The following is a 57,190-nucleotide window of genomic DNA, read 5'->3' on the forward strand; positions in this document are numbered from 1 at the left end:
CCTTTCCTGACTTACGGTCTGCCCGTGACTGGCATCGAATTGGTCAAGGCACTGCGGCTACATGCGGACAAGATTGTGGTTGGTGCTTTGCTGGGCCCCAAGGTGCTGGGGATCTACTTCCTGGCCTTCAATGCAGGGCTGAGCCTGGCCACGTCTTTCTGCGCCGCGCTGGGCATCGTGTTGTTCCCGCATCTCTGCCAAGAGACTGATCAACAGGCCGCGCTGCGGCGCACCGTGAAACTATCCTTGGCCTGTATTTTGCCCTTTGTGCTGCTGCAGTCCCTGTTTGCTCCGATTTACGTACCCCTGCTATTGGGGGCAAAGTGGGCCCATATTGCCCCCACCGTTGCGGTGCTGTGTTTTGCCGCCCTGCCCCTGACCATTTGGACCGCCGTTGCGGCCAGCCTGCGGGTCAATGGTCGCCCCAAGGTCGAGTTCATCGTGACCCTGATCCTGACCATTGCGCTGGTTATCTCGGCCGTCATCGCCGCCCCCTACGGATTGGGTACCATGGCGACCGCCTATGTGTTCACCACCACCATCATACTGATCGCTGCGGCCCTGCCGCACCTGATGAAACCCTCCCCCCAGGAACTGAGAAAGGTCTAAGCCATGCCAAAATTTACAATCATCATGCCGTGTTTCAACGCCGCAAAAACATTGAGTGAATCCATCGGAGCGCTTTTGTCTCAGACGATTAGAGATTGGGAGTTGATCTGCATCGATGACGGGTCAACAGATGATACCCCCAAACTGCTAAAGGGTTGGGAGGACGCTGACCCGCGTATCAAGATGTTGCGCAACATCGGCAAGGGGCCCAGCGCCGCACGGAATATGGGGGCACATCACGCCACCGGGGAAATACTCTGCTTTTGTGATGCCGATGATTTGTGGGTGCCATCCAAATTGGAAACCCTGCACCGGGCCTTTTTGGATGACAGTACAGATGGTCTGTTCGGCCGCGTTGCCTTTTTTCGCCGACGCGGCAAGGCCGACGCACATTCAACCGTTCCCAAGGCGCCGCTGTCTGTACCTCTGCTGATGGGTGAAAATCCAGTCTGTACTACCTCCAATATCTCGCTGCGGCGCAAGGTCTTTCTGCAAAGTGGCGGTTTCGACAGCAATATGGTTCATAACGAAGACTTGGAATGGCTGATCCGGCTGGTTGGCAGCGGCGCATCCATCAATGGGCTTGATCAATTACATGTTTGGTATCGCACCAATCCACAGGGGTTGTCGTCTGATCTGGTCGCCATGTCCCGATCACGACAGCGGGTTTTAGCAACCGCACGCAGCTTTGGCTTCCAACCAGACCGGCGCGCCGAAGCAATCTATATGCGCTACCTGGCACGCCGCGCCCTTCGGTTGGGTCACTATGGGTCTTCGGCCATCTACCTAACGTTCTCAGGCCTTATGCAAAGTCCGCGCGCATTTCTGTTTCCACTGCGCCGGGGATTACTGACAGCGATCGGTTCGTTGTGTGCACCGCTGTTGCCCAAATCCCTGCGCCGTTCTCTGTTCAATCGCTAATTCCCAAAGGAGTATCTGATGCCCAGAGCAAGTATTGTCGTCCCCGCTTTTAATGCCTCTGCAACTATCGCGGAGACACTGAGTTCTCTCCAGAGCCAAACTTTTCGCGATTTTGAAGTAATCGTGGTGAACGATGGGTCCACGGATCACACAGTGGACATCATCCAACCATTCTTGAAAGATAGCCGATTTCACATTGTGAACCAACCAAACCGGGGCTTGGCAGGGGCGCGAAACACCGGAATTGCCGAAGCAACAGGCTACTACATCGGTTTTTGTGACTCGGATGATCTCTGGGTAGCAGACAAGTTGGCGCGTCACATCCTGCATCTGGATTTATCACCGGACGTCGGATTGAGCTATGCAGGCTCGATACTGATTGATGGTGAAGGCCAACCTCTGGGCCTGAAACAGTCCCCACGACTGCACGCGATAACCGCTGCTGAAGTGTTCAAAAGAAACCCAGTGGGCAACGGCTCGGTGGCTATCTTTCGCCGCGCCGCGCTAATGGACATAGCTTATACCCCGCAGAAAGATCGGCCACGGCAGTGGTTCTTTGACGAAACATTTCGCCAGTCCGAAGATATCGAATGCTGGTTGCGTCTGGCACTGACCACTGATTGGGAAATCGAAGGCATTCGTGGTCATCTGACCAAGTACCGGATTGCAGGCGGCGGTTTGTCGGCCAACACCAACAAGCAGTTGGCATCTTGGAACCGCATGGTCGAAAAACTGCGCCCGTTGTCCCCAATTTTCTTTGCCAAACACGAACCCGCGGCCCGTGCATATCAGTTACGCTATCTCGCCCGCCGCGCTGTTAGCGCAGGCGATGAACACAAAGCTAAAAAATATGCGCGTGAATTCCTCAAGGCCTCTTTTTCTCCGTTTTTTGAGGAACCACTGAAAACACTAACCACACTCGCCGCTACCGTGTGTCTCTCCTGGACCGGATATGACCCAATGCGATTTGCAGCGATATTACGGCGCGGAACCTTAAATCCGCGTCCACAGAAACAGACATAGGAGACCACAATGAGCCATGCTTCCATTCTGCACTTAACCGACGATACAACGCCAGGTGGCGTCATGAGAGTTATCGACACAATTCTTTCGTCAAAATATCTTGCCAAGACCGGCAAGCACCGCATGGCAGTTGTTGAGAACAGCAAGCTGACACTGCCCAAAGGTGGCGTTGATGTTATTGTTTCACATTTAGCGTTGAACTGGCGCAATTTTGCAGCCCGTGCTCGGCTCAGGGCAATGTACCCAGATACACCAATGATCCATGTCGAACACAGTTACACTCAGGGCTTCGTGGCGCAGAAAGTCCTGAACAAAACTCGTTTTTTTTCCATGCTGCGCAGCGCATTTTGTCTGTTCGACCGCGTGGTCGCAGTCAGCAATGCACAAAAAGACTGGCTGATCCGACGCGACCTGATCGACGAAGACAGGTTGTCAGTCATCCATTCTTCGGTCGACCTGACCGGATTTGAAACCTTACCCAAACCTGCCACCAGCCCTCGGATCTTTGGACTGGTAGGGCGTCTACACGAACAGAAAGGATTTGATATTGCGATCCGCGCCTTTCGCGAATGCAGCGGGCTAGATCTGCGACTTATGGTGTTTGGCGATGGTCCATTGCGGTCAGAACTGGAAGCGCTTGCCTTTTGTGATCCCAGGATCACCTTCCATGGCCATTGCGACGATCCGCTGGAACCCATGCGCTCCATTGATGCCTTATTGATGCCGTCTCGCTGGGAAGCTTATGGGCTGGTTGCACACGAAGCCCGTTCAGCCGGTCGCAAGGTCATTGTTGCGACGACAGACGGCCTGAAAGACCACATTCAGGCGGGCGCAACCAATGTTCATGATCATAGTATTGCTGCGTGGAAACAGGCGATAATTCAAGCAACCCAGACCCTGGACAAAAACAGTCGCAACAACCGATCAAACAGCAATATGGAAGCAACCCGGTTCGAAAGTGACTGGAAAAAATGCTTGAGCAGCCTCCAGTAAAACTTACTGAGTTCTTTGCTTAAAGCCTCGGTACAAAAAACCTCGGCCTTGCTGGTGGTGTTGCCAGACCTATTTGAACTCGCCTGAACTAAATCAACACCACTGCCCTTTGTCCCACATCGACATTACACAACTCCACTCGAACAGCGGTTCTAGATAGCTCTAAATACTCACGTTTCAAAAGACTGCACTTTGACTTAAGCGGTTGAAATCGGACATTTATATGGACGAAAATTTCAACCGGATCCGCATTCAATGCAAGCGATGCTTTACCCCTTATCGCTGTCGAAACGGCCGATGCGAATTATTACATCACTTGTTTAACCAGTCACTGGTTTCGTGATTTTCCGCATTGCCAATGATCTTCATTGCAGCGCAGCAGGATCTAAATTTGTCCGTTCTGATCACATTGCGAAACGGTATGTCATTCATACAGAAATGTACATTTCTCGCAGGAAAAGTGTTTCGATTTCCGACCCTACTTATGCCCGCTATGCGGGAGATTTCATCAGTCGATAGCCGTATAATCACCTACGATAAGTCACTCACATAACAGCTCCAAACCTAGTAACAGAATCGGGTGGTTTTTTCAACAAAAAGTTAGCTAGTTCAATTGGTTCAGGCTATACACAAGTGTAGTAATTCACCTAAAAATTAAAGGCTGAGAAAAGATGTATGGATTGCAAAACAAGGTGTGTTTGATTACTGGTGGCGCCGGATCTATTGGCTTAGCAACTGCTCAATCTTTGATTGAATATGGTGCACGGATCGCACTGGTAGACCGTGATACCGAAGCGCTGGAAAAAGCCGCAGAAAAATTGAACTGCTTGCCGGACAACCTGTTGCTTTTGACCGCCGATGTTTCGGTTGAGGCAGAAGCGGAGAAATATGTAAATGCAACAGTCGAGGCCTTTGGTAGAATTGATGTGTTGTTCAGCAATGCAGGCAACTTTGGCACCATCGCTCCAATTCAGGACTATCCGATCGAAGCCTTTGACAGTGTTTATGCAGTCCATGTTCGTGGAGCATTTTTGGCAGCCAAATATGCGGTGCCACATATGACCCGTGGCAGTAGCATTATCATCACCTCCAGTGTTGCGGGGCTGCGAGGGGATCCTGGTGTTTATGCCTACATCACAGCCAAACATGCGCAGACCGGTCTGATGCGGGTGATGGCAAAGGAACTGGCTCCTCAGGGAATTCGCGTAAATACTATCAACCCTGGCCCCGTCGACAACGGCTTTCAAAAGCGGGTCGAGGACGGATTATCCGAAGAAATCGGTCGTGATGGCACCGAATTCTTTGACGAGATCATTCCCATGGGGCGACACGGTCAGCCCGAAGAAATTGCACAATCAGTTTTATATTTGGCGTCAGATCAAAGCAGTTATACCACTGGAACTGTGTTGTTGGTAGACGGCGGTATGAATATCTAATGCGAGAATAGGCACCGTTTCTGATCCACGTGTTCGGTAACGGTGCCTATTCTCGACTGGCCTTAGGTACCATCCGTCGAGGCGCCCTTTCCCATTGTTGTCGGATTGGGATCAGTCTGCACATGATCTGCTCCGAAATAGGCGGTCTCTAATAGAACAGGATCAGCCTGCAACGCAGCGGCCGAACCGCTATAGCTTGTTTGCCCGCCACGCAGCACCATTGCCTGCTCGGCGACTCCAAGGGCAAGATCGGTAAACTGCTCGATCAGCAACACACCAACACCCCGCGCTTTTAGGCTGTTCACAACCCCCATCAAGCGTTTCACCACCAAAGGCGCCAAACCAAGCGACATTTCATCAATCAACATATACCGCGGGCGGCACATCAACGCATGCCCCAGGGCCACCATCTGCTGCTGCCCACCAGACAATGTTCCGGCGATTTGATTTTTGCGTTCTGCCAGTTCAGGGAACAATTGATAGACATCCATCAGGGTTTCCCGCGCCCCCTCGGGCAAAATCGCACCAGCAGCCCGCAGGTTTTCATCAACCGACAACTTGGTCAAAACACGGTGACCTTCAGGGACCGCTGCAACGCCAGCAGCTCTGATCACATCGGGGCCTTGCCCGGTCATCGCAACACCATCAACAATCATTGTGCCGAACGCGATTGGCAACATTCCGGCCATGGCCAGTACCAATTCGGATTTACCCGCCCCATTTGATCCCAGCACTGCGGTGACCTGACCAGGTTCCAGGGTCAGACTGACCTGCGAAACCAATGTACGAAATCCATCTTTGACGACAATATCTTTCAGTTCCAACGCCATGATCAAATATCCTCGGTACCAAGATAGGCTGCTTTGACCTTGGGATCTGACAGCACTTCAGCTGTTGGACCAAAGGCGATTTTTCTACCAAAATCCAAAACCAATGTTTCGGAACAGATGCGCGCAATCAGATCCACATCGTGATCAATTACCAGGGTCTGCGCCCCGGTTCTTGCATGGATTTCCAGGATCAAATCACCCAGACGGGCCGTCTCTTCCACCGACAGCCCCCCCGCCGGTTCGTCAAACATGATCAATTTGGGATCGCCCACTAGACATTTGGCGACATCGGTCAAACGCCGCTCAAATGAATTAAGTCTTGCTCCGGGCCTATCGGCCTGTTCAGCCATGCCCACGATTTCTAACACGCGGGCGACATCTTTGCTTTTGTGCGCAGAGGTCAGTGTCGAGTGATCCACCTGGACAAGCACATTTTCTGCAACCGTCAGGTCATCCGCAATTTCTTCTTTTTGAAAAGACCGCCGCAGACCCCAATGTGCACGTTTGTATGGGGCTAACCCCATCAAGTTTTGATTGTCTTTGACTATCTGACCGTTTTGGGCTGCTACAAACCCCGAAACCACATTCATCAGCGTGGTCTTACCCGCTCCGTTTGGGCCAATAATGCCGCTCACGGGGTTGGCGAACTGAGTCTCAACCCCGTCAAGAGCCACCACACCGCCAAAGCGCACAGTTACATTCTGAACCTCAATCATCTGCACTGCCCTCAATAACGGTAGACGGGACTAAGCCCAGTTTGTTGCTCAGCTTGTGACTTAACCCAGCGAAAAACTCCGTGATTTGACCGGCAATACCGTTTGGCGCTGTGATAACAGCATGCAGCAACCCTGCGCCAAAAATGACAAACGACAGGTCAGCGTCCACCCCCCAGTTGTTCAACAACGCTGGCAAAACCCGGAACAACGCGGCAGCAATGACAGCCCCTAACCAGAACCGGGCACCGCCGACCACAGCAAGAGCAAAAAGCATGACACTTTCGCTGGCCCTAAATGTACCACCGTCCAACAATCCCAGACTACCCGCCAACAGCGCACCAGCCCCGCCAGCCAGCAGCCCCGAAATCCCAAAAGCCCAAGCCTTGTAGAAGGTGACGTTAACGCCAGCCGCCATTGCCGCCGCCTCGGACCGCCGGATAAGTGCCCAGGCCCGCCCCGGGGCCAGTCGCCGGTGCAACTCGATGAATAAGAAAGCTAAGGTCACCATGGCTACGACATATCGTAGATAGGCCTCGGGGCTTTGTGCCAATGCGGGTCGTCGGAACCCTGCCCCCGACCCTGTCTGAACACCCCAAAACCCGGAACCACCATTGGGAAACTGAAAGGTCGAGAGAATAATCTCCAACCCACCGGCTGCCATCAAGGTGACTAGCGCAAGATACAACCCTCGTAGCCGCAGGGCTGGCAGCGCCAACACCCACCCCAGTACCATTGTTGCAAGCCCAGCGATCACCAAGTTGACCTCAAACGGCAGCGCAAACCCATGATTTAATCGCAGCATGACCCAACCGCCTACGCCCATAAGCCCAACTTGAGTCAAGCTAACCATACCCAGGCGGGCATACATGAAGGCCACCCCAGCAATTGCCAGCGTAAAGCACCCCATAGATGTAAAGACACTCAGCCAAAGGCTGCCAGCAAGAGTAGGCACAACAAAAAAAGCAAAGGCCGCAAACAGAATTCCGGCAGCGCCCGATGGCGTGATATGAAAAAGTTTTGGCAGCATTAAATCAATCCCTTCCGCCAAAGGTGAGTTGCGTACCACGCTGGGACCACAACAAGACCAAAGAGGCGATAACAAATGGGGCAATGGGGCGCGCGCCTTTCAAGACGGGTGACAGGGTCAGCAGGCTTTCGATCACTCCCATCGACAGGCCACCAACAAGCACAACCACCAGGTTGTCCAAACGGCCACAGATGGCAGCAGCAATCGAAGGTATCACCATAAAGGTGATAACCGTCGGTTCCAGCCGGATCAGATCGCCGAACATCAGCCCGGTAAAGCCAGCAATCAGCCCTGACAGACCCCAGGCAATGGTTTCGACCTTAAGAATTGGAATGCCAATCAGGGCAGAAAGATCTCGGTCATTGGCCAATGCCCGCATGTTCAAGCCAATTTTGGTCTGGCCCAAAAACAGATAAATAGCGATGACCAGCCCAATCGTAGACAAAAACACGATCATCCGGGTGGCTGTCACACGCAACCCTAAGAGCTTGATCCCAATTTTGTCAGTTGGCAGCGAAATAGAGCGAGGATCATCAATCCAGAGAAAGCTGACCAAGCCAAGGATGATCAGCGCAAAACCCAGCGTGGCCACTGCCTTAACCACCGGTTCACGCCAAGCCAGCAATGGCGCTATCATTCGGCCGTAAAACAAGGAAATGAGCAAAGCAACAAGAATGCAGGCCGCCCAAGTGAGAGGCGCCCAAACCCCCCATTGGCCGAATTGCCAGGCCGTCATCACGCCGGCGGCACCCGCCGCGCCATTGGCAAAGTTTAACACGCCCGTGGCACGGAAAAGCACCACCAACCCAATTCCACCCAGGGCATATAGTGATCCAACCGCCAGCCCAGAGACGAAAAACATCCCGATGATCTTGTTTGGCTTGCCCCAGCCCAGCCAAGTCACAACCACCACCATGAGCACGGCATAGATCAGCCAGTTGATGTATTTAGTCTTCATCACAACGGTTCTTTCCGGTCAAAAAAACACCCGCCGAACCTATCGGCGGGTGTGATACACAAATGCTTGGTGTCAGCGCAGGCCCAGCTTTTTTTCCAAAGCGATATGCGGTTCGAAATAGGCGCTGTCGAATTCATAGCAGTCGCGCACAACCTTGAAGCCGCCGCCAACCATCTGAAGCATATAGCCCGCATGGTTTGGCATGTGGAAATCGGAGTCACCGACGTAATAGGGACCACACATAAGGTCCGACGTCAGGCCTTTGATGGACTTGATCGCATCAGTCACCTTAGCACGGTCACCAACCTCTGCGGGGTCCATCGCCAGCATGGTGTCTGTGAAGAAGCGCGCCGAGAGGTAGCCCGACTGGGCAAAGGTATCGCGCGGATCATTGGGGTTGGCATAGCTATCCATCACAGCAAGCCAATTTTGCGCATCCGCGCCATTCAGATGGAAGGGGGCAAGTTCCGCATTCACCCAAACTTTGCCATCCCAATACTCACCCAAGGCTTCGGGGACCGACAGGTCATACAATGGTGTCGGCGCGATCCAGTTATACGAGTCCCGCAGGTCCTGTTCTTCAGCGGCCTTCAGCACCGCAATGGCCAGCCCCGCTGGCAGGTTCATCAGGATTGTATCCGCACCGTTGGCGATCGATTCCAACAGGGCCGAGTTCACATCCGGAGCGCCCGGGTTGAGCAGCGCCATCGAACCATCACCACCACGGGCCTTCATCAAGTCGATCGAAGGCTGACAAGACCAAGGGCCGTTGTTGGGAATATTCAAACCGATGCAGGCCACATTGGTCGCACCCAGCTCTTCTTGTGCATATTGTGTTGCGCCAAGATTCGAGGGCAGTGGACCTTGGTTGGTCGACACAATGTTAGACGATTCAAAACATTCAGAAATGGCGCAGGCCGATGCCATAACCATGACATTGGCTTTGGCATAGGTGCCTGCGTTTACAGCCATTTCCATAAACGACCCATTGCCGACCAAGGCCACAGCGCCAGCATCATCAACCAGCTTGGCAGCCGCTTGTGATGCCAATTCCGGGTTCCATTGGTCATTCTCCACCCGGTAATCGATGGGGCGACCGTTGATCCCCCCATTGGCATTAACGCATGAGAAATAGGCCGCAGCGGCATCGGTGGACGCCGAAAAATCTCCGGGAGCTGCATTGCCGTGGATACCACCGACAATGATGGGTTCACCGGTTGCTGCCTCGCCAGTATTGCTGCCGCAAGACGGTGCCGCAGCAGCCTGACCAGCCATGGCAACGCCAATGAATCCTACCGTTGCTGACAACATGATGTTCAGTTTCTTCATGATTTTCTCCCTAGATATTTTGATTGCCGGTTGTTTCGCGCTTAACACCGCCACTGCGTCCAAGCTGGCTGACGTCCCTCCACAGACATCCCCAACAGCGAATGGTTTGTTACCGATTGCTTTCCTTTCATCCCTGCTACCTAATACTGGATCAGCAATTCAGCGCCTCTTTGCCTGTGATGAACCGTGCTCCCCGCTCAGCGATCATCATCGTTGGAGCATTGGTATTACCAGAGACCAACCGGGGCATAATCGACGCATCCGCAACCCGCAGGCCTTGAACCCCGCGCACCCGTAGCTCGGTATCGACAACTGCCATTGGATCACTGTCGGGCCCCATCTTGGCGGTACCAACCGGATGAAAAACGGTCTTGGCTGTCTGGCGAATGAAATCCTTTAGCGCATCATCACTGTTTTCGATGCCCGGCTCTGGCAGGGCCCGCCGTTTGATCAATCGGGCCAACGACGGGGCCTCAAGGATCTCGATTGATTTCTTTACCCCCCGCACAAGGATTTCGAGATCGTCACTATGTGAGAAGCTACCGGCGTCAAAAAGAGCTGCGTCCTTGAAATCAGCTGATCTCAGCTTGACCGAGCCGCGAGACTTCGGGCGTAAAAAGCAAGGGCCAATGGCAATGCCGTGCTCTTCGATGGGCTCGCGATCCGCCCAACCCACCATAAAGGGTAAGACATGCAACTGCAGATCCGGCAACCCAGCGTCCGAAACATCGATAAAGCCCCCACTTTCCACCACATTTGACACCAGCATGCCGGTCCGCGTCGCCAGGTACTGCGCCATATGCAATGCACCCCGGAGCCCTTTGTCCTGACGATAGAACGAGATTGGATCTTTGGTGACGCCCTGTACTGTCGTCTCCAAGTGGTCTTGATAGTTTTCTCCGACCCCCGGCAGATCCGCGACCACCTCTATACCGTGATCCGACAGGTGCTTGGCGTCTCCGATGCCGGACAATTGCATCAACCGGGGTGTTTCAATTGCCCCAGCGCATAAAACTACTTCACCAGCCGCCCCATAGCGTGACCCATCTTCAAGCATGACCCCCACCGCTCGGGTGCCCTCAAACAGGATCCGTGCAACCCGCACCTCAGTTATGATTTTCAGGTTTTTACGCTTTTCTGCCTTGCGCAAAAACGCCTCGGCTGCTGACCAGCGCCGCCCATTATGGGTTGTGGTTTGATAGAACCCCACACCGGTCTGGTCACTGCCGTTAAAGTCTGGATTGTAAGGGATCCCGGTTTCCTGAGCCGCCCGAATAAACGCCCTACTCAGCGGATGATGAAACCCGGTCTCGGATACATGCAATTCCCCCTCGGTGCCGTGAAACTCACCGGAATGCTCCATGTTGGTTTCAAGGTCCCGGAATACAGGCAAAACATCCGAATACCCCCAACCACGATTGCCATCCTGCGCCCAGCCATCGTAATCTTCGGCCTGCCCGCGCACATATAGCATCGCATTCACCGAAGATCCGCCGCCGATCACGTTTCCCTGCAACACAACTGATGGCCGTCCGTTCACTTCCTCAGCGGGTTCACCAACATAGGCCACGATATCCCTGCCCTTTTCGATAACTTTGAAAAAGGTGGCCGGGATCTTGATGAACGCGGCATCGTCACGGCGTCCGCTTTCAATCAGCAGCACCCGTGCTCCGGGATCTTCGGATAGTCGGCTTGCCATCACACAGCCGGACGAACCACCACCGACAACGATGTAATCAAACTTTTCCATGGGCTTACCTCAACTAAAGACAACCTGAATGTTGGTGTATTCCGCCAGACCTTCTTCGCCGAATTCGACACCAAGACCGGAGGACTTCACGCCGCCAAAGGGTGCATTTGGCTGGATCGCACCATGTTTGTTGATCCAGACCGATCCGCATTGAAGCTGGCGCGCAACGGTGCGGGCTTTTTCAACGTCATTAGACCAGACCGACCCGCCCAAACCGTTTTCGCTTTTGTTTGCAGCGACAATGACTTCATCAATGTCGGTATATTTGATGATCGGAAGCGCCGGGCCAAACTGCTCTTCATCGACCAGAGCATCCCCATTGGAAAGATCAGCAATGATTGTAGGAGGGAAAAACAGCCCTTCACCGGGGGCTCCCCCCAACAGGATACGGCCCTTGGTTTTGGCATCAGCGACAAGTCGTACCACCTTGTCAAATTGCATTTGGTTGCCGATCGGACCCAAGACCGCATTTTCATCCTGGCCATCACCAACCTGGATATTGCGAGCGTAGTTGACCAATGCACTACAGACGGCCTCATAAACATCTTCATGAACATACAGCCGCTTCATTGCCGCACAGGTTTGCCCATTGTTGATGAAACTACCCCAGAACAACCCCTCGGCAATCGCCTCTGGATCTACGTCCGGCAGCACAATGCCTGCATCGTTGCCACCCATCTCTAGGGTCAGGCGCTTCATTGTCTCCGCCGAGGAGGTCATCACCTTTTTTCCTGTTGCACAGGACCCGGTAAAAACCATCTTGCCGATGTCAGGATGCGCCGCCATGGCCGCGCCAATATTCTCCGAGACATCATCCGAGGTCACAACGTTTACGACCCCTGCAGGCAAAACTTCGTTCATCAGTTCTATCAGGCGAAGCGTCGACATAGGCGTATAAGGGGATGGCTTGATCAACACTGTGTTGCCCGTGCGCAGCGCTGGCAGAATATGCCAGACTGCAATCATAACCGGGAAATTCCAGGGGGTGATCGACCCGACAACCCCAATAGGATTGCGGTGCAGTTCAACGCGGCCTTCTTCGTTATCCTGCAGTACCTTTACCGGCAGTGACAGACCGCCAGTATACCCGGCCCAAGCCTGCGCTCCGCCCAGTTCAAACCTTGAGCCAAGCCCGTTCAATGGCTTGCCCTGCTCCAATGTAACCAGCTGCGCCAATTCCTCTGTATGCTCTTCGATTTTTGCCGCGACAGCCGCACATGCCGCCTGTAGCTCGTCATCCGAACGCTTTGACCAAGTCTCAAATGCGGTTTTGGCTGCTGTTACCGCACGGTTCAAATCCCCAAGACTGGCGTTGGGAACACGCCCCACCACGTCACCCGTGGATGGGTTTTCCACGTTGAAATTTGCAGCTGTAAATACTGATTGGCCGTTAATCATCATACCAAAGTCCGGCATGCTTCCCTCCCAAGAAACTTGTCTCCTTTACAAGTTAAGGATCGAATTGTGGTGAGGTCTTGGGGGCTGGCGACAAAAACCTTGGACTCTGGCGACGACCAAAGCAGCGTTCAAAAATAGTTGGCGCGAATCCAATTTATCTGCATCTTAGGCCACTATGCTTGCAAACATCGCTCACTCCAAACTGCCGGTCGAACAGTTCAACACTGAATTGCGCGACATCTGTGGGGCCTTCCAAACTCAGGCCACGGAACAACAAACTGAACACCGGGGAGCGCTTCAGGTCGAAGAACGCTTTGGTTTGGAATTTGCACATGTCGCGACAGACATACACGCGATCCGCCGTTCAAATCGGGATGTCCGGCAGGACGACGGCGAAAATTTCTTCCTGATTTTCCAGGAAGAGGGCCGCGCGTTGATGTCGCAGAATGACACAACCTGTATGCTTCAACCTGGCGACATGATCCTGATCGACAGCGCGAAACCCTCTGAGTTCACCTTCTTTGGCAAATTTCAACGCCAGCTCTCACTTCACCTCCCGCGGCAAGAGATGTCAAAGCGATTTGGTGAACTTATTCACGGCGGCAAGTTTCTCACTCAGAACGACCAAACTGCGCAAGCCCTAAGCGCGGTTGTCTCAAAGGCATTTGCGCATAATTCCAATGAAACGCAATCAAACTACCTGCGTGAGGCGCTGTTTGGTCTGATTGGGGCAATGCTGTTTGAACAGGCCAGCGATCCCAATGCCGCTGGGATTGATGCGGATGTTTCCGGTGCGCAAACCCTGAAGGGGGGATTGAATTTTATTGATCAGTGTTTCTCGAACAATGAACTCACAATTCCTCAGGTTGCCGATCACTTGGGCACTTCGATGCGCCAACTGCAGCGCAGCTTTGCGCTTATTGGCACCACGCCAACGGATTACCTGATCCAAAAACGGTTAGAACACGCCTGCCAGCTGTTGCTCGCGCGCCATTCAAAGCCCGGAACTCAGCTTGTATCCACAATTGCCTACGCCAGTGGTTTCAACGACGTTTCCTATTTCAATCGTCAGTTCAGGCGGGCCTTTGGATGTGCGCCAGGGCAATTCTAATCGGGGACATCTGACGCGGATGTCAGATCAGTGTGAAGGCGTTGTGTAACTTGTCGCTCGGTCTAGACCTGTCCCGACGGATGCGATCTGCAACGTGCCAACCAAGTTATTGGCCCCACAACCGGATTGTTTCCCGAATGACAGTTACATCCCGCCCGGGCATTTTCGTTTAGCCTGTTGCTCCCCATCGCTGCGCAACAGGCGCAGCAACGTTCAGCATATCAATCGCACGGGCTGCAATTTGGTCCACGATGGCGGCAACATTTTGAGGTTTTAAATAGAAGGCCGGCACGGGTGGCAGAATAACGGCACCCAATTCTGTTGCGGCCGTCATGTTTCGTAAATGTGCCAGTGTTAACGGGGCCTCGCGGGTCAACAAGATCAGACGTCGACGCTCCTTGAGTTGTACGCTCGCCGCGCGGGTCAACAGGTTATCGTCCAAGCCATGTCCAATGGCCGCCAGCGATCGCATCGAACAGGGGGCCACGATCATGCCTGCAACGGGAACCGAACCTGAGGCAATGCTGGCCCCGATGTCGTCGATGGCATGGCAGCGTGTGACTAAGCCTTGCAAAGTGGCAAGCGCCTGCGCGCCACATTCTGCGTCGAGGGTACGCTCTGCGGCGGCACTGGTGACCAGATCAGTTTCAACCTGCATATCTGACAGTTGCCTCGCAATCGACAGCCCCAATGCTGCGCCCGAGGCCCCCGCCACGCCAAGTACAACACGCGCCTCGCTCATCCCCCTGCCCCCGGCATCAGGCGCGCAACCAGATCAGCGGCAAAACCTGCGTCTTCCTCTGACATTCTCATAACCGTGCCCCATTCTCTGGATGTTTCACTGTCAATTTTTGTGGTGGCATCAATGCCCATCTTCCCAGCCAGACCCGGTTGCGGAGAGGCAAAATCAAGATAGTCCATCGGCGTATTATCTAGCAGCATCACATCACGCGCCGGGTCCATCCGGGTGGCCAGAGCCCAGGCAACGTCATCCCAGTTTCTGGGGTCGATATCTTCGTCAACAACCACAATCATCTTGGTATAGCTGAATTGTGGCAGCATCCCCCACAGTGCCAACATCACACGGCGCGCCTGGCCCGGATAGCGTTTGCTGATACTGACAACGGCCATGCGATAGGAGCACGCCGCTGGTGGCAACCACAGATCATGAATTTCCGGGATCTGCGCGCGGATGGTTGGCAGGGCCAGTGTATTGAACACTTCTCCGATAATCGCCGGTTCATCTGGTGGGCGCCCGGTATAGGTGGACAGGTAAACGGCGTCTTTGCGATGGGTGATCGCACTCACCTCCAGAACCGGAAAAGGCTCTGCCGGGTTGTAATATCCGGTGTGGTCGCCAAACGGTCCTTCCGGAGCAAGTTCACTAGGTGAGACCCATCCTTCCAGCACGGTTTCGGCATCAGCGGGCACCATCAGGGGAACTGTTTTTGCTGGCACCAAACGGGGGCGACTGCCATTCAACGCACCTGCAAATGTCAGCTCGGACACGGATTCGGGCAAGGGAAGTGCTGCCGAGAGCAACGTCGCAGGATCGGCACCCAAGACCACAGCAACGGGCGTCTTTTCCCCTTGCCGCGCCCAGCTTTGGTGATGCGCCGCACCGCCACGATGAGGCAACCAGCGCATGATCAACCTATTGTGGTCCAGAACCTGCGCCCGATAGACACCTGCGTTATAGGTCCCGACCTCTGCGGCCTCGGTTCCATGGGGGCGCGTCACAACCACTGGCCAGGTTATCAGTGGCCCTGCATCTTGTGGCCAGTGCGTCTGGATCGGCAGAGCCATCAGGTCTACGTCATCACCTTTTGAGACAACACTCTGCACCTGCGCAGACTTGACGATCTTAGGGCGCGTTGCCAATGCCGCCTTAAGCATCGGCCAGCGCGACAATGCATCCCGCAATCCATCTGGTGGCGTAGGTGCCCTAAGTGCCGCCAGAAAAGCCCCAAGATCGTCCAATCCGTCCAATGTCACGCCCAACCCGGCGGCAACCCGCTCGGGTGTGCCAAACAGGTTCAGCACCACGGGAACTGTCGACTTAGCCCCCCCTATCAGCAGCGGATGGTCAAACTGCAGTACCGGCCCCCGACGTTCAAGCACTGCACGATGCACGGCGGTCATTTGGTGGGTCACCGAAACCGGGTCTGGCACATGCTGAAACTGGTCAGACGTGGCGCACCAATCAAGGAAGCTACGAAGGCTGGGATATGAAGGTAAAGTTCGAATGGGACGGTTCCAGACTTAAGACTTGTAGCCCTTAGCAACAAAACCGTTTGGAAAATTGACACCCATCAATTTCCATCACCCAAAAAGCTCTTACGAAGGCTTCAGAGAAGTAAAAATCGAGACAACAGGAAACTCATGTGTCCCAATCCCAGGCCTTAATCCCGCTGTTTCCACCGGGCCTTGCGCGTGTGCTCAGGGTGATCCCCCTTGCGCCGCTGTCATTATCGCTGACGGCCTATAGCCAAAAAATCGCAAAATCCCATCCCAGCCTGTTTCGACGTCTTGGTGAGTTTGACCATGTTAAGTTTGTACTGGACCCGGTCGATCTGCCCTTTGTAATCTGTTTAGCGCCATCTGGCGGCGTGCCGCGCGTGACAGTGACGCGGGGAAAAGGAGACGGAGTCGCGCGGATTTCCGGACCTCTTGCCGCCTTGATTGGCTTGGTCCATGGGGCATATGACGGCGATGCGCTCTTTTTCTCCCGCGATCTGGTGGTTGAAGGCGATACCGGGGCAGCCCTTGCCCTACGCAACGCAATTGATGATGCCGAACTTGACCTGGCACAGGAAATTGCAGCAATCTCAGGCCCCTTTTCAGGCCCTCTGCTACACCTGACTGCATTTATCCAGCGGCACACCCAAGTTTATCTGACCCGACCAGAAGAGGCCGAAGCATGGTGATGGAAATCGTTTGCCCGGCTGGGACACCGGCGGCTTTGCGTGCAGCGGTCAAAGCCGGAGCCCACACCGTCTATTGTGGATTTAATGACGAAACCAATGCCCGAAATTTCCCAGGTCTGAACTTTGACCGGCAAGAAATGCGCGAGGGGATCGCCTTTGCCCACGCGCATGGTTCTAAGGTCCTGATTGCGATCAACACCTTCCCAAGGGCTGGCAATGAGGCCATTTGGCACCGCGCTGTAGCGGACGCTGAGTCTTGTCACGTTGATGCGGTGATCCTGGCGGATCTGGGCCTGCTGGACTATGCGGCCCGCAACCATCCTGGCCTGCGCCGCCACCTCTCGGTTCAGGCGGCGGCAGCAAACGCCGATGTCATAAACTTCTACGCCCAGACCTTTGACGTGAAACGTGTTGTCCTGCCACGGGTACTGTCAGTGCAGGAAATTGCTGCGATCAACGCAGAAACCGAGGTGGAAACCGAAGTCTTTGTTTTTGGCGGCCTGTGCGTGATGGCCGAGGGGCGCTGCTCGCTATCGTCTTATGCCACTGGGCTGTCGCCCAACATGAATGGTGTCTGCTCACCTGCAAACCACGTCGAATACCGTGAGGATAAAGGCGTACTTGATGCCCGTTTGGGCGGTTATACCATTCACCGCGTCGGCCAAAACGAGCCCGCCCCCTACCCTACCCTGTGCAAAGGGTGCTTTGGTGCCAGCAACAAAAGTGGTCATCTGTTTGAAGATCCAGTCAGCCTGAACGCTGAACAATTGATCCCGCAATTGCAAAAAGCTGGTGTCACCGCGCTCAAGATCGAAGGCCGCCAAAGATCGCGGTCTTATGTGGCACAGGTTGTGCGCAACTTCCGAGGCGCCGTCGACGCACTGGAGGCAGGACGGCCGATGCCCGAAGGCATGCTGACACGTCTTTCCGAAGGTCAGGCCATGACAACCGGCGCCTATAAAAAGACCTGGAGATAATCGGATGGAACTGAACGTTGGACCAAATCAGTTTTTCTGGTCAGCGGATCGCTGGACAAAGTTCTATAACGACCTAACCAGTACGCCGGTGAACCGGGTGGTCTTGGGCGAGCTCGTGTGTTCCAAGCGGCTGCCCTTCTATCAGGATCGGATTCCCGAAGCAGTTTCCACCCTAATTGAAGCGGGCAAAGAAGTGGCCCTGACCAGTCTTGCCCTGATCACCCTAAAACGCGAGCGCAAGCAAACGGCGGAACTGGCAGAGATGGGTGTCGAGGTTGAGATCAATGACCTGACAACCCTGCCCCATCTCCCCAAGGGGGCAAAGCTCTCAGTTGGGCCACTGGTCAATGTCTATAACGAAGGCACTCTGGCCTGGCTTGCCTCCCAAGGGGTGAAACGTATTTGCCTGCCACCGGAACTGCCCCTAGCTTCCGTTAGAACCTTAGCCTTTGCGGGGGCTGACCTAGGCGTTGCAATCGAAACTTGGGGGCATGGGCGCCTGCCCCTGGCGATTTCCGGTCGCTGCTATCATGCCCGTCTACACAAGCGAACCAAAGACAACTGCCAGTTCGCCTGCGAAGTTGACCCTGATGGTTTGGACGTGACCACCCTGGAGGGCCAACCATTTTTGGCCATGAATGGAGTGCAAACCTTGTCCGACACTTATGCCACCGCAGTTCATCAAATTGATACACTCAGAGAGGCCGGGGTGTCGGCGCTTCGCCTGTCGCCACAATCCAATGGGTTCATTGAGCTTTGTAAGCTGTACCGGCAAGTGTTGGATAAGGATATCAGCGGCGCGGCTGCCATCAAAACCCTCACCCGTCTGGATGATAATGTCCGGCTTTCCGATGGGTTCCTGACTGGCAACCGCGGAGTGGATTGGTCAGGAGACCAAGCGCAGCCTACGCTACGGGTATGATGCCCACAGCGAGCACGGACTGCGACCTTAGCCATTTCTGGGAGGCCCCGCACCGGCCGTTGTTCCTAGCCGCATTCTTTTGCGCGTTGGCTACTATAGCTTGGTGGCCTTTGGGAGTGAGCCATGGATTGCCTGCCCCGCAGTTTGAACCTGTGGTATTGTGGCACGTCCACGAATTGGTTTTCGGTTTTGTGGCCGCAGCTATGGCCGGCTATTTGCTCACCGCCCTGCCCAATTGGACAGGCCTGCCTCTGCTGCGTGGGGCACCCTTAAAGTTGTTGTTGCTGTTTTGGCTGGGGTCTAGATTGACAATCGCACTGGCCGACCATCTGCCTCTTTGGTTACTTCATATATTCAACACCGGCTATTTCCTTTGGCTTGCGGGAGTGCTCTGTCAACAGTTCCTATTGGCGAGACGTTTTCATAAGAGCTGGATATTGGTGGTTGTCTTAGCCATCGGATGTGCCGAGGCCCTGTTTTTGCATACCGCACTGGAAGGGTCTCATTCAGCCAGCCTCAATCTGGCCCATTCCGCGGTGATCGGGATCACCCTGTTGATGACAATTATCGGCTCACAGGCCATTCCCGCCTTCACCAACAACTGGTTTATGCGCTGCGGGCGCACTGAACTTTTAATCCCAGCGATGCCCGCCGCGCGCAATCTGACAATGGGGTTGATGGTGCTAGCCATTTTCGGACTGACGCTCACGCAGTTCGACCTGGCTTATGGGGCACTGATCTGCGCCGCGTTGACCCTTTTGTGGATCATGAGCGGATGGCGAACGACAACGATCTTGCGCAACCCACTTTTGGCGGCACAGCATTTGGCGTTTCTCTGGCTGCCTGTCGGCCAGATAGCCATCTCTATCTTGTGGTTCTTCCCCGAGATCTATCCACTGACGACTGCCCTTCATACCCTTACCATAGGCGCGATGTCTGGTCTGATCATGGCAATTGCAGGACGCGCGGCCGCTCATCAGTGCAATGGCGACATGCAAGCCGGCAAAGGCTTTATGCTTGGCGCCTTGATGATGTGGGTCACCACCTGTGTCCGACTGGCAGCTCCTCTTGCTCCACACAACTCACATACAATCTTGACCATCGCCGCAGTGCTCTGGTGCCTAAGTTGGGGCGTCTTTATCGCCGGGTTTCTTCCTGCAATTTGTGGACCTGTCGTTCGACCGGTGCTGAGTGGGAAAAAACATCCGGCGGCCACTCACCTACCATCACCTAGGCCGCGACAGTGATTTGAACTGGCTCAATGGCAAGCGCGATCCCCGTGGGTTGATCGCAAATGTTTGATCACCCGGCACCCTTCGGTTTCGGTAACGTGCCGTTTTTGTATGCGCTCCAATCTTCGATCTCGGGATAGAACTTTTTGCGCCAAGCCCGGACGCGCGGGTTGAACACTCGCCGCCACAGAAGCGGGATCATTGCCAGTGCTGTCATCGGCGGATAGCCAGTTGGCAACATCGGAACTTCGCTTTCGTCATAGACCTGCAACAGCGGAAAACGCCGCATTGGATGAACATGGTGGTCAGCATGACGTTGCAGATTGATCAACAGCAACCCTGAAACACGGTGTGCTGAATCCCAGGAATGATGCGGCCGTACAGGCTCATATTTTCCATCACCCAGATGTTTGCGCGTCAGCCCATAGTGTTCGACATAGTTGGTCAGCTCCAACTGCCAGATCGCAACAAAAGCCTGAAAAACAAACAGACCCACACCGGCCCAACCGCCAATACCAAATGCGATGGCTAGAAACGTTGACTGTAGCCCGAGATATTTCCAAATAGGATTGGACAGATGCCATGGTGAACGTTTGCGCCGGGCCAACATCGCCTTTTCCGCACGCCATGCCGATCCGAAGCCTGTCAGTAAGATACGCGCGTAGGCCCGGTGAAACCCCTCGTTATAGCGGGCTGTCACAGTGTCACGCGGTGTGCCAACATAAGGATGATGGACCAACAGGTGTTCGGTTCGGAAATGCCCATACAGCACCAGCGCCATCAACAGGTCCCCCAACCCGCGCTCGACCCGGTTGGATTTGTGGAACAGCTCATGTGCATAGACTATGCCAACGGTGCCAGTGGTGACGCCAATACCAAACATGATGCCCAGCGTTTCCAATGTTGAATACTGGCCGACGCGCGTAAGGTAATAGAGCGTTCCAAATACCAAGGCGAATTGTACTGGAAACCAAATGCAGGTGAGCAAACGAAACCAAAACAATTCGGCGTCCGGGGTCTCTGGGTCCGGGTTGCGCAGGTCCTTACCCACCACGGCGTCCAGCAAAGGCATCAGCACCCAGCCGTAGATTGGGATCAGAAGGATGGTCCACCCCCCAAACAGAACCGCCAGAACCACCAGTGGAACAAAGGTGAGTGTCATCCAATAGGGCCAGGCGTTTAGCCGTCCCTTGCTATCAGTAGTGGACAGTGTCATGTGCCGCTCTCCTTGTTGATCTTTTCCGCCCGTCGGGTCAGGCGCAACCGAATACCATTGGCCGAACGCACGGTAAGCTGAGCGGCAGGTATTGGCGTATCCCCCTCGACCAGCTCAAACCGATAGGCCCGCACCAGCATCGACAGAAGCAACACACCTTCCGCCATCGCAAAGGCCGAACCGGGGCAAACCCTAGGGCCTGCTGAAAACGGGATGTAGGCCGACCGCATGCATTCCTTGCCGTTAGGGGTATCAAACCTGCCCGGATCAAATTCATCAGGTCGATCCCACAACCGTTCATGACGATGCAAATGCCATGGGCTAAGAATAACCTGAGAGCCGCGCTTGACTTCACGGCCGCGAAACTGTTCCGGACAGGCCGCCTCGCGGACATACATCGGCACTGGGGGGTACAGACGCATTGCTTCGCGAAAGACAGAACGAGAATGGCGGAGTTTGGACAGCGTTGAGAAATAAATTTTCTCGGGCTCCATCGTCTCAAGTGCCTCCGCCGCCAGTTTATTCTGCCACTCAGGATAGCGCGCTATCAGATACAGCGCCCAGGCCAGTGCAGCAGCCGAGGTTTCGTGCCCGGCAAGAAAGAAAATCGCGACTTGGTCAATCATCTCTTCGGTTTCAAACACCTTGCCGGTTACGGGATCTGGGGTGATCATGATCTTGGTTGCCAAGTCATCTGGGGCGGTGCCATCGGCAATAGCGCAGGCGCGCTGCTGGGTCAGTTGTCCAATCAGCGCACGGATTCTACGGGCCGTTTCCTTGGTTTGGCGTGAATGGAAACGAGGAAACCACTGCGGCAGCGGTAGTATGGCTGCAACATTAGCAACCGGTTGTGCCGCCTGATGCTGGCGAAAGGCCTCAAACGCTGCGTTTGCAATTTCATGTTCAATGGGCACCGAAAACAAGGTGCGAAAGATCACATCCATTGCGAGGTGACTGGTCTGAGCCTCAATTTCCACCGGGGAACCATCCGCCATGGGCTTCAGCCGTTGAACGGCCGCAACGCCGCTGTCCCACATAGACGGGAACACCTTGCGAATTCGACCTCCTTCAAATGCCGGATCTATGATCCGACGCTGACGTGCCCAAGTCTCACCATTCGAGATGAAAACCGACTCCCCCAACAGCGGCTTCAGACCAACCCGGATGCGTTCGGATTTTGGAAAATCTTGCGCTCGTTGCTTCAGAACAAGATCGACCAATGCCGGATCATTGCACAAGTATGATCGAAGGAACGGCGTTCGCATTTCAGCCATCCAGGCGCGATACAAATGCGCAGGCTGGGCCGACAGAATGTCCTTTTTGAATTGCCGGAAATAGGTCCAGAGAGAGACCCGCCCCTGTCGTGACGCAGGCTTAGGCGGTGCATCTGGCAGTCTGATCAGGTCATGGTCCAGCAATTCGGTTTCCCCGATTGTGAAAATGGTCAAAGTTGGACGATTTTCTCTTGGCCTCTGGGTTTTGTAATTGACGATCATCAAAATCTTGGCTCGATGGCTGGTTTTCTTATCTAAATCAGGCCGAACCGCAGGTGTTATTGACCAGCATCAAACACAGGTCAGGCAGTTATGCCTATTCAGCTGTATGATATCTGATCCGAGGAGCGGAATGCCGGACCAATCGAATAGTTCACACCCTTGCGGAAACTGCGCATTTTACAGGGACAGCATATGGCAGCCTGTGTCATCCAGTTGCGTATCCGTTCTGTCGCGAGGATTTTCGCGCAGGGATCTTATAGCGGGACAATCCCTGTATTATCAGGATGACGACAACCGTGGTGTGTTCTGCGTCTCCAAAGGTCTAATTGCGCTACGCACCCAACACCATGACGGAACATCAACGTTGATGCGGCTGGCGTATCCGGGGGAAATCATTGGGTTTCGGTCTTTTCTCGAATCTCGCCCACACCGTACCGAAGCACGCGCGCTTGTCGGCTCTCGCGTTTGCACCGTAGCCCAACGTGATGCACGACATGTCGTGCAGGGCAATCCATCAGTACTGACCCGTTTAGCGTCACGCTGTATAAAGGAAATTGACCGCAATCACGAACGGATTATCGCCGCAGCAACAACGTCAAACAAGCAACGGTTATCAGATATACTGCTTAGGTTGATGGAGACGCATGGTGAGCGAACCGGGCAGTTTCTGCATATGCAACTACCACTGTCGCGCTCAGACCTTGCCGACCTGATTGGAGTGCAAACCGAAACCGTGTCACGCCTGTTCACGCGCATTCAGGCCGACGGGATTTTTCGCGTGTCTGGTCGTGAAGTTCAAATGCTTTCTGTCCCGTCGAACAAGAAATCTGCCAACATGTAAGCCGTTGACCTCGGGCGTTTGGTTGCTCACTGGAGGAGTTTATGGTCGGCATCGGAAATTCACACCCTCAATCCCAACAATCAATCTTCATTGAAGTCGTTCTGTTTACCTAACTGCACTTCGGTATTTCGAAGGGACGCGAGCCAAATCTATTTCCGCTAGCCTGATTAGTGTCGAACCTCTCTGTAAGTATTTGAAAGAAAAATGTTTCGTCATATTGAAGCGCAACAATTCTCCCCTTTCTCCTCAAGAATATTCCCCCTGACACCTCTGCAATTCCAGCTCAACAGGTAGACCAAATCGACGCGGCATACAAAAAGTCATCGCAAAATGAGTTGACTCAAACGTGTGATTTCTATTAGTTCGGTAGGTAGACGAACTAATAGGGGCCCACTGTGCTTGATCAATCCAACCTATCGCGACGCATGACACTCAGCTCGGTTGTTCAGGCCATCACATCCTATGGCCCCATATCGCGCGCAAGCGTCGCCAAGATGACGGGCCTATCCAAACAAACAGTTTCGGAGATTGTGTCCTCGCTTGAAAAAGATGGTTGGGTACAAACCGTTGGGCGTACCGAAGGAAATGTCGGTCGCCGCGCAGTGGTGTATGAAATTGTGCCCGAGGCCGCGCTGGTTGCCAGTGTCGATCTGGGTGGAACCAAAGTACGCACCGCCCTATGTGACCTAACTGGAAAAGTTGTTGCTGAAATGGTTGAGCCCACCACTCAAAGCGGTGGTGAAGCTGTCGTTGATCAAATCGGGCGTCTTATTCTTGAAACCGCCACATCTCATAATATCGAACAAGAAAAAATTCGGGTTGCAGTTGTTGGAGTACCCGGTGTCCCCGAGGCTGAAACAGGCCATGTAAAAATGGCCCCCAATATCAAGGGCGTCGATGCGGTCAATTTCCCCGAACTGTTGAATGAGCGGCTTGGCATTGAGGTCCTTGTCGAGAACGATGTGAATCTGGCGGCTCTGGGTGAACACTGGATGACCCATCAGGGCGACAAAGATGATCTGGTCTATCTATCAATTGGCACAGGAATTGGTGCTGGTGTTGTCATCGGCGGCAAATTGGTACGCGGCGCTTCTGGCGCAGCAGGCGAGGTCGGATTTTTGCCTTTTGGAGCTGATCCGTTTGAGGAAGACAGCAAAACAACAGGTGCTCTGGAACGGGTTTCAGCAACGCAGGCGATCACCAGCCATTATTTCCAACTAACCGGCACCAACAAAAACGTCCCTGCTGTATTTGACGCGGCCCTCGCCGGTGATGCCCACGCTAAACAGGTTCTGGAAACCGTTGCCAGCTATATCGCACGCGCTGTGGTTGCAATCGCATCGGTAATTGATCCAGCCTGTGTTATCATCGGCGGCTCCATCGGCGCACGCGAAGAGCTGGTCAGCCTGATCAAGCCAGAAATTGACCGCTGCTTCCCCCGCTCTATTCCGGTTGAACCTTCTATTCTGGGCAATCACGCCGCCCTTGCAGGCGGCACCTCCATTGCCCTGTCGCGCCTCCACATTGCCCTGTTTTCAGGCGGTCTTCCGGGGGCACAAATTGTCGTTCCACCACCCCATGTCAAAACCTACCTTGAGGACGTGACATGATCAACGAGACTATAAATTCCAAGTTACGAGCAGCCCAAGACAATCTTGCAGATGTTGAATTGCTGCAGGCAGCAATAGGCAAGCAAAGCATAACAGGCTCCGAAGCTAACTTTGTTAAGCATCTGCAAGAAGTCTTGGCGGTTACTGGGCTAGAACCTATCACTGGTGAATTCCTGCCGGGCCGCCCAAACATTTGGGGTCAGCGTAAAGGGTCCGAACCCGGACCCAACCTGATGTTTGTCGGCCATACAGATACGGTAAACGTACAGGGCTGGTCCGAAGCCTGGGCAGGTCAAACTCGCGAGAACCCGTTTGGCGCTGTCGAAATTGATGGTGAAATCTGGGGGCGCGGAGCCTGTGATCTCAAAGCTGGAATCTGCGCCTCACTGGCGGCGTTGCGTTTGTTGGATGCTGCCAACATCAAACTACGAGGGCAAGTTTCATTTGCCTTTATCGGTGACGAAGAAAGTGGTGAACCCGGACTGGGTGTCAGCGCCGGTGCCAAGGATCTTGTGCAACGGGTCAAACAGGGTGAAATCTCGACACCCGATTTTGCGATCTATGTCGAACCAACCAAGCTCAACGTCTACACCGCACAAATTGGCTTTTTCATCGCCGATATCAAAGTGACCGGAAAGTCAGCTTATTTTGGCACCCCAGAGGATGGGGTTGATGCCTTGAAAGCGAGCCACAAAATCCTGTCCGCTCTTTGGCAGCACGAAGAAGAGCTCACGTCTGGTCCAGCACATGATTTTGTCGGCCCCTCAGGAATTTTGGTGACTGACATCAAAGGCGGCGGATACATTGCCGTCCCCGGTCAGTGTTCGTTGTCGGTCATTCGTAAACTACGCCCTGGTGAAGAGCTGGACAAAGCCGTTGCCCAGTTTGAAGAGGTTGTAAATTCAGCAGACTTAAGCGACGGGATTTCAGTAGAAATGGAATACCCCGCCGGCCGGGATCATCCGTTTGGTGGCTCACCTGTTGAAATCGACCCAAACCATGACGCCGCGCGTTTGCTGGCCGAATGCGTCCAACAAGAGCACCCTAGTGGAGGCCAGATTGGTGGTGCCCCCTATTGGTCAGAGGCGCCGTTTCTGGTGAACGAAATTGGCTGCCCAACGGTCTACTGCGCACCGGGCGACATCAGTGTCGCCCACACATTCAATGAACGCGTCAATGTCGATGAATATCTGGCAGCAGTCCGTTCATTTGCCCTGTTTATGGTTGCCTACTGTGGCACCGAGACAGGCAACGAAGAATAACAAGGAGGAACTCAATGAAACATCTAACAAAAACCTGCCTGTCTGCTGCGGCCTTTGCGCTGGCCACCCTGCCAGCTTTGGCCCAAACCATGGGACCACAGGGCGAAACTGCCACCCCATCCAATGTCGTTGCCGTTGCAGACGCCGATGTCGAAGCCGTGCGAGCGGGCAATCACACTGCCGCCCTGTTGTGGCACGATCAGTCCGATTTTGTGAACGCCGTGACCGCCGGTGCCACTGCCGAATTTGAACGCCTGAACATCAAAGTGGTTGCGACCACAAGCGCCGGATTTGATGCCGCCAAACAGCGTAGTGATATTGAAACTGTTTTGGCCAAAAATCCCAGCATCATCCTGTCACTTCCTCTTGACCCTGTAACTTCGGCTGCGGCTTTCGAAGAAGCCAAATCCGAAGGCATCAAACTGGTGTTTCTGTCTAACTTGCCCTCTGGATATGAGCACCCTGCCGACTATGCGGCTATTGTGACCGATGATCTGTTCCAGATGGGCAAACAGGCGGCGGATGCACTGGCCAAATCAATGGGTGGGACCGGCACGGTAGGCTGGATCTATCACGATGCCAGCTATTATGTCACCAATCAGCGCGACAACGCGTTTAAAACAACCATTGAAAACGACTATCCAAACATCTCGATCGTTGCTGAACAGGGGATCACCGACCCTGCCCGCGCGGAAGAAATTGCCAATGCTATGTTGCTACGCAACCCAGACCTTGGCGGCATTTACGTCACCTGGGCTGGCCCAGCCGAAGGTGTACTGGCGGCCCTGCGTGCAAATGGTAACAAAACCACCAAGATCGTAACGCTGGATTTGTCCGAACCCGTTGCGCTAGACATGGTCCGTGGCGGCAACGTTGCGGCGATCATCGCAGACGAGGCTTATGAACTGGGTCGTGCAATGGCTGCTGCTGCTGTTCTGGACCTGTTGGACCAAGACGTGCCCCCATTTGTAGTGGCTCCTGCTGTCACGGTTACAGCTGACAACGTCGCCGAAGGCTGGATGCAGTCCCTGCATATCAACGCTCCGGCAAGCCTGACAACCAGCAACTAAATCAAGAAATTGCCCAGCAGAAAAAGTCACGTTCTGCTGGGCGGTTGCCCCGTTCCCTGTGGTAGATGCACTGACCATTGGACCAAACAACGTGGCGGATCTCTGGGTGAAATCCCTGCACTCCGAAGCACCCAAAAGCCTGCGCTGATTACACTCTTCTTGCCTTCTTGCGAGGGGCATGAGCGCCCCTCATTCCTGCAAACACCGACTCTGAAAGACTGACATGACCCGCGTCACCTCACGCCTGAACGGATTGGACTTCCAGCAAGCGGTTGTCTATTTCGGCTTCCTTGCCATTTTCCTGTTCTTCGCCGTCACCCTCTATGACGATGGGTTTCTGACCCAGCGAAATCTGACAAACATCGTGCTGCAAACAGCACCTGCCACGATCATGGCTATTGGACTGGTCTTTGCCCTGTCCGCAGGCGAAATCGACCTCAGTTTCGGGTCCATCGTTGCAGTTTCTGCATTGTCCTGTGCAGTCATATTACAGGATTACCCACTACCCTTCGGCGTTGCTGTAGGTCTGGGCGTTGGCATGGGTATCGGAGCCTTCAACGGTGTCCTGATTGCATATTTGAAACTGCCTTCGTTCCTGGTCACTTTAGCCACCATGGGTCTGTTTGCAGGCATCGCTCGCTCGATGACCGACCTGCGGTCCATTCCAGTAATGAACGATACATTTACGGGCATCTTTGGCTCCGGCAAATTGTTCTCAGTCCCGTCTCTGGTGATATGGACAGTGATCGGCGTTGCCGTTGGCCATCTGATCTACCGCCATACCCGATTTGGTGCCCATGTTCTGGCCACCGGAGACAATCCCCGCGCCGCACAGGTGTCAGGCATCAAAGTACCGCGCGTGCGTCTGTACGTCATGATGATCTGCGGCGGCTGTGCCGGTTTGGCCGGGTTGCTCTATGCCGGACGCCTTCAGGCCGCGAAATACACCCTGGGTGAAAGTGACCTGATGACCGTGATCGCCGCTGTAATCGTAGGTGGCACTGCCCTAAACGGAGGAAAAGGCTCAGTTATCGGCGCCCTGCTCGGCTCACTCCTGATGGGGATGCTGAACAATGGACTGATCTTGATGAACCTCAAGGTCTCCGATCAGATGATCGTCCGAGGCCTCATCATTCTCGTCGCCGTCGCTCTGTCGCTGCGCGACAGCAACCGCTAAGAAAGGAGCAGGAAATGTTTCTCGACACTCTCATACGCCGCAACCCAGCTTTTATCGAAGCTGCCATGGAGCTGCATCAACAAGGTAAGATCCCGGCCAACTCATATGTGCTTGACCTCGACACCGTTGAACGCAACGCTAAAACTTTTTCTGAGACCGCAACCAAACTGGGACTTAAAACCTTTGCCATGACCAAACAGGTCGCCCGGCATTCTGGATTTTGCCAGGCCTTGATCCGTGGCGGCATTGCGCGGTCGGTTGCCGTGGATATGGATTGTGCTGTCGCCTGCCATCGCGCGGGGTTAAAAACCGGCCACCTTGGCCACTTGGTACAAGTACCGCGCGGCGGCGTAGACTTTGCCGCCAGCCAGCTCAAACCGGACTACTGGACCGTGTTTAGCCACGACAAGGCAAAGGAAGCAGCGGCAGCTGCGGCCAAAGCCGGTCGCGTTCAGAACATTTTGGCCCGCATCCAAACGCAAGGCGATACCTTCTATCGCGGTCACGAGGGCGGATTTGCAGCCGAAGATATCTGTGAAGTCGCAGATCAGATTGATGCGCTGGAGGGCGCGCGTTTTGCTGGCATCACCACCTTTCCAGCCCTGTTGTTTGATCTGGAAAGCCGCAGCGTCAAACCAACACCCAATCTGGACACCCTGAAACGAGCGGCAGCAGCGCTGGCTGCGGCAGGTCGCACCGACATTGAAATCAACGCTCCTGGCACCAATTCGGCAGCCGTCCTGCCTGCCCTTGCTGCGGCAGGCGCCACCCAATGTGAACCCGGCAATGCGCTGCATGGCACCACACCGCTGCACGCAATGGAAGATCTACCTGAAGAGCCGGCGGTGTTGTACCTGTCCGAGGTTTCTCATCAACACGGCGGCAATGCATTTTGCTTTGGCGGAGGTCTGTATGTTGATCCGGTGTTTCCGAAATATGATGTAAAGGCGCTTGTATCCTCGCAACCAACCAGCGCCCGCAAGGATCTGGCCAGTGTAGAAATCCCCGATTATGCTGCCATCGACTATTACGGCATGATCGATGCAACTGGGGATGTGAAACCCAAAACCGGCGACACCGTTGTCTTTGGCTTTCGCGGTCAAGCCTTTGTCACCCGCGCCAATGTGGTTGGCGTTTCGGGCGTTTCCAGCGGAAACCCGCAGGTCACCACCATCGAAAATATCTTCGGACAGGCCGTTGACTGGCCAGAAAAGGCTTTGTCATGACTGCTGAACAAAACGTGTTGTCCCTGACCAATATTCACAAGGCATTTGGCGGTGTTGTCGCTATTCAAGACTTCTCTCTGAACCTGAAGGCAGGCGAAGTGGTAGCACTGGTTGGAGACAACGGCGCGGGTAAATCCACCCTGATCAAGATCGTGTCCGGGGTTTATACCCCAACATCGGGATCAATCGAGTTGGACGGCGAAGAAACATCCTTCAGCGATGCCAGTTCTGCCCGCAGCAAGGGTATCGAAGTGGTCTATCAGGACTTGGCTCTGGCAGATCAACAGCCGGTATTCATGAACATGTTTCTGGGTCGTGAGCTAACCAAACCACCGTTTGGCTTGTTGGATAAGGACCGTATGCGACGCGAGTCGCAAGAGCTGGTGGACGAGTTGGATGTGCGCATTCCCTCAGCAAGCTCGACAATCAGCCAGCTGAGTGGTGGCCAGCGGCAGGGCATCGCTATTGCCCGTGCCACCCATTGGGCCAGCAAACTGATCTTGTTAGACGAACCCACCGCTGCACTTGGCGTCGCGGAAACCGCCCGGGTCGAAGACCTAATCGAGAATCTCAAGAAAAAGAACCTCGCCATTCTGATCATCAGCCACAGCCTGGATCAGGTGTTCCGCCTTTCCGACCGGATTTGCGTGCTGCGCCGTGGTCAACAGATCGGCATTCGAGAAACCGCAAAAACCGACAAAAACGAAATAGTCTCAATGATCACCGGAGTCGCCTGATATGGATACGAAAATGATTGGCACCATAATGGCACGCGAAGTGGCTGAGATCCCCGAGGTCCTGCACCGTCAGGTCCAACAAGGACTGGACAGCTACCTTTTAGCTGGTCGGCAAGCAGCCCGAACAAACCCCCGTGGTTTTGTGACCTGCGCACGCGGGACATCCGATCATGCTGCAACTTTTTTCAAATATGTGATGGAAACCCGGACAGGACTGCCTGTGACCTCCATCGGGCCATCAATTGCCTCGGTCTACAAGACACAGTTGAAATTGCAGGATCTTATTTGCATAACAATCTCGCAATCGGGGGGCAGCCCCGACCTGGTTGCCTTACAGGCAGCAGCAAAACAGGGTGGCGCGCAAACACTTGCGTTTTTGAACGAAGCCGATAGCCCCGTTGGCGGATCTGCTGACATGGTTCTAGACGTTCTTGCCGGACCAGAAAAAGCGGTTGCCGCAACCAAGTCGTTTGTCAGCACCCTGTTTGCCATCCTTGGTTTTGCCGCTGGCTTTACCGATGACACCGAGTTAGAATCAGCCCTGCGCAGTTTTCCCGATGTCTCCAAACTCGCCTTGAACAAAGACTGGAGCAACGCCCAACTGTCACTGGCTCGCGCTGGATCCGTGTTTACGGTTGGTCGTGGACCCGGTTTGGCTGTTGCAGCTGAAGCAGCACTGAAATTGAAAGAAACCTGCCGGATTCACGCCGAGGTGTTCTCAGCCGCCGAGCTTCTTCACGGACCTGTAGTCTTAGCTGACAACCGGTTTGCGAGCCTGGTTTTTGATAGCCAAGACGAAACACAAGAGTCAATTCGGGCAGTAATCCAGACCATGACCGAGCGTGAAGCCGCAGCATTTGTGGTGACCCCTCTTGCAGACAGTCCCGACCATCTGGATGTTCCAGATGTAAATCACCCGTTGTTGCAACCACTGGTCCAGATTATTGGATTCTACAAATTCGTAGAAAAACTGGCCTGCAATCTTGGTGAAAATGCTGATGCGCCAAGTGGCTTGAACAAGGTCACCGTGACCGTCTGAATTTGGTCACTATGAATTCAGAATATAGACCGTCGCTTCAAATGTCAGGGTGCTGGGCGGTGGGCGAAACTTCGTCGCGTAACGCGCCAACACCTGCCGCGCGGCAAATGTTGCCAAGCGTCTTTCCTGATTGAGATTGGTAAGGAAGGCCCTGTACTGACGGTCATTCGAACAGAGGCGAACAGCCAGTTCTAGCGCAACCAACCAAACTTGAAGTTGCCTGTACAAATGGCATTTCAAAGTCTAGCGTCCTCCTTAAATTTGCAAAAGACAATTCGGGGTTAGAAATCATCATGCTGGGCAAGGTTGCGGTCGTTACAGGAGCAGGTGGCGGAATGGGCCGCGCGATTTCCCTCAAACTGGTGCAAGACGGGCTGACCGTGGTCGGACTGGATGTATCCGCAGAAAGGCTCGAAGAAACGTCGATGGCCATCGGTAATGGTTTTCACAGCTTGGCCGTTGACCTGACAGATGCCACCGCAGTTGCAGAGGCCTTCGCCAACATTAAGTCCCAGCACGGCGGGTTGGATGCATTGGTCAACAATGCCGGAACCTGCCTGATGTCCGATTTCCCGAATATCCCGGCGTCGGAGCTCAACAGTCAACTGGCGATAAACTTCAATTCAGCATTTTATTGTTGCCAGCAAGCGGTTCCCATAATGATGGATCGTCCAGGCGTGCGAAAAATTATCAACATTTCATCCAACGGCGCCTATAATTTTGATGTTTTTGACCCACCACATTACCGCGCCAGCAAAGCAGCAATGGACACTTTGACCAAAGATCTTGCGCGGCGGTATGCGGCTGAAAAAATCGCGGTCAATTCGATTGCTCCTGCCATGACCACCACTCCGTTGTTTGATGTATTAACGGATGAGGTCCTACAGCAGGCAATATCGGCAATGCCACACGGGCGTGCGATGGATCCGTCTGAAATTGCCAGTTGGGTTGCCTTCCTGATTTCACCTGCCGGGGATATCTCCAGCGGCAATATCATCATTCTCAACCAAGGGCGGGACGTGCGTTAGGTGTATGCTTCGGGCGACTTCTTGAGGTTTGGCCATTGCTCGGGCGAATGCCCATAGATCACAAACGCTCCAGTTTCTTTAGCCATACGCATCAAGCGATCTGCGCTTGCAATGGCTTTTGCCTCGTCCCAGGATCCGGCAAACTTCTCGTCGATTTCAGAGGGGCGCGAGATCGCGTCACTGGTCAGCAAAACCATCCCTGTTTCTGGCAGTTCCAACATCAGCGCCAACTGGCCCGGCGCATGACCCGGTGAGGTGAGAACACGAAACCCCGGGCCCACCTCAACGTCGTCTTCAATCACCAAGTACTCTTGATCTGGCCATTCAAGCGGCTGGACATCCCCCCAGTAAAGCGGTCTGGGCAAACGTCGCTCTGCACTTGAAACCAAAACTGGGGCCTGCGGAAAATCACCAAGACCGCCAACATGGTCAATATGGGTGTGTGTCAGAACATGCAGATCAATCTGATCTGGTTTTATCCCTGCCAAGGCAAGCTGTGCCGCAGGCATATTGACCATCTCACACTCCAGAACTTCGCCAAACTCATACAGCCTGTCCTGTTCAGTGGCTGCGGCTTTGTCCACGGCATATTTTTGCGGAAACCCGGTATCGACCAGAATGGTTTCACCTGCGTCTGTCTGGATCAGAAACCCGCAAATGCCGATAACTCTACCGTTTGCATGCACTTTGAACAGTCCGTAATCCAGAACATGCAACGAGATCGGTCGCCCTTTCAAATAACCTTTGGCTTGCATAACATCCCCTCATTGCTGCTCCAACCATCGCGGGTCACAGATGAAAGTCAAGATTCATACCCTGTTCCAGTATCTGCTTGATACAACCGAAACTGATCCCGAAGCCTTTATTGGTTTTTCGCTGGCCGAGTCGCCAAAACTGGGTGACTTTCTGGATGATCTTGACCCAGAAATGTCTCTCGATTGGAATCTACAGTCCTTTCGAGGCCTGCCATCCCTGCGCCAGCGTGTCATCGATCAGGCTGGTTTGGCCACGATATGTACTGCTGATGACGTGTTAGTTACCGCTGGCGCTGCCGAAGCCAATTACCTGGCGTTCATGCAACTTGTCGACGCCGGTGATGAAATTATCACAGAAACACCTGGATGGCCGCAGATAGAAGTTTTGGCCAAAGCCAGAGGAGCCACAGTCAAACTGGTCGAAAGAAATGAAGCCGCAGGTTGGGCTTTGCCGCTGGATCAACTGGAACAGTTCGTCACCGAGAAAACCCGGCTGATCTTCCTGACCAACCCAAACAACCTAACCGGCAAACTGTTGAGCCAAGAAGAGCTTCTTCGGATTACGCAGATTGCTGACAGGGTTGGCGCGTGGTTGATCGTTGACGAGGTTTATGCTGGTCTGGAATGGACAACCAACAGAGCGCCGTCGATTGCGGGGCTCTATGAGCGCGGAATTACCACAGGCAGCGTGTCCAAGGCCTTGGGGTTGCAGGGGCTACGCACCGGTTGGCTTATCTGCCGTGACAAAAACATGGTGATGGACGCGATTGTCTTGCGGGAGAACAGCAGTGAAATCATGAATGTCATGGGGGAAGTGATAGCAGAAATTGCTCTGCGCCCAGATCAGCTAAGCCAAGCTTTGGCCAAAGCGCGAGACGATAGCATGGCTACATTGGAGTATCTGGACGCATACATCAGTGCTGAGCCCAAATTATCCTGGCACCGACCCGAGGCAGGATTGATAGGTTTGGCACGGCTGGCAGAGGGAATTGATAGTGACACCTTCGCAAAACGCCTGCTGGCTGCGCCATACAAGACCTTTCTGCTTCCAGGCAGCGCCTACGGGCTTTCGAACCACATCCGACTAGGAGTTGGCGGCGGTGCTTCTGCAAAATTGGAAGTTGGGCTTACCCGAATGTCAAAACTTTTGGCGAAATGGGGCGCCTAGACCTGACATTTGATGAGTGGCGGGGAGACAGGGATTCGAACCCTGGGAACGCTCTCACGTTCAACGGTTTTCAAGACCGCCGCATTCGACCACTCTGCCACCTCCCCGGTCGAAGTGGGGTTTAGGCGCTGTTTCGAACACTGGCAAGCGAAAAACAAAAAACACTTAAAATAGCTTGATACGGGGATTTCTTGCCGAGCTCACAGGACAGACTTTTCATGATACCCAGCACGCGCTATGGTGGCGCCAATAGAGGGCCAACCGGGGCAACCGGCACGGGGCGTAACGACGTCCACAAGACAGGCAAGGAATAGATTATGAGTGACGCGAAGGTGACGAGATCCCAGGCAGCGCGCCTTACGATTGCCGTTATGAGCCTTGCACTATTGGCTGCATGTGAAGAAGGTGCCATGCCCAGCTTCCTGCAATCCAATGACAGTGCAGGTGACAGTGCCCCAGTAGCGAGCAACAGCACCAAACTTGTTGAGCGCGATGTCGAGGCACCGGATGTTTTCCAAGTCACTGAAGCCGGTCTGTGGGATGGCCGGCCTTCCCTTGGCGGTGTCTGGGTGGCACATCCAGATGCCAAAGATCCGGAACGTGTCATCATTCGTAACAGTGCCAACGGTAAGTTTGTGATTGGCGCCTTGTTTCGGCGCGAGCGCGAAATTCCCGGTCCCAGGCTTCAGGCGTCGTCAGATGCCGCTGCCGCTTTGGGAATGCTAGCCGGTGCGCCTGTTGAATTGAATGTGACTGCTTTGCGCCGTGAAACGGTTGATGAAACTCCCACAATTGAAGACGCGGCAGACGTAGAGGTCGCTACGCTTGAACCCAATTCAGATACAAGTGGCGACATCTCACAAACCCAGCTTGATCCTATCGCGGGTGCGGCAGCCGCGCTTGAGGCATCAACACCGGCAGCCCCCACGGCTCCGACATCGAGTTCCACGTTACCAGCCAAGGTGTCACCGCTTGCCAAACCCTACATTCAAATTGGAATTTTCAGCGTGGAAGCCAACGCCAAGGGCACGGCCGGGCAGATGCGGAATGCCGGAATGATCCCTACGGTTATTGAGCAAACGTCGAATGGTAAACCATTCTGGCGCGTCGTTGTTGGCCCCGCTCAAAGCAATTCCGAGCGTTCGGCACTTCTGAAAAAGGTCAAATCCGCAGGCTTTTCAGATGCCTATGCCGTCACTAACTAAGCGCTGGAGGGTACAGCTATGATCAAGATCCTGAAATCCTCGGCTAGGATGGTTGCGGTGGGCGGTTTGTTCCTCGGGCTATCCGTGCTGTCAGCGTCTGCGTTCGAGACCAAGGCCCGCGCCGCCTATGTTCTAGACCAGCGAACTGACACCGTTTTGTTGGCAAAAAACGCCGAACAGCCATTGCCACCCGCCTCGATGTCCAAGCTGATGACGCTTTACGTTGCCTTTGAAGCGATCCGTGACGGGCGCTTGACCTTGGACGAGCAGCTACCTGTTAGCGAGCATGCGATGAGTTACGGCGGGTCTACCATGTTCCTGGATACAACTGACCGGGTTCGTGTCGAAGATCTGCTGCGCGGCATCATTGTCCTGTCAGGTAATGACGCCTGCGTGGTTCTGGCCGAAGCACTTAGCCCCGACGGTACCGAGGCAGGCTTTGCCCGTTACATGACCAAGCGGGCCCAGCAGTTGGGTATGATGAATTCGACCTTTGCCAATGCCAATGGTTGGCCTGCTGCCGGACATCGGATGTCAGTGCAAGATCTGGCTATTTTGGCAGAACATCTGATCGAAGATTTCCCGGAGTACTATCCTCTGTTCTCGGAGACCGAGTTCAAGTTTGACGGCAGAGCTCCTTCGAACACCAGAAACCGTAACCCCTTGCTTAGTCTTGGCATTGGTGCAGACGGGTTAAAAACGGGTCACACTTCCGAGGCAGGCTATGGTCTGGTCGGCTCCGCAATTCAGGGTGATCGACGCGTCATATTTGTCGTATCGGGGCTAAACAGCACCGCGGCCCGCGCAGAGGAGGCCGAAGCCCTCGTTAACTGGTCGTTTCGCCAATTTGCCAGCAAAACCATCGCGAAAGCCTCTGTTCCGGTGGCTCAGGCCGAAGTCTGGAGGGGCACGGAAAAAACCGTAGGACTGGTTCCTGCGGAAGACCTGACCGTGTTACTGCCTGCTCTGTCAGGCAAACAAATCAATGCAGAAGTGGTCTATACTGGCCCTATCGAAGCACCAATCGTAAAAGGTCAAGAACTTGCCAAACTTGTATTGAAACCCGAAGATTTACCTGAAATACGCCTCCCTCTTGTCGCAGCCAAAGATGTGCCTAGTGGCGGCTTTCTGGTTCGCGTCATGAGTGCGGCAGATATTCTGGTTTCACGATTTCTAACCGGTCCCGAGGGGGCAATGTGACACTACTTCCGACGAACGGCCTGTTTCTGACATTTGAAGGTATCGACGGTTCGGGTAAATCCACCCAATGTCGTCTGCTAGCCGAAACTTTGCGCGAACAGGGCCACGAGGTTGTTCTGACCCGCGAGCCAGGTGGATCCAACGGTGCCGAAGAAATTCGCCGTTTGGTGCTTGAAGGCGACCCAGACCGCTGGTCCGCTGAGACGGAGCTTTTGTTATTCACAGCCGCCCGACGCGACCACCTGGAACGCACAATTGAACCAGCTTTGGCAGCCGGGAAAGTTGTGATTTGTGACCGCTTCGCCGACAGCACCCGGATGTATCAGGGTCTGTCGCGTGGCAATCTGAGAGCACAGGTCGACAAACTGCATAAGATGATGATTGGCCGGGAACCAGACCTGACCATCCTGATCGACATGGATCCCGAAATTGGCCTGTCTCGTGCCAAAGGCCGACAGACAGCCGAAGAGCGGTTCGAAGATTTTGGCCTCGAACTTCAGTTAAAAATGCGCGCAGGATTCTTGGCCTTGGCTCAAGAGTTTTCACCCCGGTTTCGGGTGATCGATGGCACTCAATCTCTTGACGCAGTTGCCGCCGATGTTCTGACCCAAGCTCGGGCTGCATTGTCATGAAAGGCAAAACGGTAGACGAAGACTTGCCGCGCGCCGATCAGGCTCCCGGTGCGCCACACCCGCGCGAAACCGAACAACTGTTTGGCCAGGAAGACGCCGAAACCGCTTTCTTGACGGCCTTCAATTCTGATCGCCTGCATCACGGCTGGCTCCTCACTGGCCCCCAAGGCATTGGCAAGGCCACCCTTGCCTGGCGCATCGCCCAGTTTTTGCTGGCCACGCCCCCCGCCGAGGATGGCTTGTTCGGCGCGCCGCCCCCGGTGGAAACGCTGGACATCCACCCAGACCATCCGGTCGCACACCGCATTCAGGCTTTGGCCGAACCGGGTCTCGCCGCGATCACCCGCAGCTACAACGACAAGACTAAACTGCGCAGCCAGATCGTAGTCGATGACATCCGAGCATTGAACCGCTTCTTCGGCCTTTCAGCCACCGACGGAGGCCGCCGCGTGGTGATTGTTGATGCCGCCGACGACATGAACACAAGTGCTGCCAATGCTTTGCTGAAAATGCTCGAAGAACCACCTGCGCGCACCACTCTACTGCTGATCTCGCACCAACCGTCACGTCTGCTGCCCACGATCCGTTCGCGCTGCCGCACTCTGCGCCTGTCGCCTCTTACCCCCGACGACATGCAATCAGCGCTGACACAGTCCGGTGCAGAACTCCCGAATAACCCGGATCACCTCGCGGCACTTGCAGCCGGATCCGTTGGGGCAGCCCTGCGCCTGCTAAACCTAGGAGGATTGCAAATCTATGCTGAGCTGGTGCAAATCCTCGCTTCGATGCCCCGCCTCGACCGCCCGCGCGCCATGGCATTGGCTGAAGCAGCTGCCCAACGCGGTGCGTCCGATAAGTTCGAACTGCTGCTCACTCTGATTGACGTGGCGCTGGCCCGTCTGGCACGTACCGGTGCCATCGGAGCCCCGCCAGCGCCTGAGGCAGCACCGGATGAGGCAAACATGTTAAACCGCCTGTCTCCCACTCCGCAGGCGGCCCGCGTCTGGGCTGACCTGGCAGCTGAAGTCACGGCGCGGGTCCGCCACGGTCAAGCCGTGAACCTTGACCCTGCAGCGCTTGTCCTAGATACCGTTTTCAAGATGCAAACAACAGCGTCCCGCTAGACCACCGACGGTCCGCACCGACGCATCCGCGACAGAGACAGGCATGACCCAAACCACTGACACTCCACAGATCACTGACAGCCACTGCCATCTGGATTTTCCTGATTTCGAAGGCCAACTGGACTCAGTTGTCGCCCGTGCCGCAGAGGCTGGGGTGACGCGCATGGTGACCATTTGCACCAAGCTCAGAAACGAACCCAACGTCCGTGCTATTGCCGAAGCTCATGCTCCCGTATTCTACGCTGCAGGTACACATCCGATGAGCGCCGCGTCTGAACCAATGGCCACGCTCGACGAACTTCTAGCACTTGCCAAACATCCCAAGTTTGTAGGTATTGGCGAAACCGGACTGGATTACCACTATACTGCTGACAGCGCTCAAGTTCAAAAAGACAGCCTGCGCATCCATATCGCTGCTGCGCGTGAAACCGGCCTGCCCTTGATCATCCATTCGCGTGCTGCAGATGAAGACATGACTCGCATCCTGACTGAAGAAATGAACAACGGTGCGTTTTCCTGCGTCATGCATTGCTTCTCGTCCTCACCCGAACTGGCCCGCGCCACGCTGGACCTTGGCTGCTACCTGTCGATGTCAGGCATCGCGGCCTTCCCCAAAAGCCAGGAAATCCGCGATATTTTTGCAGCGGCCCCGATTGAACGGGTTTTGGTGGAAACCGATGCTCCTTATCTGGCACCGCCGCCCCACCGTGGCAAACGCAACGAGCCGGCCTATACAGCCCACACCGCTCGCATTGGAGCTGAGGTCTTTGGCCTGAATTACGTAGATTTTGCAGCCCGCACCCAAGAAAATTTCGAGCGCCTGTTCAGCAAGGCTGCGGCCTATACGGTTCCTGCCTAATGGGTGAATTGCGCTTTACCATACTGGGCTGCGGTTCTTCCGGCGGCGTGCCGCGCTTGGGCGGTCATTGGGGTGATTGTGATCCCAACAATCCGCGCAACAATCGCCGTCGCTGCTCGATGCTGGTGGAACGCGACGGGCCTGATGGAACCACAACGGTTCTGATCGATACGACACCTGATATGCGCAGCCAATTGCTGGGTACCGGTACAGGGCGTCTGGATGCGGTTCTGTATACCCACGCCCATGCTGACCATGTGCATGGCATCGACGATCTGCGAATGGTCGTGTTCAACATGCGCCAACGGGTGCCGGTCTATGCTGACGGGGATACTCAGAACGCACTGTTGTCCCGTTTTGGCTATGCCTTTGTACAACCCGAGGGCTCGCCATACCCGCCAATCCTCGACCTGCGCAGCATCGATACAACCGTAACCATCGACGGACCGGGGGGCGAGATTGATTTCCGTCCTTTCCGTGTTAATCACGGCTCGATTGATGCACTGGGGTTTCGCATTGGTGACCTGGCTTACCTACCCGATGTTGCCGAAATATATGACGATGCGCTTGAAGAGTTGAAAGATCTCGATTGCTGGATCGTCGACGCATTGCGTCGTAAACCTCACCCAACACATTTCCACTATGACCGAACACTTGAGTGGATTGCCAAAATGGCCCCCCGTCGTGCCGTGTTGACCAATATGCATATTGATCTGGATTATGCCACTGTAGAGGCAGAGACCCCGGGCAACATCACACCTGCCTATGATGGTATGGTGATTAGGTATCCAATTTGAACTCCACAGTTTCAATTTGCCAACCCCTTTCGCACTGGAGGCTGTTGTCCTTCGTCATTTATTGCAGGCAGTAGATGTTTCAGAACCTGATTGATGTTATCCTCCCGGTTTTTTTGGTTATCGGCGCTGGCTATAGCGCCACCAGAGCTGGCTACTTCACACAGGATCACGTTGATGGGTTGATGAAGTTCACCCAGAACTTTGCTATTCCCTGCCTACTATTTCGCGCGATTGCCAATCTAGACCTGGCAGCAAGCTTTGATCTGCGCCTCTTGGCCAGCTTTTACGCGGGTGCTGCAATCTGCTTTACCATTGGAATCGCTGGGGCTCGTCTGATATTCAAGCGGGAATGGGAAGACTGCGTTGTCATTGGGTTTTGCTGCCTGTTTTCCAATTCAGTCCTGCTTGGTCTGCCAATCACCGAGCGCGCATATGGCGCTGATAATCTGACTGGCAACTTCGCCATCATCGCCTTTCACGCTCCGTTTTGCTACGGACTTGGCATCACCGTGATGGAGGTCGTGCGCAACCGAGGGTCGGGTGGCGTCAAAACCTTGTCCTCTGTGTTTTCAGCCATGTTCAAAAATGTACTCATCCTGGCGATTGGCTTGGGGTTTGTCGTTAACCTGACCGGGTTGTACATTCCAGGCGCTATTGACGAAGCTCTCTCACTTCTGATCCGCGCTGCCCTACCCGCTGCGTTGTTTGCTCTTGGTGGTGTGTTGGTGAAATATCGCCCCGAGGGTGATATGCGAACGATAGCATTTGTCTGCACGACCTCGCTGCTTGTCCACCCGTCGCTGGTCTGGATGTTTGGCTCCTCGCTGGCTGTGCCGCAGGATCTGTTCCGTTCCGGCGTTCTAAATTCTGCCATGGCACCCGGCTTCAACGCCTATATCTTTGCCAATATGTACGGACGTGCGAAACGAGTGGCTGCATCGTCCGTCTTGATTGCGACAGGGTCCTGTTTGTTTACGGTCTGGTTTTGGCTGACCTTGCTGGGATGAAGCTGAACCTTGGATGTTTGTTTTATCGCAAGGTCGCAACGGTTCCCGTTCGCTATTGTGAAGCAAACAGATCTCAGGAGCTTTCAAATGTCGACCTCTACCGCCCAGCAGATGCGCCAATGGCATGGGCCTGCGCTCCTGTCCTATGGATTTCGACCCTTCTTTCTGCTGGGCGCTTTGTGGGCTGGGCTGGCCATGGTGCTGTGGATCCTGAGCCTAACAGGAACTCTATCCCTGCCATCCGTATTCGACCCTGTCAGCTGGCACGCTCATGCCTTGCTGTTTGGCTATCTTCCCGCAATTGTTGCCGGTTTCATGCTAACAGCAGTGCCGAACTGGACAGGACGCCTACCAGTGGTGGGCTGGTCCCTTGGGGGGCTGGTGGTGCTGTGGGTGCTGGGCCGACTTGCGGTTTTGTTTTCTTCCGCGCTGCCACCTTTGTTGGTGGCACTGGTGGACCTGTCCGCAATGGTCGCATTGGCGACGGTCATGACCCGCGAGATCGTGGCTGGTAAAAACTGGCGCAACCTGATCGTACTAGCAATGCTGGCCCTGTTGGTCCTGGGTAACGCCGTATTCCATATTGAGGCCGCGCGCGGCGAATATGCGGCCAAAGGATATGGTCTGCGTATCGGACTGGCAGCTGGGGTCTTGATGATCTCAGTCATCGGTGGGCGTATCGTCCCATCGTTCACCCGCAACTGGTTGGTTAAGTCCGGTTCTGACGTCCGTCCTGCACCACCAATGCAGAAGTTCGATAAGCTGGTGTTACTGTATTCAGTTTTTGTGCTGGGGTTCTGGGTGGCACAGCCCGATAGCCTGTATGCCGGAGCAGCGTTCCTGTTGTTTGGTGTATTGCATGCCGTCCGATTGGCGCGCTGGTGTTCGCTGCAGACCCGGTCCGAGCCACTACTATGGGTGCTGCATCTTGGGTATGGCTTTATCCCCTTAGGCGCCTGGGGTCTTGGCACCGCGATCCTTTGGCCCAGCGCGATCTTGCCTGCCGCAGCCCAACATATCTGGATGGGCGGCGCGCTGCCGCTAATGACAGTGGCGGTAATGGCGCGTGCCACCCTGGGTCACTCCGGCAACGTACTAAGTGCAGGTCCGGGCACTGTGGCAGTGTTTCTAACCGTTCCAGTTTCAGTTATCGCCCGTGTTGCCGCTGGAGTTTGGCCCACTGGTGCCGAGACACTCTATCACCTTGCGGGCACAGCCTGGATACTGGGCTTCCTTGGGTTTGTAGTAATTTACGGCCCGATGTTGCTGTCCCGGCGCCCACCCAACTGACGAAGACCTCTCGTGTGAGACACTCTACCCTTGGAATTCAAGCGCAGCAGCGATAGGCAAGCAGTGACACTTATCGCTAGGCGAAGGGCCCCGCTGTGCTGCAAAAACTCGATGAAAGCTTGCTGACGCATCTGCCGCCGTTTGCGAAACTGCACCGCAGCCAGATCCGTGCAATTCTGGATCAGGCCAGCTCCAAACGGTTCGACCCCGAACTGACAGTGTTTAGCGAAGGTGAAACGGCCGAACGGTTCTATATGCTACTGGACGGCTACATCCGGGTCATCCGCATCACCCCGGATGGCGAACAGGTAATTGCCCTGCACATACCAGCTGGCCAACTCTTTGGGATTGCCCCTGCAATTGGACGAGAAAGCTACCCCGCGACTGCAGTGACCGCAGCCGAAAGCATTATTCTGTCTTGGCCCACCAGATTGTGGACTGACTTCAGTACCAACTATGATGGTTTTGCTACCGAAACCTACAAAACACTAGGTTCGCGTATCGGCGAAATGAACAATCGTATCCTAGAGATGGCCACTCAGCATGTAGAGCAACGGGTCGCTAATGCGCTGTTGCGGCTGATCAACCAAACTGGCCGCAAGACAGAAAACGGAGTTGAGATTGACTTTCCTATTACCCGACAGAATATTTCTGAAATGACTGGAACAACCCTGCACACAGTCAGTCGTTTGCTCAGTGCCTGGCAAAAGCAGGGAATTGTCGAAAGCCAACGCAAGCGGGTCATGGTGCGTCAGCCACATCAACTGGTAGAGCTGGCCCAAGGCCCTCTCTCCTCTTAACCGCCTCTGCCAATTCAGCACGAAATGCCTTTGGCTCCAGTTGGTATTCTTTGCAGGCGTCGTCAAGTGTGTGAAATGGGCGTATCTGACAGCCAACACAGAGCATCTGCTTTCTCAAGAAAACGTCGATTACCTGTGGCCAGCGATGCATTAGCTCTTCCAAGGTAAGATCCGGATTATCAAAGCAATCGATCAGACGTCCCTCCCTTTGCCAACTCCTGTTACTAGCGACAACAATAGCTCCGCAACGTTGTGCTAGAACAACCTTGGTGCATCCGACCTGCGTTAGGAGTCTTTTTAGTGAAATCTAAAAAGGAAGCCCCGTAATGGCAGAGATCCTTACAAAATCACGGGCGCGCAATATTTTTTACGGCGGATCAATATTCTTCGTCGTCATATTTGTGCTGCTGACTGTGCAAAGCCACCGATTCATCGTCAAAACCTCGACCGCAGGCATGGAATTGTCAGAAGCCGTGGTGCTGGGCAAGCATGTCTGGGAACGCAATAGCTGTATCAACTGTCACACCATTCACGGCGAGGGCGCATATTTTGCGCCAGAGGTCGGCAATGTAATGACCCGCTGGGATGTTCAGGACGAACCCGAAGAGGCCTACGAGATGCTGGACGGTTGGATGAAATCCCAACCAAGCGGTGTCGAAGGCCGCCGTCAGATGCCCTTCTTTGACCTGACAGAAGAAGAAACCCGCGGATTGGCGGAGTTCCTACGTTGGGCCGATCAAACTGACACTCAGGGCTGGCCGCCCAACGACGCCGGTTGAGGAGAGAGATAATGAAATATCAATCACAAAAAGTGGCTTACGCCTATTTCCTTTGCGCCCTAGGCTTGTTCGCCATTCAGGTTCTGGGTGGGTTGCTGGCGGGCTGGATCTATGTCGCCCCCAATTTCCTGTCTGAACTCATGCCATTCAACGTTGTGCGCATGTTGCACACCAATGCACTCGTCGTCTGGCTGTTGCTTGGCTTCTTTGGCGGGGCCTACTTCTTGCTTCCAGAAGAAAGCGAGCGAGAGATTTACTCGGTCAATCTTGCCTATCTTCAACTCGCTATTCTGGTTGTCGGCACACTTGGCGCTGTTGTCACATATGTCTTCAACCTGTTTCCGGGAAACTGGATGTTTGGGATGCAAGGCCGTGAGTTCATCGAGCAGCCTACCTGGGTCAAACTCGGTATTCTGGTCGCTGCGCTGATTTTCCTGTTCAACGTAACCATGACTGTTCTTGCAGGTCGTAAAACCGCTATCAGTAATGTCTTGCTGGTTGGTCTGTGGCTGCTCTGCTTGCTCTGGGTTTTTGCCTTCATCAATCCAAACAACTTGAGCCTGGACAAGATGTACTGGTGGTTTGTGATCCACCTGTGGGTCGAAGCAACCTGGGAACTGGTGATGGCCGCAATCCTAGCCTTCCTGTTGCTCAAACTGACCGGTGTCGATCGTGAAGTCGTTGAAAAATGGCTCTATGTCATTGTCGCAACTGCCTTGTTTTCAGGCATTCTGGGCACCGGACACCACTTTTACTGGATTGGTACACCGGGGTACTGGCAGTGGATCGGCTCGATCTTCTCGACCTTCGAAGTGATCCCCTTCTTCCTGATGATGAGCTTTGCATTTGTCATGGTCTGGAAGGGCCGTCGTAACCACCCAAACAAAGCCGCTCTGTTGTGGTCTTTGGGATCCTCCACAGTTGCTTTCTTTGGCGCTGGTGTCTGGGGCTTCCTGCACACATTGCACGGGGTGAACTTCTATAGCCACGGTACTCAAATCACAGCAGCTCACGGGCACCTTGCATTCTTTGGCGCATACGTTGCCCTAAACCTGGCCATGTTCGCTTATGCGATACCAATGCTGCGCCAGAAAGCGCCTTATAATCAAGTGCTGAACATGGCTTCATTCTGGTTGATGACCGGTGGCATGGCCTTCATGACCTTTGTCCTGACTTTTGCCGGCACCATCCAAACCCACATGCAGCGCGTACTGGGTGAAGACTTCATGTCGGTACAGGAAGGCCTGTCGCTATTCTACATCATGCGCTTTGGTTCGGGTTTGGCTGTCGCAATTGGCGCGCTACTATTCATCTATTCGATGCTGGTAGTTCGTAAACGCGAAGTCATCGCACCTGGCAACCTTGCAGCTGCGGAGGACTAAAAAATGAACGCTGTGACGCCCGAAATGAACATCCCACACTATCAGCCAACTGGCCGCGAATGTGAGCTGTTTGAAATGGCGCAGAGCAACGGTTTGCCCCTTCTTCTGAAGGGGCCGACCGGCTGCGGCAAAACACGCTTTGTTGAGCATATGGCCGCCCGAATGGGCCGTCCTTTATATACTGTTGCCTGCCATGATGATTTGTCAGCAGCAGATCTGATCGGTCGCTACCTGCTACGCGGTGGTGAAACCGAATGGGTCGACGGACCACTCACCCGGGCTGTTCGGGAAGGCGCGATTTGCTACCTGGACGAAGTGGTCGAGGCCCGCAAAGATGTCACCGTAGTCCTGCACCCGCTGACGGATACGCGACGCACCCTCATGATTGATCGCACCGGGGAAGAACTGATTGCCCCTCCTGGGTTCATGTTGGTGGCCAGCTATAACCCCGGCTATCAGAACGTACTAAAGCGGATGAAGCCCTCTACCCGCCAGCGTTTCCTTTCGCTGACCTTTGATTTTCCGGATCAGGAAACCGAAATCGCAGTGGTAACCACCGAAAGCGGGCTAGACGTTGCCCGTGTCACCCCACTGGTGCGCCTAGGTGGTCATATCCGTAAACTGTCCGGTATGGATCTCGAGGAAGGTGTCTCAACCCGCTTGCTGATTTACGCGGCTACCCTGATCGCCAAAGGCATGCCAATTGATCAAGCCCTCGAAGTGGCAATTGTCGAACCCTTGACTGACGATGCTGACGTTCAGACTGCGCTACGCGACCTGATCGCAACCATCTACGGATAATACTATGGACCTGAGCCCACTTGACCTGATGGAACCGGAAGAAACGGTTGGCAATCTCTGGCACGACTATGCCAGCGGCATTGGCGCTGCGCCGTCTTTTCCCGGTGCAGCTGTAAACTTGGCTCAAGTCCGCCCAAGCCTTGCAGTTCTGTTTCGCGCATTAGACGGCGCCCCGGGCGTCGAACTGGGGGATGCCCCAGACCTGCCTGTCACACACCGTCGCGCTGCAAGGCACAAGCTGGGCACTGGCGGGGACACTGTAGCTCAGGCCACTTTTGACGGAGAGCGGCTACGGCTGCCTCCAGTCATGGACCTCTTCCCCCAATTTGCATTGAACCGTGCAGCCTATTTCTGGCTTGCTGCACTGGCAGCAAAGACTGACATGTCGCACATATATCTGCCAGATCCCAAGATCAGCCAACAAGATTTTGACCGTGCCCAAATCCACGCAAATGTGCTGGCGGCAGCGCGCGCCTTTGCGACCTGCCCCGGTTTGCGTGAAGCCTATGCAAGTCTCTGTCGCCATACGCTTCAAATGCGCCCCAGGCTGCGGCTTCCAACTGCGGAAGCTGATATCGAACGTCTCGTGAGCAACCAGCTTTCTGGCCAGGCGGGTGATCAAGAGCTGTCGCAGGAGGCGCGAGGCTATCTCCCCTTTGCCCCCGTCCCAATTTGGCTCAGGTTTCTGCAGCCCGGCGCGGGCGACACCGCGCAGGCAGATCCGGACGAAGCCGCGCCGCCACCGCCGGCCGCAGGCGTAACGAAGCGAAAACTGGGGTTCCGTCGCGATCTGGACCAGGCCAACCGCAAAGACAGCTTTATTATTCACCGGTTTGAATCAATCCTCTCTTGGGTTGAAAGCATGAACCTAAACCGGTCTGTTGATGACGATGATGATGAGCATGCCCAAAAGGCCGCCGATGATCAGGATAACATCACCCTGACCAAAAATGATCGACGTGCCGCCACGCGGTTGCGGTTGCATTTGGATTTGTCTCCTGCAGATGCTGAGCATGAAAAACTGTCTGGTGAGTTCATCTATCCCGAGTGGAACCACCGCGCCCGTAGCTACATGGACGGCCACTGTCGGGTGCTGGAAGCAGATGCCAAGCAGGATCCCGAGGCCGAAGAATTTATTCCAAACCCACACCAAATCAAGATGGTGCGCCGTCAGTTTGAGGCCCTGCGCCCCAAGCGGATCCTGCGCCCGAGGCAAATGGATGGCACCGAACTGGATCTGGATGCCGTCATTGCTTCACGGGTTGATCTAAAGGCCACGGGCGAAACCAGCGACCGCATCTTTATCTCGTCTCGACAGATTGAGCGCGATCTGGCAGTGGCATTTCTAGTCGACACATCACGTTCAACCGAGGCCGCAGTTGGCGATACCTGCGTTAATGACGTCGCTCGCGACGCACTTGCAGCTATGGCTTCTGGAATAGATATGGCGGGTGACCGACTGGGGATATGGGGATTTTCTTCACTGCGCCGTGACCGGGTATTCCTGACGAAATGCAAGGGATTTGATGATCCTATGTCGCAAAGAATAACCGACAATATCTGTTCGCTCCGCCCCAGCCACTACACCCGTTTGGGCGCCGCTATTCGCCATACCTCGGCGATGCTGGCCAAGGAAACAGCCACAAGAAAATTGCTGATCGTTCTGACAGACGGCAAACCCAACGATCTGGACCACTATGAGGGCCAACACGGCATCGAAGACAGCCACATGGCGGTGCGCGAAGCCCGCCGCGTCGGCATTTCCCTACATGGCGTCATTATTGATGAAGATGGCCAGGACTGGTTTGCCCGCATCTTTGGCCGCGGTGGCTTCACTTTGCTACCGCACCCGCAACGGCTGGCCAACGCCCTACCCGATATCTACCGCACCCTGACACTGGAAACCTGATCATGAAACACCTCCTCGCTTTGCTGACTTTGTCGATTTCAGCTTCACCACTTTTGGCCGCTGGCTACACCCGCCCTGTGCCGCAGGCCCAATCCGCCACAGCGGAATTTTGGTTTGCCCTTGCCTCATTGGCCCTGATCGCCGCGCTATTTGCGGTGCACAAGATTATTTTTAGAAAATGACCAAATCCGGCTGGCCCACCTGGAAAATAACTCTGGCGCTCTATCCATTTGGAGTGGGCGCCTTTGCGGTGAACGTGTTTTTCGCCTCACTCATTGGCAGCTGGGTTGGCGGCCCAGTTCTGACCACGGCTTGGTCACTGTTTCTCGGCGCTCTGATCGCCCTGCCCGCGACATGGTATTTCTCCAAACATATCCGAAAATTGATGGATCATGCAGATCAGAACAATTGACCGAAGAGCTCGAGGCCAAGGCAGATTTACCCAATAGTTCTATTTAAGTCGCGACAGCAACAAAGGTGCCAGTATCACAACCAACGCGATCCGAAGAATATGGTGTAAAACAACATAAGTTAGGTCTGCGCCAGCAATGATGGCCAGTACCACCATCTCGCCCTGCCCACCCGGCAAATAGGCTAAAAATGCGTCCAGTGCAGGTGCGATCGCCAGGCCACTCACAGCCAGAATGAACACCGCACTGACAGACGCCAGCAGTACCCCATTTGCAATACCCGCCAATACCACTCTGCGTAACTCACCCAAGGTTACACCAACATATTTTGCACCAACCGCCATGCCGATGAAAAACTGGCAGGCCCAGATCATTTCAGCAGGTGGTCGTTGGGTGATGATACCAGACAGGCTCAGCCCTGCGGTCAACACCATTGGCCCAATGATTGAGGCCCCGAGGATATTGAGCCGTGCCGCAACTCCCCAACCCGCCAACCCAGCAAAAGCCATCCAAGCCAGCTGTGTCAGCGGCGTGTCACTGGCATTGCTACCCGGGCGCGCCAACAGATCCACTTGCCACAGCATATTCAGTACAAACGGTGCCACACTGACGATCAGTAAAATGCGGGTTGCATGCACCAGCGACAACACCCGCAAGTTGGCCCCGGCTAATTCTCCAAACACCATTAGATCCTGCAACCCACCGGGCATGGCGCAATAGTAGCTGGTTACTTTGTCAAACTTGAAAAGGTGCCGCATCAAGGGAAACGACAGCAATGCCACCGAGACAACAAAAACAGGCACCAACATAAGGGATCCAGCCATCTTGGGCAACGCCGAAACCACGTCAGGTGTGATCGACGATCCTGCTGCCACTCCTAAGATGGTGCGGAACGCCATTCCCAACTGTCCCATCCCCATCATCTTTACGCCCCCGAGCGCAAACAGCAGACACATCAACATCGGGCCAAGTAAAAAGGGTAAGGGAAAGTTTGCCCACAAAAATAGCATCACTCCAAACAGAGCAATAACTGCCGTGAGCAAACGCGGCTTGAGCTGAAGCGTAGAGATCATTTGGAATTTCCGGCGGTCAATACGTAATCAGAGGGGCCTGCGCCCCCCCAATTTGTTAGTGTTAATCGCCGTCAGCGATGCCCTTGGCGCGGTTTCGTGCTCTCCGAGCGCGATAGCTGGGCAAAACAATCAGGATCGCAGCTATTCCCAGAAGGCCCAACGTCATTGGCCGTTCCACGATAAACTGTATGCCATCATATATTTGCATCGAGCGCGCAAAGTTATCTTCCAACATTGAGCCAAGGATGAACCCAATCAGAAGTGGCGCCAGAGGATAGTCTGCAAACCGCAACACCGTTGCGCATATCCCAAGCCCCACCAGCAACAGCAGCTCAGTCGCGTTATTCTGACCGATATAGGCGCCCATCATGGTAAAGAACAGAATGAACGGGATCAGGTAGTTGCGAGGAACGGCCAGGACTTTGGCGATGTAAGGGATCAACGGCAGGTTCAGGACCAGCAAAACCAGGTTACCGATATACATCGAAATGATAACCGCCCAGAAGATCTCTGGCTGATCCACCATCAATCGTGGACCCGGGTTAACATTCAGCGCAATCAAGGCCCCCAACAGGATCGCAGTGGTTCCAGACCCTGGAATACCCAGTGTCAGCAGTGGCACAAACGAACCGGTACAGGCTGCATTGTTAGCAGCTTCAGGTGCAGCCAAACCTTTGACCGATCCCTTACCAAACTGATCCTGTTCTTCTTTGGGCGCAATGTTACGTTCCACAGCATAGCCAAGGAACGAAGCGATTGTCGCGCCTGCCCCAGGTAGCACACCGATCAAAAAGCCTTGAATTGACTGGCGACCAATGACAGGTGCAATCGACTTGGCTTCAGCTTTAGTGATCCGCAGATCTTTGATTTCGCCGCCGGTTTCGTTGTTGGACCGCGAAGGATCCAGTACCAAGTACAGCGCCTCAGGCAGAGCGAACATCGCCATCGCCAGGGTAATAAAGCCAAAACCAGACTGCAGGTCCATGATGCCCATGGTAAAGCGCGGCAAGTTGAACAGCGCGCCTTCGCCCACTGTGGCCATGATCAGCCCCAGAACGGTCATCAACATCGCTTTGGCCACCTGACCGGAGCCCGCGAATGCAGCAATGGCAGACAGGCCAACAACCATGAGTGCAAAGTACTCGGACGAGTGGAACAGCAGGGCCACGGTAGCCAGTGCCGGTGCAAAGATCATCAACAGGATGGCACCGATAGAACCACCACAGAAAGATGAGATCGCAGCAACGGTCAGCGCCTTGCCCGCTTTACCAGCGCGCGCCAGCGGATAGCCGTCAAACGAGGTGGCTACGGTTGAGGCTACCCCCGGTGCGTTGATCAGAATCGACGAGGTCGAACCGCCAAAAATGGCGCCGTAGTAAACACCAGCCAACAGGATCAATGCGGCAGATGGATCACCGATGGTGATCGCTACGGGGATCATGATGGAAATGATGCTCATCGGGCCCAGTCCGGGCAGCATTCCGATGAACGTACCAATCAGACAGCCGCCGATGACCATCATTAGGTTTGTCAGTGTAAAGGCCGTGGACAGCCCGATCATAATGCCTTCGAGCATATCAGCCTCCGGTTCCAAAAACATATGGCAAGGGTCGCAGATAGATCCCAAGCACTTGTTGCACTAAATACCAAACCAACCCGGTTGCCAGTAGCGTCACCGGCAGTAAGAACTGCAGTTTCCGCTCCCCCAAAACCATCGCTCCGAGGGTTAGAAACGCGACAGTGGAAATCAAGAAACCAACAGGCCGCAGCATCAGCGCATAACCTGCCATCATCGCCAGCAGCAGCAGCGCCTGGCCCAAGTTGTAGTCCATCAAACGGCGGTAATTGATATCGCCTTCTTTGGCTTCGTCATCACCTTTTCCCTGCCCCAGCAGGATAATCAGCGCACATGTGATAGCCAAAACTGAAAGTACCTTTGGAAAGGTACTGGGCCATATTGCGTTGCGTTGCATGAATGGCGGCAGACCGGCATCCATGGTGAAAAAGGCGGCGTATCCATAAGCCATGCAGATCATTAGGATGATCAATGCGATCCAGCGATCAAGCGCCATAGGATCCTCCCAAACGTGGTTTACCCTATCCAACCCATATAGGGCACCAGATCAGAGTATCGTAAAAAAGCCCGGGGCAGGACGAGCCCACCCCGAGCAAATGCTCTGACTTAACGGAAGCCAAGCTCGGACATCAGATCGCCAATGACCTTTTCCTGCTCTTCAAGAAAGCTGACAAAGTCTGGCCCACTGTTGTGGATGTTGACCCATCCGTTACGCTCACGCACAGCTTCCCACTCAGGGGTGTCATACATTTTGCTCAGAGTGTTCTGATAAACGGCCAGACGCTCGTCAGACAGGCCTGGTGCTGCAAAGAAACCGCGCCAGTTCACAAACTCGGCTTCGATGCCCTGCTCTGTCATAGTTGGCGCATCTGCATAGGCCGAAACCCGGTCACCAGAGGTCACACCGATGATTTTGACTTCACCTGCATTTGCCAGATCTACTGCTTCAGAGAAACCAGTCGACAGAGCCGCGATTTCACCTGACAACAGGGCTGCCATAGCCATTCCACCAGCGTCGTAAGGGATGTACTTGACGGCTGTTGGATCTTCACCTGCGGCCTTCATGACCATCGCTGCAACCAAGTGGTCCATGCCACCCGGAACCGAACCACCGCCGATGGCGGTTTTACGGGGATTGGCCTTATACGCAGCAATCAGATCACCCATCGAATTGATTGGGCTGTCTTTGCCAACAACAAACGCAGCATAATCGCCGATCGTGCCAGCAACCATAGTCAAGTCGCGGAAGTTGTATGGGAAGACCCCTGTCAACGACCGGATAACGATAGGTGTTGAGTTCACCATCAGTGTTCCGTGCTGGCTTTCTGCATTCTCGATCATAAAGCCGATCGCCTTGCCGCCGCCGCCGCCTGACATATTTTCATAGCTAGCAGTGCCTACGATGCCTGCTTTGGTCAGCGCTTCGCCTGTACCACGTGCAGTACCGTCCCAACCACCACCGGCACCGCCGGGGATCAGAAAGTGTAGACTGTCCAGAGTTTTTTCCTCAGCTACTGCTGGGGCACCAAGCGCTACAACAGCCGCAGCAGCCGCCATCATCGCACGTCGAGTCAGTTTCAAGTTAATCATTTTGTCCTCCCATTTGACAATTCACGGCTTAGCCGCTCATGACTAAAAGGATCACGGCAAGCTGACACAAACCTGTCACGGTAGCAGAAAGGACCATTGACCAGATGCGTTTCCTATTGGTTGAAGACAACATCAGCCTAGCCACCGCGGTTTTGGACCGGCTGCGGATGGACGGTCATGTCATCGACCACGCCGCCAATATTGCCGCAGCCGAAGACTTTTCAGCCACCGCGGACTACGACTTGATATTGTTAGATATTATGCTCCCAGATGGCGATGGTCGCGCCTTTCTTAGGTCCCATAGAAACAGGTTGATGGAAACTCCGGTTATCGTCCTCACGGCTCGGTCAGAGGTCTCGGATCGGGTTGGAATGCTGGATTTGGGAGCCGATGATTATATCACCAAACCGTTTGATTTCTCAGAGTTGGAGGCACGCTGCCGGGCAGTATTACGAAGGCATGGCGGAGACAGTTCCAACCAAAAACGATTCGGGGACCTCGTTTTCAACCCTCTTGCAGGAACATTATCGGTCGGCGACAAGACCATTACCCTGCGTAATAAAGAATTACGATTGTTGGAAATTTTCCTCAGCGGTCCAGATCGTATTTATTCCAAGCCCAAGCTGGTAGATCGCTTGTTCTCTTATGACGAAGACGTTTCGGAAAATGCCATCGAAGTCTACGTCGGCCGGTTGCGTAAGCACCTGTCAGGTTCCGGGGTCGAGATTACCACAGTGCGGGGACTCGGATACCGGATGTCGCTGGCATGAACGAACCGTTGCAAACCAGTGGATCTCTGCGCCGTCGACTAATGTTGCAACTGGTTGGCAGCGCTGCATTTTTGGCGACGCTGTTGTTTTTTGTAGTGTTGGGGTTTGCACGCGATGTTGCGCAGCAAACTCATGACAGCATCCTGCTGGCCTCAGCCACCTCGATCATGGATTCAGTTTCCGTACAAGCCGATGAAATTACCGTCGACATTCCATACGCGGCTTTGTCTATGCTGGGGAATGTCAGCAATGACAGAGTGTTTTATCGCGTCTCGACACGCGACGACGTACTGACTGGATATGAGAACCTTCCAACAACCAGCCAAAGCGTTCGATCTGGGCATTCAGCCTTTGATACACTGACTTACAAAGGTGACAGTATTCGCATGGTGACCTCGTTACGGCGCCTGTCACTGAACGGTGCGCCAGCCGACATCATTATCTCCGTCGCTCAGACTCGTGAAGGTCAAGCCGCACAGCTTGCACAGTTGTCGCGATCAGCGATGCAGCTTGGACTAGGTTTCTTTCTGGTGGCAACAATACTGGCAATCTGGGCCGCGCAATCCAGTATTAGACCGCTGAAACAACTCACCGAGGCTGTCTCACGACGTGGTCCCAAGGACCTGCGGCCAGTTCAGCGGCCTGTCCCTAGCGAAATGATCCCGCTAGTCTCCTCTTTGAACCGATTTATCGGCCGACTACGGGTGTCGTTGACAAGGTCGGAAGATTTTATTGCCGAGGCGGCTCATAGAGTGCGCACACCGCTTGCAACAGTCAGAACTCAAGCGGAAATCACTCTGCGTAGGGTAGACAGAGCCGAAAACCGCGCCTCGCTGCGTGAAATGATCCGCGCCATAGACGAAAGCTCACGTGCCGCCGGGCAACTGTTGGATCATGCCATGGTCACCTTTCGTATTGATAGTTTGGAGCGCAAGGCGATTGATCTAACTGAATTGGGGCGAGAACTGGTTGACCGACTTCAACCGATTGCGGAACTGAAAGATATAGATCTGCATTTCTTCGGAAGCGGAAATCCAAAGATTACCGGTGACGCGATATTGATCCAAAACGCTGTACGTAACATTTTGGACAACGCTATCAAATACTCCCCAAATGAAAGCGCAATTCAGGTAAGCACCCGCCAAAACGGAAATACCGCACGTATCCAAGTTGAGGACGAGGCAGGCGGATTTGTAGGAATGGACACTGATGCACTTACCCAGCGGTTTACACGTGGCGAAAATGCGGCTGGCACTATCGGCTCGGGACTGGGGCTCACCATCGCCCGTGAAGTCGTCGAAGCTCACGGTGGCGTCCTAATAATTGAAACCAGCAAGACCGGAACAGGCGCATGCGTATCTCTTTGTTTTCCTTTGCACTAATCCTATCGAGCGTTTTCTCCGCGGTGCTGACTATGCCCACCACAAGTCGTGCGTTTGAGGTCGAGGAAAACCGGTATTTTGGTCCAAAAGACAGCGATGCTCTCAAAATACTTTCAACCACCGACACGGACCTTTTGGCGCCGTTGATTGGCAGCTTTCTCGCACTAAATCCCGGCGTTGCAATCGACTACACCAGCGTCAGCAGCGCCGAGCTGATGAAAGCGGTCATGCTTGAGGGGGCGGAATTCGACCTCGCGCTGTCTTCGGCTATGGATCTGCAGGTTAAGCTGGCCAATGATGGCTATACGCTTGCACATTATTCGGACTTGATTGATTTGGTCCCAACCTGGGGAACCTGGCGCAACCATGTCTTCGCATTCTCACAAGAGCCCGCATCAATTGTGATTTCTCCTGCAGCATTTGCAGGGCTGGAACTTCCTCGCTCGCGGCAAGAGCTGATTTCGCTGCTTCGCAAACACCCAGACCGGTTTCGAGGACGCATAGGGACTTATGACGTCCGCAACAGTGGTCTGGGCTATTTGTTTGCAACCCAAGATGCGCGCACATCAGAATCCTACTGGCGGTTGATGGAAATCATGGGAGGGCTAAAAATCAGGTTGTTTTGCTGCTCCGGGGACATGATCGAAAATGTAGCGCGTGGAGACATAGCCGTCGCCTACAACGTACTGGGCAGCTATGCGCGTGCGCGCAAGGATCTGGCCTCCCGGATCACGATTGTTGAGCCAGAAGACTACACCAACATGATGCTACGCACCGCTGTTGTGTTGCGAACAGCAAAGCACCCTAAACTGGCAGGAGCATTTATTGACCACCTGCTCCGCGCGGCCTGGGACACACCGGACGTGCCCGAATACCCATTTCACCGCTACCCCATCTCTGACGAAGCCCAGAACGCCCCTTTTCGCCCGATCCAGATGGGGCCTGGGCTACTTGTTTTTCTGGATCATCTAAAACGTAAACGGTTCCTGGCCGAGTGGCACAGCACGGTACAACAGAACTAGGCCACGGCAGTCACCAACGAGGATCATCCAGTTCAAGTGGAAACCCGCGCGGCATAATTCCTGAATGGAACCACTTAATAAACGAATAGATCGAGAACACCGGCAACCCAGTGACTTTGCGGATGTCACGGGCATATGGCACCATATTGGTACATTCCAACACGATGGCGCCAACATCAGGGTGGCTCTGTACCATCTCAAGCCCCGCATCAATCATGTCCAAACGGCACGACTCAAAATCTATTTCCAATTTATCGCCCAAGATGCTCGTGGTGAGGTTACGTCCGCCCTCTGTGCCGACAATTGGTGTATCGACTGGGGCTCCAGCGGCAATCAAGTGCTCGTCTGTCAGTGACGTTTTTGATATAGTGATCACGCCACAGCGTTTCCCCGCTGGCAACAGATTTTGCACCATAGGCACCTGCATCAGTGACGAGGTCGCCACCGGTACACCCAGCGCCTGTTTTATGTCGTCCTGAATCAGCGCCAAAAAACCACAATTGGTGGTGATGCCATCACAGCCAGATCGCACCAGATCGCGCCCTGCTTCGATGAAATTATCGATCAATTCAGTAGGGCTATTGCGTACCACTTTGTCCGGTGTGGCACCCGGAACAACCCGGTATTGAACTGGGAAATCCCAGGTCATCGCATTTCCCATGTCACCGTAGATTCGGGGAAATTGGGTTTCCAGCATCAGGATGCCAACTGTGGCCCCATAAACGGTTTTACCGCCCTGTTGCATTGGGAGTCCTTCCTAGTGATCTTCTAATCTTGCGGCACATATAATTGCGAAAA

At 54.3% G+C, this 57,190-nt stretch carries 57 protein-coding genes and 1 tRNA gene (2 of these 58 only partly in view); 38 read left to right on the forward strand and 20 right to left on the reverse strand.

The window, feature by feature from the left end; translation table 11 throughout:
- The 5 genes from GO984_RS12470 to GO984_RS12490 all read left to right on the forward strand — a co-directional run.
- Positions 1-609 carry the 3' portion of an oligosaccharide flippase family protein gene (locus GO984_RS12470; protein ID WP_157022859.1) on the forward strand. It extends 627 nt beyond the left edge of the window, so 609 of the gene's 1,236 nt are visible here — the last part of the coding sequence; the start codon falls outside the window, past its left edge; the stop codon is at positions 607-609.
- Positions 610-612: 3 nt separating this feature from the next.
- Positions 613-1,530: a glycosyltransferase family 2 protein gene (locus GO984_RS12475; RefSeq protein ID WP_157022860.1), complete on the forward strand. Its 918-nt coding sequence runs from the start codon at positions 613-615 to the stop codon at positions 1,528-1,530.
- A gap of 18 nt (positions 1,531-1,548) precedes the next feature.
- A complete protein-coding gene (locus GO984_RS12480) occupies positions 1,549-2,553 on the forward strand; it encodes a glycosyltransferase family 2 protein (protein ID WP_157022861.1) in 1,005 nt (334 codons plus the stop codon).
- Between the two features lie 9 nt (positions 2,554-2,562).
- A complete protein-coding gene (locus tag GO984_RS12485; protein WP_157022862.1) occupies positions 2,563-3,546 on the forward strand; it encodes a glycosyltransferase family 4 protein in 984 nt (327 codons plus the stop codon).
- A 692-nt stretch (positions 3,547-4,238) separates the two neighbouring features.
- A complete protein-coding gene (locus GO984_RS12490) occupies positions 4,239-4,982 on the forward strand; it encodes an SDR family NAD(P)-dependent oxidoreductase (RefSeq protein ID WP_342448084.1) in 744 nt (247 codons plus the stop codon).
- Positions 4,983-5,044: 62 nt separating this feature from the next.
- Here the strand turns inward: GO984_RS12490 and GO984_RS12495 are convergent, their stop codons facing one another.
- The 7 genes from GO984_RS12495 to GO984_RS12525 all read right to left on the reverse strand — a co-directional run bounded on the left by GO984_RS12495 (position 5,045) and on the right by GO984_RS12525 (position 13,008).
- Positions 5,045-5,812, reverse strand: coding sequence for an ABC transporter ATP-binding protein (locus GO984_RS12495; RefSeq protein WP_157022864.1), 768 nt, complete (start codon positions 5,810-5,812; stop codon positions 5,045-5,047).
- 2 nt (positions 5,813-5,814) lie between these two features.
- Entirely contained in the window at positions 5,815-6,528 is a 714-nt protein-coding gene (locus tag GO984_RS12500) for an ABC transporter ATP-binding protein (RefSeq protein WP_157022865.1), read from the reverse strand.
- Positions 6,521-7,555 carry a branched-chain amino acid ABC transporter permease gene (locus GO984_RS12505; RefSeq protein WP_157022866.1) on the reverse strand — a complete coding sequence of 345 codons (1,035 nt, stop codon included), beginning with the start codon at positions 7,553-7,555 and terminating at the stop codon, positions 6,521-6,523. The genes GO984_RS12500 and GO984_RS12505 overlap by 8 nt, the downstream gene beginning before the upstream one ends.
- 4 nt (positions 7,556-7,559) lie before the next feature.
- Positions 7,560-8,513, reverse strand: coding sequence for a branched-chain amino acid ABC transporter permease (locus tag GO984_RS12510; protein WP_157022867.1), 954 nt, complete (start codon positions 8,511-8,513; stop codon positions 7,560-7,562).
- Between the two features lie 72 nt (positions 8,514-8,585).
- Complete coding sequence (locus GO984_RS12515) at positions 8,586-9,842, reverse strand: ABC transporter substrate-binding protein (RefSeq protein ID WP_157022868.1); 1,257 nt, start codon at positions 9,840-9,842, stop codon at positions 8,586-8,588.
- Positions 9,843-9,993: 151 nt separating this feature from the next.
- Positions 9,994-11,592 (reverse strand): GMC family oxidoreductase, encoded by a 1,599-nt coding sequence (locus GO984_RS12520; protein WP_157022869.1) that lies wholly within the window; start codon positions 11,590-11,592, stop codon positions 9,994-9,996.
- A 9-nt stretch (positions 11,593-11,601) separates the two neighbouring features.
- Complete coding sequence (locus GO984_RS12525) at positions 11,602-13,008, reverse strand: aldehyde dehydrogenase family protein (protein ID WP_157022870.1); 1,407 nt, start codon at positions 13,006-13,008, stop codon at positions 11,602-11,604.
- A gap of 157 nt (positions 13,009-13,165) precedes the next feature.
- On the opposite strand from GO984_RS12525, the gene GO984_RS12530 reads away from it, so the two are divergent.
- The gene (locus tag GO984_RS12530) at positions 13,166-14,101 is read left to right on the forward strand and encodes a helix-turn-helix domain-containing protein (RefSeq protein ID WP_157022871.1); all 936 of its coding nucleotides are present in this window, start codon (positions 13,166-13,168) and stop codon (positions 14,099-14,101) included.
- 169 nt (positions 14,102-14,270) lie between these two features.
- On the opposite strand, the gene GO984_RS12535 is transcribed toward GO984_RS12530, so the two are convergent.
- Positions 14,271-14,843: a UbiX family flavin prenyltransferase gene (locus tag GO984_RS12535; RefSeq protein WP_157022872.1), complete on the reverse strand. Its 573-nt coding sequence runs from the start codon at positions 14,841-14,843 to the stop codon at positions 14,271-14,273.
- A complete protein-coding gene (locus GO984_RS12540; RefSeq protein WP_167740330.1) occupies positions 14,840-16,348 on the reverse strand; it encodes a UbiD family decarboxylase in 1,509 nt (502 codons plus the stop codon). The genes GO984_RS12535 and GO984_RS12540 overlap by 4 nt, the downstream gene beginning before the upstream one ends.
- A 137-nt stretch (positions 16,349-16,485) precedes the next feature.
- On the opposite strand from GO984_RS12540, the gene ubiT reads away from it, so the two are divergent.
- From ubiT to GO984_RS12560, 4 genes are read left to right on the forward strand one after another with little or no spacing between them, the layout of a single operon-like run.
- Entirely contained in the window at positions 16,486-17,028 is a 543-nt protein-coding gene (ubiT, locus tag GO984_RS12545) for a ubiquinone anaerobic biosynthesis accessory factor UbiT (RefSeq protein ID WP_167740320.1), read from the forward strand.
- Positions 17,028-18,005 carry a ubiquinone anaerobic biosynthesis protein UbiU gene (ubiU, locus tag GO984_RS12550; RefSeq protein WP_157023032.1) on the forward strand — a complete coding sequence of 326 codons (978 nt, stop codon included), beginning with the start codon at positions 17,028-17,030 and terminating at the stop codon, positions 18,003-18,005. Before ubiT ends, ubiU begins: the two co-directional genes overlap by 1 nt.
- Positions 18,006-18,009: 4 nt before the next feature.
- On the forward strand, positions 18,010-18,927 hold the full coding sequence (ubiV, locus tag GO984_RS12555; RefSeq protein ID WP_157022873.1) for a ubiquinone anaerobic biosynthesis protein UbiV: 918 nt from the start codon (positions 18,010-18,012) through the stop codon (positions 18,925-18,927).
- Positions 18,927-20,174 carry an NnrS family protein gene (locus GO984_RS12560; RefSeq protein WP_245231106.1) on the forward strand — a complete coding sequence of 416 codons (1,248 nt, stop codon included), beginning with the start codon at positions 18,927-18,929 and terminating at the stop codon, positions 20,172-20,174. Before ubiV ends, GO984_RS12560 begins: the two co-directional genes overlap by 1 nt.
- Positions 20,175-20,229: 55 nt before the next feature.
- On the opposite strand, the gene GO984_RS12565 is transcribed toward GO984_RS12560, so the two are convergent.
- On the reverse strand, positions 20,230-21,375 hold the full coding sequence (locus tag GO984_RS12565; protein ID WP_157022875.1) for an alkane 1-monooxygenase: 1,146 nt from the start codon (positions 21,373-21,375) through the stop codon (positions 20,230-20,232).
- The gene (locus GO984_RS12570) at positions 21,372-22,817 is read right to left on the reverse strand and encodes a cytochrome P450 (protein WP_342448089.1); all 1,446 of its coding nucleotides are present in this window, start codon (positions 22,815-22,817) and stop codon (positions 21,372-21,374) included. The genes GO984_RS12565 and GO984_RS12570 overlap by 4 nt, the downstream gene beginning before the upstream one ends.
- 256 nt (positions 22,818-23,073) lie before the next feature.
- Between GO984_RS12570 and GO984_RS12575 the strand changes: the two genes are divergently transcribed.
- The 9 genes from GO984_RS12575 (at position 23,074) to GO984_RS12615 (ending at position 32,861) form a co-directional block, all read left to right on the forward strand.
- Positions 23,074-23,712, forward strand: a complete 639-nt coding sequence (locus GO984_RS12575) for a Crp/Fnr family transcriptional regulator (protein WP_342448085.1) — start codon at positions 23,074-23,076, stop codon at positions 23,710-23,712.
- Positions 23,713-24,107: 395 nt separating this feature from the next.
- Entirely contained in the window at positions 24,108-25,322 is a 1,215-nt protein-coding gene (locus GO984_RS12580; protein ID WP_167740321.1) for an ROK family protein, read from the forward strand.
- A complete protein-coding gene (locus GO984_RS12585; protein ID WP_157022878.1) occupies positions 25,319-26,584 on the forward strand; it encodes a M20 family metallopeptidase in 1,266 nt (421 codons plus the stop codon). Before GO984_RS12580 ends, GO984_RS12585 begins: the two co-directional genes overlap by 4 nt.
- 14 nt (positions 26,585-26,598) lie before the next feature.
- Positions 26,599-27,654: a substrate-binding domain-containing protein gene (locus GO984_RS12590; protein WP_245231093.1), complete on the forward strand. Its 1,056-nt coding sequence runs from the start codon at positions 26,599-26,601 to the stop codon at positions 27,652-27,654.
- 223 nt (positions 27,655-27,877) lie between these two features.
- Positions 27,878-28,831, forward strand: a complete 954-nt coding sequence (locus GO984_RS12595) for an ABC transporter permease (RefSeq protein ID WP_157022879.1) — start codon at positions 27,878-27,880, stop codon at positions 28,829-28,831.
- 14 nt (positions 28,832-28,845) lie between these two features.
- Entirely contained in the window at positions 28,846-30,057 is a 1,212-nt protein-coding gene (locus GO984_RS12600; protein WP_157022880.1) for an alanine racemase, read from the forward strand.
- Positions 30,054-30,794: an ATP-binding cassette domain-containing protein gene (locus tag GO984_RS12605; protein WP_157022881.1), complete on the forward strand. Its 741-nt coding sequence runs from the start codon at positions 30,054-30,056 to the stop codon at positions 30,792-30,794. Before GO984_RS12600 ends, GO984_RS12605 begins: the two co-directional genes overlap by 4 nt.
- 1 nt (position 30,795) lies before the next feature.
- Positions 30,796-31,833, forward strand: coding sequence for an SIS domain-containing protein (locus tag GO984_RS12610; protein WP_209279410.1), 1,038 nt, complete (start codon positions 30,796-30,798; stop codon positions 31,831-31,833).
- A gap of 293 nt (positions 31,834-32,126) precedes the next feature.
- Positions 32,127-32,861 (forward strand): SDR family NAD(P)-dependent oxidoreductase, encoded by a 735-nt coding sequence (locus GO984_RS12615; RefSeq protein ID WP_157022882.1) that lies wholly within the window; start codon positions 32,127-32,129, stop codon positions 32,859-32,861.
- Here GO984_RS12615 and GO984_RS12620 read toward each other — a convergent pair.
- Complete coding sequence (locus tag GO984_RS12620; protein WP_157022883.1) at positions 32,858-33,616, reverse strand: N-acyl homoserine lactonase family protein; 759 nt, start codon at positions 33,614-33,616, stop codon at positions 32,858-32,860. The two genes, GO984_RS12615 and GO984_RS12620, sit on opposite strands and share 4 nt — an antisense overlap.
- Before the next feature lie 40 nt (positions 33,617-33,656).
- Between GO984_RS12620 and GO984_RS12625 the strand changes: the two genes are divergently transcribed.
- Complete coding sequence (locus GO984_RS12625) at positions 33,657-34,784, forward strand: aminotransferase class I/II-fold pyridoxal phosphate-dependent enzyme (protein ID WP_157022884.1); 1,128 nt, start codon at positions 33,657-33,659, stop codon at positions 34,782-34,784.
- A 17-nt stretch (positions 34,785-34,801) separates the two neighbouring features.
- Here GO984_RS12625 and GO984_RS12630 read toward each other — a convergent pair.
- Positions 34,802-34,891, reverse strand: a tRNA-Ser gene (locus tag GO984_RS12630).
- Positions 34,892-35,101: 210 nt separating this feature from the next.
- Between GO984_RS12630 and GO984_RS12635 the strand changes: the two genes are divergently transcribed.
- From GO984_RS12635 to GO984_RS12675, 9 genes are all read left to right on the forward strand, one after another.
- A complete protein-coding gene (locus GO984_RS12635) occupies positions 35,102-35,989 on the forward strand; it encodes an SPOR domain-containing protein (RefSeq protein WP_157022885.1) in 888 nt (295 codons plus the stop codon).
- Positions 35,990-36,037: 48 nt separating this feature from the next.
- Positions 36,038-37,189: a D-alanyl-D-alanine carboxypeptidase family protein gene (locus GO984_RS12640; protein WP_425339651.1), complete on the forward strand. Its 1,152-nt coding sequence runs from the start codon at positions 36,038-36,040 to the stop codon at positions 37,187-37,189.
- Positions 37,186-37,821, forward strand: a complete 636-nt coding sequence (gene tmk, locus GO984_RS12645; RefSeq protein ID WP_167740322.1) for a dTMP kinase — start codon at positions 37,186-37,188, stop codon at positions 37,819-37,821. The genes GO984_RS12640 and tmk overlap by 4 nt, the downstream gene beginning before the upstream one ends.
- Entirely contained in the window at positions 37,818-38,945 is a 1,128-nt protein-coding gene (locus tag GO984_RS12650) for a DNA polymerase III subunit delta' (protein WP_157022887.1), read from the forward strand. The genes tmk and GO984_RS12650 overlap by 4 nt, the downstream gene beginning before the upstream one ends.
- 43 nt (positions 38,946-38,988) lie before the next feature.
- Positions 38,989-39,804, forward strand: coding sequence for a TatD family hydrolase (locus GO984_RS12655; RefSeq protein ID WP_157022888.1), 816 nt, complete (start codon positions 38,989-38,991; stop codon positions 39,802-39,804).
- Positions 39,804-40,601, forward strand: coding sequence for an MBL fold metallo-hydrolase (locus GO984_RS12660; protein WP_157022889.1), 798 nt, complete (start codon positions 39,804-39,806; stop codon positions 40,599-40,601). Before GO984_RS12655 ends, GO984_RS12660 begins: the two co-directional genes overlap by 1 nt.
- Before the next feature lie 74 nt (positions 40,602-40,675).
- Positions 40,676-41,608 (forward strand): AEC family transporter, encoded by a 933-nt coding sequence (locus GO984_RS12665; RefSeq protein ID WP_157022890.1) that lies wholly within the window; start codon positions 40,676-40,678, stop codon positions 41,606-41,608.
- An 87-nt stretch (positions 41,609-41,695) separates the two neighbouring features.
- Positions 41,696-42,898 (forward strand): NnrS family protein, encoded by a 1,203-nt coding sequence (locus GO984_RS12670; protein ID WP_157022891.1) that lies wholly within the window; start codon positions 41,696-41,698, stop codon positions 42,896-42,898.
- A 98-nt stretch (positions 42,899-42,996) separates the two neighbouring features.
- Positions 42,997-43,698 carry a Crp/Fnr family transcriptional regulator gene (locus GO984_RS12675; protein WP_157023038.1) on the forward strand — a complete coding sequence of 234 codons (702 nt, stop codon included), beginning with the start codon at positions 42,997-42,999 and terminating at the stop codon, positions 43,696-43,698.
- Here the strand turns inward: GO984_RS12675 and GO984_RS12680 are convergent.
- Positions 43,640-44,005: a DUF1858 domain-containing protein gene (locus GO984_RS12680; RefSeq protein WP_342448090.1), complete on the reverse strand. Its 366-nt coding sequence runs from the start codon at positions 44,003-44,005 to the stop codon at positions 43,640-43,642. The genes GO984_RS12675 and GO984_RS12680 overlap by 59 nt on opposite strands.
- 19 nt (positions 44,006-44,024) lie before the next feature.
- Between GO984_RS12680 and GO984_RS12685 the strand changes: the two genes are divergently transcribed.
- The 6 genes from GO984_RS12685 to GO984_RS12710 are packed head-to-tail and all read left to right on the forward strand — an operon-like array spanning position 44,025 to position 48,981.
- The gene (locus GO984_RS12685) at positions 44,025-44,477 is read left to right on the forward strand and encodes a c-type cytochrome (protein WP_138162098.1); all 453 of its coding nucleotides are present in this window, start codon (positions 44,025-44,027) and stop codon (positions 44,475-44,477) included.
- A gap of 11 nt (positions 44,478-44,488) precedes the next feature.
- On the forward strand, positions 44,489-45,859 hold the full coding sequence (locus tag GO984_RS12690; RefSeq protein WP_157022893.1) for a cbb3-type cytochrome c oxidase subunit I: 1,371 nt from the start codon (positions 44,489-44,491) through the stop codon (positions 45,857-45,859).
- A 3-nt stretch (positions 45,860-45,862) separates the two neighbouring features.
- Positions 45,863-46,660: a CbbQ/NirQ/NorQ/GpvN family protein gene (locus tag GO984_RS12695; protein WP_157022894.1), complete on the forward strand. Its 798-nt coding sequence runs from the start codon at positions 45,863-45,865 to the stop codon at positions 46,658-46,660.
- 4 nt (positions 46,661-46,664) lie between these two features.
- Positions 46,665-48,569, forward strand: a complete 1,905-nt coding sequence (locus tag GO984_RS12700; RefSeq protein WP_157022895.1) for a nitric oxide reductase activation protein NorD — start codon at positions 46,665-46,667, stop codon at positions 48,567-48,569.
- Between the two features lie 2 nt (positions 48,570-48,571).
- Complete coding sequence (locus GO984_RS12705; protein ID WP_157022896.1) at positions 48,572-48,751, forward strand: protein NnrT; 180 nt, start codon at positions 48,572-48,574, stop codon at positions 48,749-48,751.
- Positions 48,748-48,981 (forward strand): NnrT protein, encoded by a 234-nt coding sequence (locus GO984_RS12710; RefSeq protein ID WP_157022897.1) that lies wholly within the window; start codon positions 48,748-48,750, stop codon positions 48,979-48,981. Before GO984_RS12705 ends, GO984_RS12710 begins: the two co-directional genes overlap by 4 nt.
- A 39-nt stretch (positions 48,982-49,020) precedes the next feature.
- Here GO984_RS12710 and GO984_RS12715 read toward each other — a convergent pair whose 3' ends face one another.
- The 4 genes from GO984_RS12715 to GO984_RS12730 all read right to left on the reverse strand — a co-directional run bounded on the left by GO984_RS12715 (position 49,021) and on the right by GO984_RS12730 (position 53,218).
- The gene (locus tag GO984_RS12715; RefSeq protein WP_157022898.1) at positions 49,021-50,052 is read right to left on the reverse strand and encodes an AbrB family transcriptional regulator; all 1,032 of its coding nucleotides are present in this window, start codon (positions 50,050-50,052) and stop codon (positions 49,021-49,023) included.
- Positions 50,053-50,113: 61 nt separating this feature from the next.
- The gene (locus GO984_RS12720) at positions 50,114-51,628 is read right to left on the reverse strand and encodes a tripartite tricarboxylate transporter permease (protein WP_157022899.1); all 1,515 of its coding nucleotides are present in this window, start codon (positions 51,626-51,628) and stop codon (positions 50,114-50,116) included.
- A gap of 1 nt (position 51,629) precedes the next feature.
- On the reverse strand, positions 51,630-52,124 hold the full coding sequence (locus GO984_RS12725) for a tripartite tricarboxylate transporter TctB family protein (RefSeq protein ID WP_157022900.1): 495 nt from the start codon (positions 52,122-52,124) through the stop codon (positions 51,630-51,632).
- Positions 52,125-52,234: 110 nt separating this feature from the next.
- Positions 52,235-53,218, reverse strand: coding sequence for a Bug family tripartite tricarboxylate transporter substrate binding protein (locus GO984_RS12730; protein ID WP_157022901.1), 984 nt, complete (start codon positions 53,216-53,218; stop codon positions 52,235-52,237).
- 104 nt (positions 53,219-53,322) lie between these two features.
- Between GO984_RS12730 and GO984_RS12735 the strand changes: the two genes are divergently transcribed.
- From GO984_RS12735 to GO984_RS12745, 3 genes are read left to right on the forward strand one after another with little or no spacing between them, the layout of a single operon-like run.
- Positions 53,323-53,988, forward strand: a complete 666-nt coding sequence (locus tag GO984_RS12735) for a response regulator transcription factor (RefSeq protein ID WP_157022902.1) — start codon at positions 53,323-53,325, stop codon at positions 53,986-53,988.
- A complete protein-coding gene (locus GO984_RS12740; protein ID WP_157022903.1) occupies positions 53,985-55,370 on the forward strand; it encodes a sensor histidine kinase in 1,386 nt (461 codons plus the stop codon). The genes GO984_RS12735 and GO984_RS12740 overlap by 4 nt, the downstream gene beginning before the upstream one ends.
- Before the next feature lie 32 nt (positions 55,371-55,402).
- Positions 55,403-56,392: an ABC transporter substrate-binding protein gene (locus tag GO984_RS12745; protein WP_245231095.1), complete on the forward strand. Its 990-nt coding sequence runs from the start codon at positions 55,403-55,405 to the stop codon at positions 56,390-56,392.
- A 10-nt stretch (positions 56,393-56,402) separates the two neighbouring features.
- On the opposite strand, the gene GO984_RS12750 is transcribed toward GO984_RS12745, so the two are convergent.
- Positions 56,403-57,137, reverse strand: coding sequence for an aspartate/glutamate racemase family protein (locus tag GO984_RS12750; RefSeq protein ID WP_157022905.1), 735 nt, complete (start codon positions 57,135-57,137; stop codon positions 56,403-56,405).
- A gap of 23 nt (positions 57,138-57,160) precedes the next feature.
- A protein-coding gene (locus GO984_RS12755; protein ID WP_157022906.1) for a GntR family transcriptional regulator crosses the window boundary here: on the reverse strand, positions 57,161-57,190 show its end. It continues 663 nt past the right edge of the window; only the last 30 of its 693 coding nucleotides appear in the window; the start codon falls outside the window, past its right edge; it ends in the stop codon at positions 57,161-57,163.

This window comes from Parasedimentitalea huanghaiensis, assembly GCF_009753675.1.
Classification (GTDB): domain Bacteria; phylum Pseudomonadota; class Alphaproteobacteria; order Rhodobacterales; family Rhodobacteraceae; genus Parasedimentitalea; species Parasedimentitalea huanghaiensis.

Bases quoted from the DNA above. Each gene is read 5' to 3' on its own strand.
- GO984_RS12720 (WP_157022899.1), bottom strand. From the start codon at position 51,628: ATGCTCGAAGGCATTATGATCGGGCTGTCCACGGCCTTTACACTGACA.
- GO984_RS12750 (WP_157022905.1), bottom strand. From the start codon at position 57,137: ATGCAACAGGGCGGTAAAACCGTTTATGGGGCCACAGTTGGCATCCTG.
- GO984_RS12525 (WP_157022870.1), bottom strand. From the start codon at position 13,008: ATGCCGGACTTTGGTATGATGATTAACGGCCAATCAGTATTTACAGCT.
- GO984_RS12615 (WP_157022882.1), top strand. From the start codon at position 32,127: ATGCTGGGCAAGGTTGCGGTCGTTACAGGAGCAGGTGGCGGAATGGGC.
- GO984_RS12745 (WP_245231095.1), top strand. From the start codon at position 55,403: ATGCCCACCACAAGTCGTGCGTTTGAGGTCGAGGAAAACCGGTATTTT.
- GO984_RS12690 (WP_157022893.1), top strand. From the start codon at position 44,489: ATGAAATATCAATCACAAAAAGTGGCTTACGCCTATTTCCTTTGCGCC.
- GO984_RS12670 (WP_157022891.1), top strand. From the start codon at position 41,696: ATGTCGACCTCTACCGCCCAGCAGATGCGCCAATGGCATGGGCCTGCG.
- GO984_RS12495 (WP_157022864.1), bottom strand. From the start codon at position 5,812: ATGGCGTTGGAACTGAAAGATATTGTCGTCAAAGATGGATTTCGTACA.
- GO984_RS12515 (WP_157022868.1), bottom strand. From the start codon at position 9,842: ATGAAGAAACTGAACATCATGTTGTCAGCAACGGTAGGATTCATTGGC.
- GO984_RS12735 (WP_157022902.1), top strand. From the start codon at position 53,323: ATGCGTTTCCTATTGGTTGAAGACAACATCAGCCTAGCCACCGCGGTT.
- GO984_RS12595 (WP_157022879.1), top strand. From the start codon at position 27,878: ATGACCCGCGTCACCTCACGCCTGAACGGATTGGACTTCCAGCAAGCG.
- GO984_RS12480 (WP_157022861.1), top strand. From the start codon at position 1,549: ATGCCCAGAGCAAGTATTGTCGTCCCCGCTTTTAATGCCTCTGCAACT.
- GO984_RS12500 (WP_157022865.1), bottom strand. From the start codon at position 6,528: ATGATTGAGGTTCAGAATGTAACTGTGCGCTTTGGCGGTGTGGTGGCT.
- GO984_RS12600 (WP_157022880.1), top strand. From the start codon at position 28,846: ATGTTTCTCGACACTCTCATACGCCGCAACCCAGCTTTTATCGAAGCT.
- GO984_RS12715 (WP_157022898.1), bottom strand. From the start codon at position 50,052: ATGATCTCTACGCTTCAGCTCAAGCCGCGTTTGCTCACGGCAGTTATT.
- GO984_RS12610 (WP_209279410.1), top strand. From the start codon at position 30,796: ATGGATACGAAAATGATTGGCACCATAATGGCACGCGAAGTGGCTGAG.
- GO984_RS12705 (WP_157022896.1), top strand. From the start codon at position 48,572: ATGAAACACCTCCTCGCTTTGCTGACTTTGTCGATTTCAGCTTCACCA.
- GO984_RS12655 (WP_157022888.1), top strand. From the start codon at position 38,989: ATGACCCAAACCACTGACACTCCACAGATCACTGACAGCCACTGCCAT.
- GO984_RS12605 (WP_157022881.1), top strand. From the start codon at position 30,054: ATGACTGCTGAACAAAACGTGTTGTCCCTGACCAATATTCACAAGGCA.
- GO984_RS12730 (WP_157022901.1), bottom strand. From the start codon at position 53,218: ATGATTAACTTGAAACTGACTCGACGTGCGATGATGGCGGCTGCTGCG.
- GO984_RS12535 (WP_157022872.1), bottom strand. From the start codon at position 14,843: ATGAGCGAGGCGCGTGTTGTACTTGGCGTGGCGGGGGCCTCGGGCGCA.
- GO984_RS12565 (WP_157022875.1), bottom strand. From the start codon at position 21,375: ATGACACTGTCCACTACTGATAGCAAGGGACGGCTAAACGCCTGGCCC.
- GO984_RS12485 (WP_157022862.1), top strand. From the start codon at position 2,563: ATGAGCCATGCTTCCATTCTGCACTTAACCGACGATACAACGCCAGGT.
- GO984_RS12590 (WP_245231093.1), top strand. From the start codon at position 26,599: ATGAAACATCTAACAAAAACCTGCCTGTCTGCTGCGGCCTTTGCGCTG.
- GO984_RS12700 (WP_157022895.1), top strand. From the start codon at position 46,665: ATGGACCTGAGCCCACTTGACCTGATGGAACCGGAAGAAACGGTTGGC.
- GO984_RS12640 (WP_425339651.1), top strand. From the start codon at position 36,038: ATGGTTGCGGTGGGCGGTTTGTTCCTCGGGCTATCCGTGCTGTCAGCG.
- GO984_RS12665 (WP_157022890.1), top strand. From the start codon at position 40,676: ATGTTTCAGAACCTGATTGATGTTATCCTCCCGGTTTTTTTGGTTATC.
- GO984_RS12530 (WP_157022871.1), top strand. From the start codon at position 13,166: ATGCTTGCAAACATCGCTCACTCCAAACTGCCGGTCGAACAGTTCAAC.
- GO984_RS12625 (WP_157022884.1), top strand. From the start codon at position 33,657: ATGAAAGTCAAGATTCATACCCTGTTCCAGTATCTGCTTGATACAACC.
- GO984_RS12585 (WP_157022878.1), top strand. From the start codon at position 25,319: ATGATCAACGAGACTATAAATTCCAAGTTACGAGCAGCCCAAGACAAT.
- GO984_RS12635 (WP_157022885.1), top strand. From the start codon at position 35,102: ATGAGTGACGCGAAGGTGACGAGATCCCAGGCAGCGCGCCTTACGATT.
- GO984_RS12505 (WP_157022866.1), bottom strand. From the start codon at position 7,555: ATGCTGCCAAAACTTTTTCATATCACGCCATCGGGCGCTGCCGGAATT.
- GO984_RS12510 (WP_157022867.1), bottom strand. From the start codon at position 8,513: ATGAAGACTAAATACATCAACTGGCTGATCTATGCCGTGCTCATGGTG.
- GO984_RS12725 (WP_157022900.1), bottom strand. From the start codon at position 52,124: ATGGCGCTTGATCGCTGGATCGCATTGATCATCCTAATGATCTGCATG.
- GO984_RS12650 (WP_157022887.1), top strand. From the start codon at position 37,818: ATGAAAGGCAAAACGGTAGACGAAGACTTGCCGCGCGCCGATCAGGCT.
- GO984_RS12740 (WP_157022903.1), top strand. From the start codon at position 53,985: ATGAACGAACCGTTGCAAACCAGTGGATCTCTGCGCCGTCGACTAATG.
- GO984_RS12475 (WP_157022860.1), top strand. From the start codon at position 613: ATGCCAAAATTTACAATCATCATGCCGTGTTTCAACGCCGCAAAAACA.
- ubiU (WP_157023032.1), top strand. From the start codon at position 17,028: ATGGAAATCGTTTGCCCGGCTGGGACACCGGCGGCTTTGCGTGCAGCG.
- GO984_RS12620 (WP_157022883.1), bottom strand. From the start codon at position 33,616: ATGCAAGCCAAAGGTTATTTGAAAGGGCGACCGATCTCGTTGCATGTT.
- GO984_RS12560 (WP_245231106.1), top strand. From the start codon at position 18,927: ATGCCCACAGCGAGCACGGACTGCGACCTTAGCCATTTCTGGGAGGCC.
- GO984_RS12695 (WP_157022894.1), top strand. From the start codon at position 45,863: ATGAACGCTGTGACGCCCGAAATGAACATCCCACACTATCAGCCAACT.
- GO984_RS12685 (WP_138162098.1), top strand. From the start codon at position 44,025: ATGGCAGAGATCCTTACAAAATCACGGGCGCGCAATATTTTTTACGGC.
- GO984_RS12710 (WP_157022897.1), top strand. From the start codon at position 48,748: ATGACCAAATCCGGCTGGCCCACCTGGAAAATAACTCTGGCGCTCTAT.
- ubiV (WP_157022873.1), top strand. From the start codon at position 18,010: ATGGAACTGAACGTTGGACCAAATCAGTTTTTCTGGTCAGCGGATCGC.
- GO984_RS12660 (WP_157022889.1), top strand. From the start codon at position 39,804: ATGGGTGAATTGCGCTTTACCATACTGGGCTGCGGTTCTTCCGGCGGC.
- GO984_RS12520 (WP_157022869.1), bottom strand. From the start codon at position 11,592: ATGGAAAAGTTTGATTACATCGTTGTCGGTGGTGGTTCGTCCGGCTGT.